At 63.0% G+C, this 57,671-nt stretch carries 47 protein-coding genes, 1 tRNA gene and 1 pseudogene (1 of these 49 running past the window's edge); 32 read left to right on the top strand and 17 right to left on the bottom strand.

What is annotated here, in order from left to right:
* The 4 genes from C4S73_RS26225 to C4S73_RS26210 form a co-directional block, all read right to left on the bottom strand.
* Positions 1 to 598 carry the 5' portion of a trans-3-hydroxy-L-proline dehydratase gene (locus C4S73_RS26225; RefSeq protein ID WP_103875539.1) on the bottom strand. The gene continues 434 nt to the left of window position 1, outside the view, so 598 of the gene's 1,032 nt are visible here — the first part of the coding sequence; its start codon is at positions 596 to 598; the stop codon falls past the left edge of the window.
* A 107-nt stretch (positions 599 to 705) separates the two neighbouring features.
* The gene (locus tag C4S73_RS26220) at positions 706 to 1,578 is read right to left on the bottom strand and encodes an ABC transporter permease (RefSeq protein ID WP_103875538.1); all 873 of its coding nucleotides are present in this window, start codon (positions 1,576 to 1,578) and stop codon (positions 706 to 708) included.
* Positions 1,575 to 2,516 (bottom strand): ABC transporter permease, encoded by a 942-nt coding sequence (locus tag C4S73_RS26215; RefSeq protein WP_103875537.1) that lies wholly within the window; start codon positions 2,514 to 2,516, stop codon positions 1,575 to 1,577. The genes C4S73_RS26220 and C4S73_RS26215 overlap by 4 nt, the downstream gene beginning before the upstream one ends.
* Positions 2,517 to 2,578: 62 nt before the next feature.
* Positions 2,579 to 4,090, bottom strand: a complete 1,512-nt coding sequence (locus C4S73_RS26210) for an ABC transporter substrate-binding protein (RefSeq protein ID WP_103875536.1) — start codon at positions 4,088 to 4,090, stop codon at positions 2,579 to 2,581.
* Between the two features lie 198 nt (positions 4,091 to 4,288).
* On the opposite strand from C4S73_RS26210, the gene C4S73_RS26205 reads away from it, so the two are divergent.
* The 7 genes from C4S73_RS26205 (at position 4,289) to rsgA (ending at position 13,221) form a co-directional block, all read left to right on the top strand.
* Positions 4,289 to 5,497 (top strand): ROK family transcriptional regulator, encoded by a 1,209-nt coding sequence (locus C4S73_RS26205; RefSeq protein WP_244595805.1) that lies wholly within the window; start codon positions 4,289 to 4,291, stop codon positions 5,495 to 5,497.
* On the top strand, positions 5,494 to 6,267 hold the full coding sequence (gene nagB, locus C4S73_RS26200; protein ID WP_103875535.1) for a glucosamine-6-phosphate deaminase: 774 nt from the start codon (positions 5,494 to 5,496) through the stop codon (positions 6,265 to 6,267). The genes C4S73_RS26205 and nagB overlap by 4 nt, the downstream gene beginning before the upstream one ends.
* Positions 6,264 to 7,859 (top strand): gamma-glutamyltransferase, encoded by a 1,596-nt coding sequence (gene ggt, locus C4S73_RS26195; RefSeq protein WP_103875534.1) that lies wholly within the window; start codon positions 6,264 to 6,266, stop codon positions 7,857 to 7,859. Before nagB ends, ggt begins: the two co-directional genes overlap by 4 nt.
* A gap of 49 nt (positions 7,860 to 7,908) precedes the next feature.
* Positions 7,909 to 9,522, top strand: a complete 1,614-nt coding sequence (locus C4S73_RS26190; RefSeq protein ID WP_103875563.1) for an ABC transporter ATP-binding protein — start codon at positions 7,909 to 7,911, stop codon at positions 9,520 to 9,522.
* Between the two features lie 38 nt (positions 9,523 to 9,560).
* Entirely contained in the window at positions 9,561 to 10,793 is a 1,233-nt protein-coding gene (locus C4S73_RS26185) for a Gfo/Idh/MocA family protein (RefSeq protein WP_103875533.1), read from the top strand.
* A gap of 194 nt (positions 10,794 to 10,987) precedes the next feature.
* Complete coding sequence (locus tag C4S73_RS26180; protein WP_103875532.1) at positions 10,988 to 12,187, top strand: pyridoxal-phosphate-dependent aminotransferase family protein; 1,200 nt, start codon at positions 10,988 to 10,990, stop codon at positions 12,185 to 12,187.
* Between the two features lie 26 nt (positions 12,188 to 12,213).
* Positions 12,214 to 13,221, top strand: a complete 1,008-nt coding sequence (gene rsgA, locus C4S73_RS26175; RefSeq protein WP_103875531.1) for a ribosome small subunit-dependent GTPase A — start codon at positions 12,214 to 12,216, stop codon at positions 13,219 to 13,221.
* A 22-nt stretch (positions 13,222 to 13,243) separates the two neighbouring features.
* Here rsgA and C4S73_RS26170 read toward each other — a convergent pair whose 3' ends face one another.
* Positions 13,244 to 13,936 carry a GntR family transcriptional regulator gene (locus C4S73_RS26170; RefSeq protein WP_103875530.1) on the bottom strand — a complete coding sequence of 231 codons (693 nt, stop codon included), beginning with the start codon at positions 13,934 to 13,936 and terminating at the stop codon, positions 13,244 to 13,246.
* A gap of 170 nt (positions 13,937 to 14,106) precedes the next feature.
* Between C4S73_RS26170 and tkt the strand changes: the two genes are divergently transcribed.
* From tkt to C4S73_RS26140, 7 genes are all read left to right on the top strand, one after another.
* Positions 14,107 to 16,140 (top strand): transketolase, encoded by a 2,034-nt coding sequence (tkt, locus tag C4S73_RS26165; RefSeq protein ID WP_103875529.1) that lies wholly within the window; start codon positions 14,107 to 14,109, stop codon positions 16,138 to 16,140.
* 111 nt (positions 16,141 to 16,251) lie between these two features.
* The gene (locus C4S73_RS26160; protein WP_103875528.1) at positions 16,252 to 17,364 is read left to right on the top strand and encodes an extracellular solute-binding protein; all 1,113 of its coding nucleotides are present in this window, start codon (positions 16,252 to 16,254) and stop codon (positions 17,362 to 17,364) included.
* 10 nt (positions 17,365 to 17,374) lie between these two features.
* Positions 17,375 to 18,304: an ABC transporter permease gene (locus C4S73_RS26155; RefSeq protein ID WP_103875527.1), complete on the top strand. Its 930-nt coding sequence runs from the start codon at positions 17,375 to 17,377 to the stop codon at positions 18,302 to 18,304.
* Positions 18,304 to 19,134: an ABC transporter permease gene (locus C4S73_RS26150; protein WP_103875526.1), complete on the top strand. Its 831-nt coding sequence runs from the start codon at positions 18,304 to 18,306 to the stop codon at positions 19,132 to 19,134. Before C4S73_RS26155 ends, C4S73_RS26150 begins: the two co-directional genes overlap by 1 nt.
* Positions 19,128 to 20,192 carry an ABC transporter ATP-binding protein gene (locus tag C4S73_RS26145; protein WP_103875525.1) on the top strand — a complete coding sequence of 355 codons (1,065 nt, stop codon included), beginning with the start codon at positions 19,128 to 19,130 and terminating at the stop codon, positions 20,190 to 20,192. Before C4S73_RS26150 ends, C4S73_RS26145 begins: the two co-directional genes overlap by 7 nt.
* A gap of 149 nt (positions 20,193 to 20,341) precedes the next feature.
* The gene (locus tag C4S73_RS28390) at positions 20,342 to 20,488 is read left to right on the top strand and encodes a hypothetical protein (protein ID WP_160115916.1); all 147 of its coding nucleotides are present in this window, start codon (positions 20,342 to 20,344) and stop codon (positions 20,486 to 20,488) included.
* An 83-nt stretch (positions 20,489 to 20,571) separates the two neighbouring features.
* Complete coding sequence (locus tag C4S73_RS26140) at positions 20,572 to 20,793, top strand: hypothetical protein (protein ID WP_146071517.1); 222 nt, start codon at positions 20,572 to 20,574, stop codon at positions 20,791 to 20,793.
* A gap of 90 nt (positions 20,794 to 20,883) precedes the next feature.
* On the opposite strand, the gene C4S73_RS26135 is transcribed toward C4S73_RS26140, so the two are convergent.
* From C4S73_RS26135 to C4S73_RS26105, 7 genes are all read right to left on the bottom strand, one after another.
* On the bottom strand, positions 20,884 to 21,606 hold the full coding sequence (locus C4S73_RS26135) for an ABC transporter ATP-binding protein (protein WP_103875523.1): 723 nt from the start codon (positions 21,604 to 21,606) through the stop codon (positions 20,884 to 20,886).
* Between the two features lie 10 nt (positions 21,607 to 21,616).
* Positions 21,617 to 23,608, bottom strand: a complete 1,992-nt coding sequence (locus C4S73_RS26130) for a branched-chain amino acid ABC transporter ATP-binding protein/permease (RefSeq protein ID WP_103875522.1) — start codon at positions 23,606 to 23,608, stop codon at positions 21,617 to 21,619.
* Positions 23,609 to 23,615: 7 nt separating this feature from the next.
* Positions 23,616 to 24,515, bottom strand: coding sequence for a branched-chain amino acid ABC transporter permease (locus C4S73_RS26125; protein WP_103875521.1), 900 nt, complete (start codon positions 24,513 to 24,515; stop codon positions 23,616 to 23,618).
* Between the two features lie 238 nt (positions 24,516 to 24,753).
* Positions 24,754 to 25,956 carry an ABC transporter substrate-binding protein gene (locus C4S73_RS26120; protein WP_103875520.1) on the bottom strand — a complete coding sequence of 401 codons (1,203 nt, stop codon included), beginning with the start codon at positions 25,954 to 25,956 and terminating at the stop codon, positions 24,754 to 24,756.
* Between the two features lie 638 nt (positions 25,957 to 26,594).
* On the bottom strand, positions 26,595 to 27,656 hold the full coding sequence (locus C4S73_RS26115; protein WP_103875519.1) for a hypothetical protein: 1,062 nt from the start codon (positions 27,654 to 27,656) through the stop codon (positions 26,595 to 26,597).
* A gap of 40 nt (positions 27,657 to 27,696) precedes the next feature.
* Entirely contained in the window at positions 27,697 to 28,557 is an 861-nt protein-coding gene (locus C4S73_RS26110; RefSeq protein WP_103875518.1) for an ABC transporter permease, read from the bottom strand.
* Positions 28,558 to 28,559: 2 nt separating this feature from the next.
* Positions 28,560 to 29,498: an ABC transporter permease gene (locus C4S73_RS26105; protein WP_103875517.1), complete on the bottom strand. Its 939-nt coding sequence runs from the start codon at positions 29,496 to 29,498 to the stop codon at positions 28,560 to 28,562.
* Positions 29,499 to 29,602: 104 nt separating this feature from the next.
* Here C4S73_RS26105 and C4S73_RS26100 point away from each other — a divergent pair, with 104 nt between their 5' ends.
* Positions 29,603 to 30,535 (top strand): LysR substrate-binding domain-containing protein, encoded by a 933-nt coding sequence (locus tag C4S73_RS26100; RefSeq protein ID WP_103875516.1) that lies wholly within the window; start codon positions 29,603 to 29,605, stop codon positions 30,533 to 30,535.
* A 16-nt stretch (positions 30,536 to 30,551) separates the two neighbouring features.
* On the opposite strand, the gene C4S73_RS26095 is transcribed toward C4S73_RS26100, so the two are convergent.
* Entirely contained in the window at positions 30,552 to 32,096 is a 1,545-nt protein-coding gene (locus C4S73_RS26095; RefSeq protein WP_200828103.1) for an ABC transporter substrate-binding protein, read from the bottom strand.
* An 839-nt stretch (positions 32,097 to 32,935) separates the two neighbouring features.
* Here C4S73_RS26095 and C4S73_RS26085 point away from each other — a divergent pair.
* From C4S73_RS26085 to C4S73_RS26060, 6 genes are all read left to right on the top strand, one after another.
* Positions 32,936 to 34,522 carry a recombinase family protein gene (locus C4S73_RS26085; RefSeq protein WP_342210596.1) on the top strand — a complete coding sequence of 529 codons (1,587 nt, stop codon included), beginning with the start codon at positions 32,936 to 32,938 and terminating at the stop codon, positions 34,520 to 34,522.
* On the top strand, positions 34,519 to 35,412 hold the full coding sequence (locus C4S73_RS26080; RefSeq protein WP_103875513.1) for a ParB/RepB/Spo0J family partition protein: 894 nt from the start codon (positions 34,519 to 34,521) through the stop codon (positions 35,410 to 35,412). The genes C4S73_RS26085 and C4S73_RS26080 overlap by 4 nt, the downstream gene beginning before the upstream one ends.
* On the top strand, positions 35,409 to 36,311 hold the full coding sequence (locus tag C4S73_RS26075; RefSeq protein WP_103875512.1) for a plasmid partitioning protein RepB C-terminal domain-containing protein: 903 nt from the start codon (positions 35,409 to 35,411) through the stop codon (positions 36,309 to 36,311). The genes C4S73_RS26080 and C4S73_RS26075 overlap by 4 nt, the downstream gene beginning before the upstream one ends.
* A 349-nt stretch (positions 36,312 to 36,660) precedes the next feature.
* On the top strand, positions 36,661 to 38,535 hold the full coding sequence (htpG, locus tag C4S73_RS26070) for a molecular chaperone HtpG (protein WP_103875511.1): 1,875 nt from the start codon (positions 36,661 to 36,663) through the stop codon (positions 38,533 to 38,535).
* A 244-nt stretch (positions 38,536 to 38,779) separates the two neighbouring features.
* Positions 38,780 to 39,463, top strand: a complete 684-nt coding sequence (locus tag C4S73_RS26065; RefSeq protein WP_244595808.1) for a 3'-5' exonuclease — start codon at positions 38,780 to 38,782, stop codon at positions 39,461 to 39,463.
* A 5-nt stretch (positions 39,464 to 39,468) separates the two neighbouring features.
* Complete coding sequence (locus C4S73_RS26060) at positions 39,469 to 40,308, top strand: DUF429 domain-containing protein (RefSeq protein ID WP_103875509.1); 840 nt, start codon at positions 39,469 to 39,471, stop codon at positions 40,306 to 40,308.
* On the opposite strand, the gene C4S73_RS26055 is transcribed toward C4S73_RS26060, so the two are convergent.
* Positions 40,289 to 40,993 (bottom strand): hypothetical protein, encoded by a 705-nt coding sequence (locus tag C4S73_RS26055; RefSeq protein WP_146071515.1) that lies wholly within the window; start codon positions 40,991 to 40,993, stop codon positions 40,289 to 40,291. The two genes, C4S73_RS26060 and C4S73_RS26055, sit on opposite strands and share 20 nt — an antisense overlap.
* 113 nt (positions 40,994 to 41,106) lie before the next feature.
* Positions 41,107 to 41,826, bottom strand: coding sequence for a DUF2971 domain-containing protein (locus tag C4S73_RS26050; RefSeq protein WP_103875507.1), 720 nt, complete (start codon positions 41,824 to 41,826; stop codon positions 41,107 to 41,109).
* Between the two features lie 266 nt (positions 41,827 to 42,092).
* Here C4S73_RS26050 and C4S73_RS26045 point away from each other — a divergent pair, with 266 nt between their 5' ends.
* Both C4S73_RS26045 and C4S73_RS26040 read left to right on the top strand, forming a co-directional pair.
* Positions 42,093 to 43,088, top strand: a complete 996-nt coding sequence (locus tag C4S73_RS26045; protein ID WP_103875506.1) for a site-specific integrase — start codon at positions 42,093 to 42,095, stop codon at positions 43,086 to 43,088.
* Positions 43,089 to 43,312: 224 nt separating this feature from the next.
* On the top strand, positions 43,313 to 43,678 hold the full coding sequence (locus C4S73_RS26040; protein ID WP_103875505.1) for a hypothetical protein: 366 nt from the start codon (positions 43,313 to 43,315) through the stop codon (positions 43,676 to 43,678).
* A 51-nt stretch (positions 43,679 to 43,729) separates the two neighbouring features.
* Here C4S73_RS26040 and C4S73_RS28080 read toward each other — a convergent pair whose 3' ends face one another.
* Positions 43,730 to 44,227: a hypothetical protein gene (locus C4S73_RS28080; RefSeq protein ID WP_146071514.1), complete on the bottom strand. Its 498-nt coding sequence runs from the start codon at positions 44,225 to 44,227 to the stop codon at positions 43,730 to 43,732.
* A 703-nt stretch (positions 44,228 to 44,930) separates the two neighbouring features.
* On the opposite strand from C4S73_RS28080, the gene C4S73_RS26030 reads away from it, so the two are divergent.
* Positions 44,931 to 45,416: a hypothetical protein gene (locus tag C4S73_RS26030; RefSeq protein WP_146071513.1), complete on the top strand. Its 486-nt coding sequence runs from the start codon at positions 44,931 to 44,933 to the stop codon at positions 45,414 to 45,416.
* A gap of 988 nt (positions 45,417 to 46,404) precedes the next feature.
* On the opposite strand, the gene C4S73_RS26025 is transcribed toward C4S73_RS26030, so the two are convergent.
* A complete protein-coding gene (locus C4S73_RS26025; RefSeq protein ID WP_103875561.1) occupies positions 46,405 to 46,767 on the bottom strand; it encodes a hypothetical protein in 363 nt (120 codons plus the stop codon).
* Positions 46,768 to 47,073: 306 nt separating this feature from the next.
* Between C4S73_RS26025 and C4S73_RS26020 the strand changes: the two genes are divergently transcribed.
* The 8 genes and pseudogenes from C4S73_RS26020 to C4S73_RS25985 all read left to right on the top strand — a co-directional run.
* A complete protein-coding gene (locus tag C4S73_RS26020; protein ID WP_103875502.1) occupies positions 47,074 to 48,105 on the top strand; it encodes a restriction endonuclease in 1,032 nt (343 codons plus the stop codon).
* 71 nt (positions 48,106 to 48,176) lie between these two features.
* Positions 48,177 to 49,751, top strand: coding sequence for a type I restriction-modification system subunit M (locus C4S73_RS26015; protein ID WP_103875501.1), 1,575 nt, complete (start codon positions 48,177 to 48,179; stop codon positions 49,749 to 49,751).
* Entirely contained in the window at positions 49,748 to 50,938 is a 1,191-nt protein-coding gene (locus C4S73_RS26010; protein ID WP_146071512.1) for a restriction endonuclease subunit S, read from the top strand. The genes C4S73_RS26015 and C4S73_RS26010 overlap by 4 nt, the downstream gene beginning before the upstream one ends.
* A 6-nt stretch (positions 50,939 to 50,944) precedes the next feature.
* The gene (locus C4S73_RS26005) at positions 50,945 to 54,364 is read left to right on the top strand and encodes a DEAD/DEAH box helicase family protein (protein ID WP_103875500.1); all 3,420 of its coding nucleotides are present in this window, start codon (positions 50,945 to 50,947) and stop codon (positions 54,362 to 54,364) included.
* A gap of 80 nt (positions 54,365 to 54,444) precedes the next feature.
* Positions 54,445 to 54,936 (top strand): hypothetical protein, encoded by a 492-nt coding sequence (locus C4S73_RS26000; RefSeq protein ID WP_146071511.1) that lies wholly within the window; start codon positions 54,445 to 54,447, stop codon positions 54,934 to 54,936.
* Positions 54,937 to 55,066: 130 nt separating this feature from the next.
* Positions 55,067 to 55,143: transfer RNA gene (locus C4S73_RS25995), tRNA-Arg, on the top strand.
* Between the two features lie 709 nt (positions 55,144 to 55,852).
* Positions 55,853 to 56,944, top strand: a complete 1,092-nt coding sequence (locus tag C4S73_RS25990) for a COG3904 family protein (protein WP_103875498.1) — start codon at positions 55,853 to 55,855, stop codon at positions 56,942 to 56,944.
* Positions 56,945 to 57,298: 354 nt separating this feature from the next.
* Positions 57,299 to 57,671 (top strand): annotated as a pseudogene (locus C4S73_RS25985) (DDE-type integrase/transposase/recombinase); the annotation flags it as partial.

The following is a 57,671-nucleotide window of genomic DNA, read 5'->3' as shown; positions in this document are numbered from 1 at the left end:
TGATGCCGAGCTCGGCGATGTCCCGGGCCTCGTCGGCGGCCACGGCAAGACCGAGCGCGCTGCCATCGACGACGACGAAGCTGTCGCCGCCATAGGCGGTGTCGACGCTCAGCGTACCGATGCCTGCGACCTCGATCACGGCGTCGAGACGGTCGGCGAAGGAGGGCAGGTTGCGCACCGTGATGCGCTCGGCCTTGCCGTTCCTGCAATGCGCGACGACGTCGATGAGCCCACCGGGCGCTTCCAGCACCAGCCGCGTCTCCGGCTCCGACATGGGTATGATACCGGTGTCCAGCAGCACGGTCGAAACGCAGATCGAGTTCGACCCCGACATCGGAGGCGTATCCTCCGGCTCCATGACGATCCACCCCACCTGCGCGCGCGGGTCCTTGGGCGGCACCAGCAGGTTGACATGCCGGAAGACGCCGCCGCGCGGTTCGTTCAGGACGAAATCGCGCAGCGTCTTGTCGTTGGCGATGAAGCGCGACTGCTCCCATAACGTGCTGCCCGGGGGCGGCAGCACGCCGCCGACGATGACATCGCCGACCTCACCCTCGCAATGGCAGGCCACGATGTGAACGATTTTGGATGTGCGCATGGCCCTGCCTTGATCTGTTGCCGCGGATATCAGGCGTCACTTCCGGCTTGATCTCAAGAGGGGCGGTGCGACGGCGTCCGCACTGAGGCTTCAGTCCAGAGCAATCCTCAGTCGCGCGGGTTCAGCGCATCATTCAATCCGTCGCCCAACAGGTTGAAACCGATCACCACCGTGATGATCGCAAAGCCCGGCCACAACGCCATCCACGGCGCTTCGCCCAGGAATTGGCGGGCGACATCGAGCATGCTGCCCCAGGATGGCGCGGGCGGCAGCTGGCCCAGGCCGAGAAAGGCCAGGCTTGCTTCGGCGAGAACGGCGATCGCCATCGTCAGCGTCGCCTGCACGACGATCGGGGCCAGCACATTGGGCAGGATCTGGCCGGTCAGCATCGCGACATGGCCGATGCCCTGCGAGCGCGCGGCGGCGATGTAGTCCTCGGTGCAGACGATCAGCGTCTGCGCACGGGCGACCCGGACGAAGATCGGCATCGCCGAGATGCCGATGGCGATCATCGCGTTTTCCAGGCTGGGGCCGAGAAAAGCCGCCAGGGCGATGGCCAGCACCAGAAAGGGGCAGGCCAGCAATGCATCCGCCATCCGGGAGATCGCGATATCGGCCAGGCCGCCGAAATAGCCGGCGATCAGCCCGAAGGGCACGCCGACCAGCACGGCGACCGCAACCGATACGATGCCGGCCATCAGCGAGGCCCGCGTTCCGAAGATGACGCGCGAGAGCACATCGCGGCCGAGATCGTCGGTGCCGAACCAGTGCGCGAGATCCGGCGCCTGGCGAATGGCCATCCAGTCGGGCGCATTGGGATCATAGGGCGCGATCCAGGGCGCGAGGAAGGCGATCGCGATGAAGAAGGTCACGATCGCCGCGCCGATCGCGGCGGAGGGCTCGCCCAGCAGGCGGCGGAATTCCGAGCGCGCCGGTGCACGCGTGGCCGCGGCGACGGGTGTGGTTGCGGGCAAGGTCACGTCCGGAGCCTCGGATTCAGCAGGACATAGGCGATGTCGGCAAGCAGGCTCATCAACAGGAAGACGGCCGCCGTGCACAGCACCACGGCCTGCACCACCGCATAGTCCCTGCTGAAGACGCCATCGACGATCATCTTGCCGAAGCCCGGGATCGAGAACACCTGTTCGGTCAGCACCGCGCCGGCGAGAAGTTCGCCGAACTGCAGCGTGCCAAGCGTCACCACGGGGGTCAGGGCGTTGGGTAGCGCGTGCTTGAGCACGATAAGCCGCTCGCGCACGCCCTTGGCGCGGGCTGTGCGGACATAATCCTGCTTCATGGCGCCGATCATCGCGCTTCGCGTATGGCGCATGATGATGGCTGCTGTTCCGGTGCCCAGCACCAGAGCCGGCATCAGCATGCCCCGCAGATTGCCCCAGATGCTTTCCGAGAGCGGGACATAGCCGCCCGCCGGCAACCAGCCGAGATTCACCGAGAACAGCAGGATCAGCATGATGCCGAGCCAGAAATTCGGGATCGACAGCCCAGCCAACCCGAACAGGCTGGCGCCGTAATCGAGCGCCGAACCACGGCGCAGCGCGGCGAGCACTCCGACCGGTAGTCCGATGAGTAGCGCGATCAGCATGGACAGGATCGCGAGCTCGATCGTGACCGGGAGTTTTTCCGCCAGCATCGTGCCGATCGGCAGGCGCGTCCGCACCGACGTACCGAAATCACCCCTCACGAGCCCCGAGAACCAGGCGGCATATTGCACAGGAACGGGATCGTTGAAGCGATACTTCTCGCGCAGATACTCGATGACTTCAGGATTGCGTTCTTCGCCTGCCAGCGCCAGCGCCGGGTCTCCGGGCAGGAGCTTCTGAAGCCCGAAGACCATCATCGACACGAGCAGCAGGGTTGGCAGCGCGACGCCGAGGCGTCGCAGCAGAAAGGCCGTCATGATGACAGTCTTGCTCCATTCAAAGCGCGCGATGGCCGGGGGGACATCGCGCGCGTGGGCAGTCAGTTGGCGGGCTTGAGGCCGTTCAGGCGCAGCAGGCCATCGGGATACATCTCGACGCCCGCGACCGCCTTGCGGCCGGCGAAGAACCAGTTCGGGTGGTAGAGCGGGATCGAGGAGAGTGCGCTGAGATAGATGCCCGTCGCCTTGGCGTAGAGCGCCTTGCGCTTGGCCTCATCGGCCTCGCCACGCGCTTCGGTGAGGATCGCGTCGAGATCCTTGTTGCAGTATTTGTTGACGTTCTGCGACCCCGTGCAGCTGAAGAACGAGATCAGCGTCGGATCAGGGTCGGCGCGCCCGCTCCAATTGCCGATATAGGCTTCGAAATTGCCGTTGAGGTAACGCTCGATCGCAGACGCCGTCTCGAGCGGCAGCAGCTTCACGTCGAAACCCGCCTCGCCGGCCATCGACTGCACGATCTGGGCGACGCGGCCGTCGGCGAGTGCATTCTCATAGGTCAGCTCGACGGGTACGCGCGTCATCCCGGCCGCAGCGATCAGCGCCTTGGCCTTGGCGACGTCGCGTGCCGGGGCCTTGTTGGCCTGGCTGTAGAACGGGCTCGAGGGCGAGATCATCTGGTTGTCGGCCAGGAACTCGCCGTTGAAGGCGACGCGATTGATGACGTTGCGGTCGATCGCGAGTTCGAAGGCCTGCCGCAGGGTCGCATTCTTGCCCAGCGGCGTATCGGCCTTGGCGCCGGCCCCGACATTGAACATCAGATGCGAGACGGCGAGGCCCTGGCCCGAATGCAAAGCGAGGTTGGCATCGTCTCGTACTTTCTTGAGGTCGGTCGGCGCGATACGCTCGGCGATGTCGAGATCGCCGGCGCGCACGCGCGAAAGCCGGACAGTTGAGTCCGGCACGTAATAATACACCACCTCGTCATAGCCGATCTGGCCGGCGTTCCAGTAGCCCGGGAACTTCTTCACGCGGATGAGGTCGCGGGATTTGCGCTCGACGAACTGATAGGGACCGGCGCAGACCGGGCTCGCGGCGAACTCGCCGGCCTTTTCCGTCGCGGCCTTGGGCGAGACCATCATGCCGGCGCGGTCGCTGAGATTGGCCAGCAGAGGTACGAAGGGCTCCGACAGGTTGAACTTGACCTTGTCGGCGGCGAGCGCCTCCACGGTCGCGACCGGCGCGAGCTCCGCCTTGCGCTTGGAGTCGGGCATCGTCTTCATGCGTTCGATGTTGAACTTCACGGCAGCGGCATCGAAGGCGGTGCCGTCGTGGAAGGTCACGTTCTTGCGCAGGGTGAAGGTGATCGCCTTGCCATCGGGCGCCCATTCCCAGCTTTCGGCGAGCTGCGGCACGATCTTCAGGTCGGGCGATATGTCCACGAGCTTGTCGCAAAGCGAGGCGAAGATGAAGCGCCCGGCATAGGTGCCGCTCAAGGCGGGGTCGAGCGCATCGGGGTCGTCCTGCGTGCCGACGCGCAGGGTCGTGGCTTGGGCGGAGGCGATCGCCAACGCCATGGTCGATATGGCAACCAACGCTGTGCACAGGCGTCTCATGCGGATCCCCTCCGTCTGTTTGTTCGGTAGTCCAGCGCAAAGCAAGCACGCCTCATATCATTTGTAAACGGCCCGAACGAATTGCGTGTGCCTCGCTCTCGCATATCGAAAAATGATGCCACGAAGCTGACCAAAAGCCGCTTGACGGAAGCTTCTCATCATTATTAGTTCGGTATCCAGACTAATCGGATTGGCTTCATGCGTCTCGACACATCGTCCTCGCCCGTCGCGCGGCAGCAATCGATCAGGCTCGTCATCGAGCGCCTGCTGCGCGATGGTTCGGTTTCACGCGCGGAGATCGCGCGTGGCACGGGCCTGTCAAAGCAGACTATTTCCGAGGTCATGCGAGATCTGGAACGCGACGGCTGGGTGCGCGAGGACGGGCAGATCCAAGGCACGGTCGGCCGCAGCGCGGTGACCTATGCCTTGCGGCCCGATGCCGCCTTCGTGCTCGGCATCGACCTTGGCGGCACGAAGCTGCATGTCGCGCTGGCCGATCTGCAGGGCAGGATCGTCGCCGACAGCGTCGAGCCCACGACCGGCGAAGGCGGCGAGGCCGTCGTCGCGCAGATCGGGCGAATGGCCGACACGTTGCTGGCGCGCGCCGGCGTGCCGGCCCAGCGCCTGCGCGGCGGTGTCATGGGCAGCCCCGGCATCATCGATCCCAAATCGGGCGCCATCGTCATCGCGCCCAATATCGCGGGGCTCGATTCCATCGACGTGCCCGCTGCCCTGCGAGCCAGGCTCGGCATCGACATCGCCATCGAGAACGACGTCAATCTCGCCGCGATCGGCGAGCATTGGCGCGGCAACAGCCGCAAGGCCCGCACCTTCGCCTTCATAGCGGTGGGCACGGGCATCGGCATGGGCCTGTTCGCCGATGGCCATCTCATTCGCGGTGCGCGCGGCGCGGCAGGCGAGATCGCCTATCTGCCGCTTGGCGCAGACCCCTACGATACGCGCGGCATGCGGCTGGGCACGCTGGAAACCGCGATCGGCAGCGCCGGTATCGCCGAGCGTTATGCCGGCCTGGGTGGCGAGCCCGGCACCACCGTGCGCGCGATCTTCGACCGGCTGGAGAGCGACGAGGCGGCCCGCACCACCATCGACGAAGTTGCCCGCGTCATCGCGACCGCGGTTCTGGCCGTGCACAGTATCATCGACCCCGAGATCGTCGTGCTCGGAGGCAGTATCGGCGCAAGGCCGGAGCTTAAGCTGCGCATCGAGACCCATCTGGCACGCTGCATGCGCGAGCCCGCCCATATCGAGATCAGCGCCCTCGGCAATCAGGCGACGCTGACCGGTGCGATCGGCAGCGCGATCGATCTCGTGCATCGCTCCCTGTTCGGCATAGGCACGGATGCGAGCCCTCTCGCGCTGCCCGTGGCCGCGGAGGCCGCGGAATGACACTCCATTCGCCGCATCTGGAGGTTCTGGCGGATCACGCGAGCGTGGCCGAGCGCGCCGCTGCCCTCGTCATAGCGCGCCTGCGCGGCGGTGCGCCCGTCACGCTTGGGCTGGCGACCGGGGCAACCATGACGCCGCTTTACGCGAGACTGAGCGAGGCCTGCTGCACCGGCGCGGTCTCGTTCCGGGCTGTTACGAGCTTCAATCTCGACGAGCATGTCGGCGTTCCCCCGCATGAGCCCGGCAGCTTCGAACGCTACATGCACGAGCATCTGCTGGATCATATCGACATGGCGCCCGGCCATGCGCATCTCCTGGACGGCATGGCCGGAGATCTCGAAGCCGAGGCTGCCCGTTACGAAGGGCTGATCGCTGCTGCCGGCGGCATCGACCTGCAATTGCTTGGCATCGGAGCCAACGGCCATATCGGCTATAACGAGCCCGGATCGGATTTCGCCTCGCGCACCCGGCAGATCACACTCGACCCGGCGACCCGGCGCGCCAACGCGGCGAGCTTCCTGAAGCGCTCATCCCCGCCCGACCGGGCGATCACCATGGGCATCGAAACGATCCTCGCTGCGCGCGCCATAATCGTGATCGCGACGGGGCGGGCCAAGGCGAAGGCGATAGCCGCCGCGCTCGAGGGGCCCGTCACCACCGACTGTCCGGCCTCCGCGCTTCGGATGCATGGTGACGTCACCATCCTTTGCGACGAAGAGGCGGCCTCTCTGCTCGCCGCATTCCAGAACAAGGTCAGGAAAACGGGATGAGCTGGGGACAGCGTGACTTCATGGCGCCGGGCCGTTCGCTTGCGGTCGGCGATCGCGGCGTGGCGGCGACCTCCCATCCCGCAGCCACCCTGGCGGCCGTCGACATCCTGCGAGCCGGCGGCAATGCGGTCGATGCAGCGATTGCCGCCGTCGCGCTGCAGGGTGTCATCGACCCCCACATGACCGGGATCGGCGGTGATTGTTTTGCAATCTATGCTCCAGCACAGGGCCGGCCCGTCGCGATCAACGGTTCTGGCCGGGCACCGGCCAGGGCCGAACTGGCATGGTTCCAGCAGCATGGCATCACCGCCATCGCCGACGATTCTCCCCATGCCGTCACCGTGCCCGGCGCGGTCGATGCCTGGTGCCGTCTCTCGGCAGCTCATGGCCGGAAGGGGCTCGATGCGGTGCTGGCTCCCGCGATCCGGGCAGCGGAGGACGGTTTCGTCGTCACGCCACGCGCCGCATTGGACTGGGCGCGCTATGCAAACCGTATCCAGCGACATGGCGCGGGCGTGCCCGTCTATCTGCCGGGCGGCGTCGCGCCGACGACCGGCAGCAGGCTGACGCATCCCGCGCTCGCCGCGACGTTGCGCATGATCGCGCGCAAGGGCAGGGCCGCCTTTTACGAGGGCGTGGTTGCCGAGGAGATCGTCGCCACTCTGAAGGGGCTCGGCGGGCTTATGGAGCTGGAAGACCTCGCCGGCGCCGGAGCCGACGAGGTCGCCCCGATTGGCGCCGACTATCGTGGCCACCGTCTCCTGGAGTGCCCGCCCAATGGTCAGGGCGTGGCGGCGCTGCTGATCGCCCGTATCCTCTCGGGTTTCGATTTGAGCGATGCCGACCTTAGCGAGGCCGATCGGATTCATCTCCTCGCCGAAGCCAGCAAGGCGGCCTATCGCCAGCGCGACGCGCTAGTGGCCGATCCGGCTTTTCATCCGCTCGATGTCGAAGCACTGCTGTCGGAGGCCTCCGTCTCGGCCCTGCGCGGCAGGATCGACCTGAAACGCGCTAGCGAGCCCACAGCGTTCGACATGCCTGTTCACCGCGACACCGTCTATGTCGCGGTGGTCGATCGCGACGGCAACATGGTGTCTTTCATCAATTCGCTCTTCTTCGCCTTTGGCAGCGGCATCTATGCGCCGCGCTCCGGCGTGCTGCTGCAGAACCGTGGCGCTGGCTTCCGCCTGATCGAGGGCCATCCCAACGCGATCGCGCCGCGCAAGCGGCCGTTCCACACCATCATTCCCGGCCTGCTCGAGAAGGACGGCAAGCCGGTCATGGCGCTGGGGGTGATGGGCGGGCAATATCAGGCGACCGGCCATATGCAGATCCTGAGCGGCGTGCTCGACCTCGGCCTCGACATCCAGCAGGCTTCCGACGTTCCCCGCAGCTTCGCCTTCGACGGCGCCCTCTCGCTGGAGCCGACCGTCTGCGCATCCGTCGCCGACGATCTGATCGCGCGTGGTCATCGCGTCACCTGGGCCGACGAGCCGATCGGTGGCTTCCAGGCCGTGCAGGTCGATCATGAGCGCGGCGTGATGCTTGGTGCGTCCGACCACCGCAAGGACGGCATCGCGTTGGCGGCATGAGGACAATGGAAGCAGCCATGCAGGCGGATCGCGCGTCATGAATGCCGCAATGCCCGGCGCGATCCTGTCGATAGAGGCGCTGACGCTTGCCTTGCCTGCAGGCGCGGACCGGCCCTTCGCGGTGGAGCAGGTCTCGCTCGCGCTCTATCCGCGTCAGATTCTTTGCATTGTCGGCGAATCCGGCTCGGGCAAGTCGATGTGCGCCTCGGCGGTCATGGGCCTCCTGCCGAAGGCGATCGCGGTCGCCGGCGGCGCGATCCATTTCGAGGGCCGCGACCTCCTGACTTTGCCGGCGGCGGACTGGCGCGAATTGCGCGGCCAGCGCATCGCGATGATCTTCCAGGAGCCGATGACGGCGCTCAATCCCGTCATTCGCATCGGCGACCAGATCATGGAGGCGTTCGAGGCGCATGGCCGCCTCACACCCGCCGAACGTCGTGCCCGCACCATCGCGCTGGCCGAAGAGGTCGGCCTGCCCGAGCCCGAGCGCATTATTCGCAGCTACCCGCATCAGCTCTCGGGCGGCCAGCGCCAGCGCGCGATGATCGCGATGGCACTGGCGCTCGAACCGTCGATCCTCGTCGCCGACGAGCCCACCACTGCGCTCGACGTCACTACGCAGGCGCAAATCCTGCGCCTGATCCGCGACATCCAGCAGCGGCGCGGCATGGCGGTGATGTTCATTACCCATGATTTCGGCGTCGTCGCCGATATCGCCGACCGCGTCGCAGTGATGGAAAAGGGCCGCGTCGTCGAGGAGGGCGCGGTTGCCGACGTGCTGGAACGACCGCAGCATCCCTATACGCGCCGGCTGCTTGCCGCCGTGCCCACGCTGTCTCCGCCCGTGCGATCCTCCGTCGCGGCCGAACCCGTTGCCTGCGAAGCGACGGGGCTCGGCAAGATCTATCGCAGTAAGGGCTGGTTCGGCGTCGGACGCGAGGTCGCGGCCGTGAAGGATGTGAGCTTCGACATCCGGCGCGGCGAGACGCTCGGCCTCGTCGGGGAATCCGGCTCGGGCAAGAGCACGATCGGCCGGCTCGTGGTGCGTTTGATCGAGGCCGATTCCGGCGTCGTCCGCATCGGCGAGCTGGACTTCACGCAAAGCGCGGGCGCGGGCCTTCGCGCCGCGCGCAAACATGTCCAGATGGTGTTCCAGGACCCTTTCGCCTCGCTCAATCCGCGTCGTCGGGTCGGCCAGATCATCGCCGACGGGCCGATCGCCCATGGCGTCGCCAAGACGCAGGCATTCGCGCGCGCCGAAGAACTGCTCTCGCTCGTCGGGCTCGATGCGAGCGCGATGCGGCGCTTCCCGCACGAATTCTCCGGCGGCCAGCGCCAGCGCATCGGCATCGCCCGCGCCTTGGCGCTCGATCCCGATGTCCTCGTCGCCGATGAACCCGTCTCGGCGCTCGATGTCTCCGTGCAGGCGCAGGTTCTGGCGCTGCTCGAAGAGCTCAAGACGCGCCTGCGGCTCGCCATGCTGTTCATTACCCATGATCTCAACGTCGCCGCCCAGGTCTGCGACCGGATCGCGGTGATGCATCGCGGCGAGATCGTCGAATTGAAGCCGACCGCCGAACTGCTGAATGCGCCCGAGCACCCCTATACCCGCGCGCTGCTTGCCGCCGTTCCGGGCAGGCAACGCATCGCGCCGCTTTCCTGATCCGACGCCGCTCGTTTCCATTGCCGGAGATCCAACCGATGTCACAGCTTCCCGAACTTCCGCTGCTTCGCATTGGCCTGATCGGCAGCGGCTTCATCGCGGCGTTCCACCTGCAATCGATGCTCGGCGTTCGCAATGTCGCGGTTTGCGGCGTCTACAGCCGCTCGCATGAGCGCCGCACCCGGCTGGCCCAGAAGGCGCGCGACCTCGGTCTCGGGCCGGCGCATGTTTTTGACAGCGTCGAGGCCATGGCGATGTCGGGCGAGGTCGATGCGCTCTGGCTGCTGACGCCCAACGACACCCGCCTCGACATCATGCGCGAGATCCATCGCCTGACGAAGGCCGGCGCGCCGATCCGCGCCATCGCCTGCGAAAAGCCGCTGGCGCGGACGCTGGCCGAAGCGCGGGAGATGCTGGCGCTGGCCGAGGATGCCGGCCTGCTGCATGGCTATCTGGAGAACCAGCTCTTCTCGACCGCCGTCATGCGCGGCAAGGACATCATTTGGCGGCGCGCCGTGCCCCAGGGTGGACGGCCCTATCTGGCGCGCGCGGCCGAGGAGCATTCCGGCCCGCATGAGCCCTGGTTCTGGCAGGGCGAGCGACAGGGCGGCGGCGTGCTGTCCGACATGATGTGCCATTCGGTCGAGGTCGCCCGCTTCATGCTGACCGCACCCGGCGCTGCCCGCGACACGCTGAAGCTGGTCAGCGCCAGCGCGACGACCGCCAATCTCAAATGGACGCGTCCGCGCTATGCCGCCGACCTGAAGGCGCGGATGGGCATCGATTTCGCCAGGCGTCCCGTCGAGGATTTCGCACGCGGTATCCTGACGCTGGAGGATGCCGACGGGCATCAGCTGATGATCGAGGCGACGACCTCATGGGCCTATGTCGGCGCGGGATTGCGCATTCAGCTCGAATTGCTCGGCCCGGAATATTCGATGGAATTCTCATCGCTCTCGACCGGGCTCAAGGTCTTCCTCTCGCGCCATGTCACCGGCTCGGAGGGCGAGGACCTCGTCGAGAAGCAGAACGCCGAGCAGGGCCTGATGCCGGTGATCGAGGATGAGGCCGGGGTCTACGGCTACACCGACGAAAACCGCCACATGGTCGAGGCCTTCCGGCGCGGTCTCCAGCCGGCCGAGACCTTCCATGATGGCGTCGGCGTCATGGAAATGCTGATGGGCCTGTATCGCTCGGCCGAACTCGGCCGCACGGTGATGTTCCCGGATGCCGAGCTGGAAAGCTACGTTCCGGTCGTCGCCCGTCCCTGACACGGTCACGGCAGGCAAATTGCGGCAACTCCATCTTGACTTGGTTTGCCGCGACGGGCAGGCCGGATAGCGTTACGGACGGGCGGCGCATTGCCTCACGGTGTCGAGAAGCGTCGGCGTTGCGGTTTCGCCGTGGGCCATCCCGACCCACGGGCTGCTCGTCCGTTCGGACTGCCAAGCTTCAGGAGCCTTTCATGAGTGTCGCCAACGGCCGGGCATTGCTGGCAACACCCGGCCCGACCAATATTCCCGATCGCGTGCTCCAGGCGATGATGCGGCCGGCGGAAGAGCTCAACACGGCTGCGATGATCGCGCTCACGGACGGACTGCTGGGTGATCTGAAGCGCCTGTTCCGCACCGAGGCCCAAACCTACATCTATGCCGCCAACGGCCATGGCGGTTGGGAGGCGGCATTGACCAACGTCCTCTCCCGTGGCGACAAGGTTCTCGTGCTGTCGAGCGGCCGCTTCGCCATGGGCTGGGGCGAGATGGCAGGCTTCATGGGCGCCGATGTCGAGGTGCTCTCGGGTTCCTGGCGCGCGGCGGTCGATCCTGCTGCCGTCGAGGCCCGGCTGCGGCGCGATCCGGACCATGAGATCAAGGCGGTTCTGGTCGTCCAGATCGACACGGCCTCGGGCGTGGTCAACGACATCCAGGCGATCCGGAAGGCGATCGACGCCGCCGGGCACCCTGCGCTCTACATGGTCGACGGTGTCGCGTCAGTTGCCTGCATGCCCTTCGAGATGGACGCATGGGGCATCGACGTCGCCATGTCGGCTTCGCAGAAGGGGCTGATGACGTCGCCGGGACTCGCTTTCGTGGCCGCCAGTGACAAGGCGCATCGCGCCCACGAACGGGCGACGATGAAGACCCTATATTGGGACTGGACCTCCCGCCGCAGCCCTCTGCATTACATGAAGCATTGCGGGACGCCGCCGGAGCATCTGATGTTCGGCCTGCGCGCTGCTTTCGACATGATCTTCGAGGAGGGGCTGGAGGCGATCTGGAGCCGGCACGCGCTTCTGGCCGGCGCCACCCACGCGGCGGTTTCGAAATGGGCCGAGGGGCAGGCGCTGTCGTTCAACATCGTCGAGCCCTCGCAACGCGCGGCCTCGGTGACGCCGGTCCTGTTGCAGGGCTACGAGCCCGACGCCCTCGCCGAATACACCCGCGCGGTCTGCGGCGTGACGCTCGGCTCCGGCATCGGCGATCTCACCGGCAAGGCCTTCCGCCTGGCCCATATGGGACACGTCAACGCGCCGATGGTGCTCGGCGCGATCAGCTCGGTCGAGATGGCCTTGCAGGCCCTTCAGGTCCCCCATGGCAGCGGCGGGGCGGCTGCCGCCATCGCTCATCTCAGCCAGGGCGCCTCGCAGGACCGGGCGACGCTGTGACGGGGCGCCCCGCCCTGGCCGGTCCTATGACGCTTGCCGGCCTGGGTTGGTCCGACTTCTTCGAGGATCAGGTCGAGCCTCGCGAGGCGGACCTCGTGCGGGCGCGTATCGCCACGATTCACCGCACGCGGCTGACAGCGATATCCGAAACGGGGCCGCTGGGGCTGACACTGCCGGTCCATGCCCGCACGCGAGACTTTGCCGTGGGCGACTGGGTTCTGGCCGAGCCCGACACCCAGCTGATGCGGCGTCGCCTGGCCCGCAGGACGGTGCTCGAACGTCGCGGCGAAGGCAGCAAGATCCCGCAGCTGGCGGCGGCCAATGTCGACACGCTGTTCATCGTGACCTCCTGCAATGCCGACTTCAACATCGGCCGGCTGGAACGGTATCTCGCGCTGGCCAATGAGTCGGGTGCCGTCCCGGTGATGCTGCTGACCAAGGCCGACGCTGTCGACGATGCGGCGACGTTCCAGGAGCAGGCGGCCGCGCTGCAACGCGGGCTTCCCGTCATCGTGCTGAACCCACGCTCTCCGGAAGCCGCGACTGCGCTGGCGCCATGGTGTGGTGCCGGGCAGACCGTGGCGCTGGTCGGTTCGTCCGGCGTCGGCAAATCGACATTGGTGAACACGCTGGCGGGTCCCGCACAGGAACTGCCCCAGGAAACCGGAGACATCCGCGAACACGATTCCAAGGGCCGGCACACCACGACGTCGCGCTCGCTCCATGCCATCGCTGGTGGCGGCTGGGTGATCGATACGCCGGGAATGCGGACGCTGCAGGTCGGCGATGCCGCATTCGGCATCGAGACGCTGTTTGCTGAAATCACCGAGCTTGCCCCTCAATGCAAGTTCCGCGACTGCACCCATGCGCATGAACCCGGCTGCGCCGTCCAGGCTGCGGTCGACAACGGCACGCTCGATCCGGCGCGCCTGAGCCGCTGGCGCAAGCTGCTCGAAGAAAACCGCGAGAACTCACCGGATACGAGCGGGCCGCGCGGCAGCAGCCCCGCGCCGGGGCGCTTTAAGAGGCGTTAAGCATAAGCTGAGAGCGTTGCTATCACTCGGGACGCGCGAAAGTGCTCCGGGCGAGGATGACGTCGGCGGTCACATTGATGTCGGCCGCCAAGGCTGCGCGCGCCGCCTCCGCATCCCCGCGCTCGATGGCCTCGAGGATCACGATATGGCGCTTCAAACCGCCCGTCGCGATGCGGTTGGGGTTCTCACGGGAATCGAGATTGATGATCGGACCGGCCTTCAGCCAGAGGCCGCGGATAATGTTGACGAGCAAAGGCGAGTGCGCCGCGCCATAAACCGCAAAGTGAAATTCCTTGTTGAACCGCACGGCTTGCCCGACATCGGGCTGGGCCTGTTCGCCTTGCTCGCGAAAGCCGGCTTCGGCGACGCGCATGGCTTCGAGATCGGCCTCCGTGCGGGTGAGGGCGGCTTCCGCCGCAGCCTGTCCCTCGACCATCAGCCGGACTTTCGTCAGGTCGCGAAACTGCGCGAGCGTCATCGTCGGAACCCGAACCGCGCGATTGGCCGTGGCCTCGAGCGCGCCGTCCGAGACGAGCCGCGACACCGCCTCCCGGATCGGCTGGATCGAGACGCCGAATGCGTCGGCGACGGCACGCAAGGTGAGCTTGTCCCCGGGCGAAACGCGGCCGGAGGTCAGCAGGTCGGCAAGCTGGTTATAGGCGCGCTCACCGAGAGTCCGATGCTCCAGCCTCTCGACTTCTGTCAGTGCGTCCATCGGCTCGTATTCCACCCCATCCGCGTCATCTAGCCATACGCGGTTTGTCGCATCCAGACGGGATTCGATTTGTTGACACAAAATCTGTGATCACATATCAAACATCTCATATCAAGGGTTTGGCGCAAGCGCCCATTGATTGGTCCGCCTTCCGTCGTGAGCTTCATTTCATGCCTGTTTCGTCTCTTTCGCGTGCCATTCCCGCTGCCTCGCTCGATCTGGCTGAGCTCAAGCTGATGGCCAATGCGCTGCGCGCGCTGACGATGGATGCGATCGAGCAGGCCAAATCCGGCCATCCCGGCATGCCGCTCGGCATGGCCGACGTCGCGGCCGTGCTGTTCTCGCAGCATCTGAAATTCGATCCCGCCGATCCCGCCTGGCCCGATCGCGACCGGCTGATCCTTTCGGCTGGCCACGGTTCGATGCTGCTCTACGCGGCGCTGCATCTGCTCGGCTACGAGGACATGCCGCTCGACGAACTCAAGCGCTTCCGCACGACGCATTCGCGCGCGGCCGGCCATCCCGAATACGGCCATGCCGGCGGTATCGAGACGACGACCGGCCCGCTTGGCCAGGGGCTGGCCACCGCGATCGGTTTTGCGCTGGCTGAGCGGCTTGGCGCTGCTCATTTCGGCAAGGACATCGTCGACCACCGCACCTATGTCATCGCCTCCGACGGCGATCTGATGGAGGGCATCAGCCAGGAGGCGATCGCGCTCGCCGGACATTTCAAGCTCAGCCGCCTGACCGTGCTGTTCGACGACAACAACATCTGCATCGACGGCAGCGTCGACATGGTGGAATCGACCGACCAGCTAGCCCGTTTCCGGGCTTCCGGCTGGCATGTCCTGCGCATCGACGGACATGACCCCGAAGCGATTTCCGCAGCCATCGACGAGGCCCGCGCCAGCGACAGGCCGACCCTGATCGCCTGCCGCACGGTGATCGGCTTCAGTGCGCCGACCAAGGCCAATAAGCCCGACGCGCACTCCTCGCCGCTGGGCACCAAGGAAGTCGCCGGTGCGCGCGCCAATCTCGGCTGGAACTGGGGGCCGTTCGAAATTCCCGACGCCGCCGACGCTGCCTGGAAGGCGGCCGCCGCGCGTGGCAAGCAGGACCGCCAGGACTGGATAAAGCGCTTTGCCCAGGTGCCGGCTGATCGCAAGGTTGTGTTCGAGCGCTGCCTGACGAAATCCCTGCCGGCCGGCCTCTCCGAGGCCGTGCTCGCCGCCAAGCGCGGTTTCGTCGAGAGCGCCGCGCAGATCCCCACGCGCAAGGCCTCCGAACAGGTCTTCGACCAGCTTAGCCGGCTCCTGCCGGAACTGATCTCAGGTTCTGCAGATCTCACCTCCGCAACACTGAACAAGGCGAGCCTGCGCGCGATCACGCCGGAGGATTTCAGCGGACATTTCGTCCATTGGGGCATCCGCGAGCATGCGATGGTCGCGGCGATGAACGGGCTGGCGATCGAGGGCTTCATCCCCGTAGGCGCGACCTTCCTCGCCTTCTCCGACTATTTCCGTCCTGCCTTGCGTCTCTCGGCGCTGATGGGGCTCGGCACGATCCACGTCATGACACATGACTCGATCGGGCTTGGCGAAGACGGTTCGACGCATCAGCCGGTCGAGCATCTCGCCGCCTTGCGCGCCATGCCGAACCTGCTTGTGCTGCGCCCGGCTGATGGCATTGAAACGGCGGAAGCCTGGGAAATCGCGCTGCAGAACCGCAAGCGGCCGACGATTCTCGCTCTCACCCGCCAGCCCGTACCGCAATTGCGCCAGGATGCCGAGACGCAGAACCGCTCGGCGCTGGGCGCCTACGAGATCGCCGCCGCCAATGGCGAGGCGCAGGTCTCGCTGTTCTCCTCCGGCTCCGAAGTTCAGCTGGCGTTGGCCGCCCGGGACCAACTGGAGAGCGAGGGCATCGCGACCCGTGTCGTCTCGGTGCCGAGTTTCGAGCTGTTCGCCGAACAGCCTGCCAGCTACCGTGCCGCGATCCTCGGCACCGCGCCGGTTCGCGTCGCAGTCGAGGCCGCCGTCCGTCAGAGCTGGGACGGTCTGATCGGTATCGACGGCGATTTCATCGGCATGAACAGTTTTGGCGCCAGCGGCCCGGCCGAAGAACTCTACGAGCTATTCGGCATTACGGCGAAGGCCGTGGCCGATGCGGCCCGCCAGCAGCTCAAGCGCAAGGGAGTGTCGTAACCCGGCCGCCTGACACCACGCTTCGCCTTTTGCCAAGACCAAGAAGCCGGGACGCGCCGAAAGGGCCGATTCCGACCAGACCCTTCACATGTCTCCCCCGGAGGAACACCCATGTCTGAAACCCTGAACACGCCGCTCTCGCGGCGCACGGCTCTTAAAGTCGGTGCCGGCGCTGCGATCGCCGCTCCCTTCGTCATCCGCCCTGCCTTTGCCGCGACCCAGGTCGTCAACATTCTCGGCGTACCCGGCCTGCATCTGAAGCTCTGGGAAGAGTGGTCGAAGATGATCGCGGCCGACACGCAAGGCGCGGTCGAGGTTCGCTACGACCCGCTGGGCTACGCCCCCGCCTTCGCCAAGATCAAGACCGAGGTCGAGAGCAAGACCTACTCGACCGACCTGTTCTATGGCGACGCCCCGTTCCCCGAGCGCCTCGTTCTCGACGGCCTGCTCGAGAAGATGCCCTATGCCGACATGCCCGGCACGCAGGAGCTCTACCCGTTCGCGCGCGGCGAATACACGCTCGAGGTCTTCCGCACCAATTGGGGCGTCGTCGGCTTCAACACCAACTTCGTCAAGGCAAGCAGCCTGCCGGAAAAGCCGACCTGGGACATCTTCACCGATCCGCGCTGGAAGAACCGCCTGAGCTGGTCCGATCCGCGCGGCTTCCCAGTCTGGATCCCGATCGTCGTCGAACTCTATGGCGAGAACGGCTGGATCGACTACTGCCGCAAGGTCGACGCGAATGTGAAGACCTATAATGCGCGCTGGATCGACAACCGCCTCGGCCTGCAGCGCGGCGATGCGTGGATCACCTTCCTCAACCTGCCGAACGTCTATATCAGCGTCGAGGTCGACAAGGCCTCGGTCTCGGGCCTGCCGATCGTGACGCCGCAGAAGGCGCTGGGCGTGCTGCCGGTCTCTGTCGGCCTCCTGAAGACAGCGCCGAGCCGCACTGCGGCAATGAAGGTACTGGACCTGACCAGCACCGCCAAATACGCCAAGGTGATGATGGATATCGGCCTCAACCCCAGCAACAATCCCAAGAACTTCCCCCATGAACTCCCCAACAAGATCATGGCGCTGAACAATGCCGAGCGCGTCGGCCTGAAGACCTGGGAAGACGTCCAGAACCACACGATTCCCGTCGATTGGGTCGATTGGGCGGGCAAGATGGACCGCTATGTCGCGACCTGGGAAAGCGAAGTCCTGAAGCGGCGCGGGTGACGGAAATCCAATGAAGGCCTTCTCCGCGCAAAGGCGGGAGACGGTGACGGCGTGGCTTCTGGTCGCGCCGTTCATCGCCTTGCTGCTGATCCTCCTGCTCGTGCCTTTCGCGGCGATCCTGCTGAAAAGCGTCTCGTCCTCGACGGCGTTCGGCCTGCCCTATCTCTCGGGGCAGGAGACGCTGTCGAGCATCGTGCCGACGCTCTCGAACTACGCACTCGTCCTCAACGACCCGCATAACCGCGAGGTCATTGTCAGGACGCTGGCGATCTCGGTCGTCGTCGCGACGATCCTGGCCGTGGTCGGCATCGCCGTCGGCTATTACATGGCGCGCCGCCCCCGCATCGCGCCGGCCCTGTCGGCGATCGTGACCTATCCCTCGCTGGCCCCGGCGATCACGATCATCTTCGGCATCCTCTGGTTCATCAGCTCGACCGGGCCGATCAACCATTTGCTGTTCCAGACGCTGGAATGGATCAACGAGCCGCTCGAATTGACCGGCACCTTCGCAGCCGTCGTCATCGGCGATCTCGCGCTCTTCGCCACGATCTCGGTGCGCATGACCGCCTCGCTGTTCGAGATGGTCGATGTCGCGCTTGAGGATGCCTCGTCCAGCCTCGGCGCCACCGAGCGCGAGACGTTCTTCAACATCGTGTTGCCGCTTGTTCTGCCCGGCGTCGCCGCGATCTGGATCTTCGTCTTCATCCGCACGATGGTCGCCTATGTCGCGGCGTTGATCCTCGGCGGCGGCAGCAAGGGCGTCGTCGTGCTCCCGCTCGAAATCTTCAACCGCATCCAGTCGCTCGGCATCTCCGGCACGATGGCGCAGATCTGCGCATTCGCGGTGGTCCTGGCCGTGATCACGCTGCTCGGCCGCTTCCTCTATGTGCTCGTGGTTCGTCGCCTGTTCCGCGGCACGCTCTCGGTCGAGGCTCTCTGATGCGGCGCGGCCCCCGGACACCCTCGGCGATTTCCTCCGTCCTGCCGCCGTTCAGGTGGATCTTCCCGCTGACGACGCTCGGCCTCGTGCTGTTCATCGTCATCCCGCCGATCACGCTGCTCTCGCTGTCGGTCTCGGAGCGCTTCGACCTTGCCTATGGCATCCTGCCTTCGGGCCTGAGCTTCGAGATGTATACGCAATGGGGCGGGCGCATCCTGCGTTCGATCCGCGACAGCCTGTTCATCGCGGTGCCCGCCGTCATCCTGTGCCTGCTGATCGGGCTTCCCGTCGCCTATGCGCTGGTGCGTTTCAAGTTCGCCGGTCGTGGCATCGTCTCGGAACTCGTCAACCTGCCGATGGTGTTCCCGCCGATCGTGCTCGCCTTCGGCCTGATGTCGCTGTTCAAGCTGGGGCCGCTCGCCCCGCTCGGCGCCTGGACGGCGATCATCCTGGGACACACCGTCGTGTCGATCCCCTTCATGATCCGGCCGCTGATTTCGGCGCTGGAGCAGATCGATCGCTCGGCCGAGGAGGCTGCTCGCAGCCTCGGCGCCGGTCCGCTCGGTGCCTTCATGACCGTGGTCCTGCCCAATATCGTGCCGTCGATCATCACCGGCATGGCCCTCGTCTTCGCGCGTTCGATCTCGGATTTCGAAATCACGCTCCTGCTCACGACACCCGAGATCAGCACCATGCCGATAGCGATCTACCATGCATTCGAGAGCGGTTCGACGCGGCTTGGCGCGGCCGTGGCCATGGCGACCAACCTGTTTGCGGTCGGCGTCATCGTCATTCTGGAAGTTCTAGTGCGGAGGGCACGCTGGTGGTGAATGCAGCCGATCTTCTCGTCGATCGCGTGACGAAGACCTATGGCGCGAACACCGTGCTCGACGACATCTCGATCTCCGTCCAGCCGGGCGAGTTCATGACTTTTCTCGGCCCTTCGGGCTGCGGCAAGACCACGCTTCTGCGCATGCTCGGCGGTTTCGCCGAGCCCGATCAGGGCCGGATCGTCATCGCCGGCAAGGATGTCACCAGCCTGCCGCCGAACCGGCGCGATTGCGGCTTCGTCTTCCAGTCCTATGCGCTGTTCCCGCACATGACGGTTGCGGCGAATGTCGGCTACGGGCTGAAGCTGCGCAAGACGCCCAAGGCCGAGCTGCAGAAGCGCGTCGGCGAAGTCCTTGAGATCGTGGGCCTGAGCGAATTCGCCGGCCGCTATCCCCGGCAGATGTCGGGCGGCCAGCAGCAGCGCGTCGCAATCGCACGCGCCATCGCCATCCGCCCCTCCGTCCTGCTGCTCGACGAACCCCTGTCCAATCTCGACGCGAAGCTGCGCGAGCGCATCCGTTTCGAGCTGCGCGACCTGCAAAAGCAGCTCGGCATCACCACCGTTTTCGTCACGCATGACCAGGACGAGGCGATGGCGGTCTCCGACCGGATCGTGGTGATGAGCCGTGGCCGCCTGGAGCAGGTCGGTACGCCCACGGAGATCTACAACGCGCCGGCCTCGCTCTTCGTCGCGGATTTCGTCGGGATCAACAATATCCTCGACGGCCGGATGATCGATGCGACCGGTACCTTTGCACGTGCCGAGACCGGTTTCGGCGCCCTTGAAGGTATCGGCGCCGGCCAGGCACCCGGCAGTGCGGTCAAGATCACTCTGCGGCCGGAATCGATCGTGGTGGCGCAGGGCACGTCGAACGATGGCGCCGGTTTCCCCGGCACGATCCAGATGGCTGCCTTCCTGGGGTCGACCGCCCGTTATGAAATCCGCCTCCGCGACGGCTCGATCCTGAAGGTCGCAGCGCCTCGTGGCGCACTCCTGCCCCCGGGCAGTGACGTCACATGCCGCTGGGCGCCCGAGGATGTGCGTATCGTGCAATGACGCGATGTCGGGCCAAATTGGCGGCATGTCGATAGGCATTCGAAACAGGGTGCTCTGTGTGGGGAGGCCTTGCCTGATCGTCATTCATTGCCCAGTCTGGAAACAGAAGGGTCTATCGCGCGTTCACTGACGGTCACGGAGATCGCACAATGAACACAAAGACTATGACGACGGTCGGTCAGGACGCTGCATGCGTGCTGCGGGCCGGGATGAAACAGGAGGTGTCGATGCAGCTTGTCACAAGGGCGGCGGAGTATGGTTTCGACTGCCATCGTTTTGAAGCGGTGCGCTCATGAATCGCGTGCTGTCAGCTGCAGCTGTCGTCGCCCTGGCATGCCTTGCCTCAGCTTGCGTCGATAGTTCGCGTCCGCGCGCCCTCGTGAACTCCGAGCCGCCTCCCGCGGGTTCGGTCAAGCGCATCGCCAATGACGGCGCCGGCGGTCTGATCCTGCCGGATGGATCGCGCGTCGCAGTCGACGGGCAGGGCGGCTTCACGTTGCCCAACGGAGACTATGTTCGCCGCGACAGGTCCGGCGCATTGAACCTGCCCAATGGCTCGCGCTGCCTCCCCGATGCGCGTGGCGGCTTTGCCTGCCCGTAGCCGCCGGTTAGCCTAAACGGATACGCGTGGCGGCCACCGGCAAGAATGCCGGGGCCGCCCCTATCAACCGGTTCCCGAAAGGCGCGCAGCTCAGTGGCTCGCGCCGAGATAGGCGGCCCGCACGGCCGGGTCGTTCTTCAGCTTCGTGGCGTCGCCGGAGCTGGCCAGGCGGCCATTTTCCAGCACATAGCCGTAATCGGCGACTTCGAGCGCGGCAGCCGCGAACTGCTCCACCAGCAGCATGGTGATCTTCGCCGCCTTCAGCCGCGCGATCGTGGCAAAAACCTCCTCGACGAGGCGCGGCGCGAGACCCATCGAGGGCTCGTCGAGCAGCAGCACCTCCGGCGCCAGCATCAGCGCGCGCGCCATCGCCAACATCTGCTGCTCGCCGCCAGAAAGTGTGCCGGCTAATTGGCTCCGACGCTCCCTGAGCCGTGGGAAGAGCTCGAACATGCGCTGCCGGTCCTGCTCGACATCGCCCTTGGGCCGCGCGCCGGTCAGGCGCGGGAAGGCCCCGAGTTCGAGATTGTCGTCGACGCTGAGCGCGGGAAACACGCGTCGTCCTTCGGGCGAATGCGCCATGCCGAGCTTGGTGATCTCATGCGAGGGGAGGCCGGCTATATTCCGGCCCGCCAGCAGGATCTCGCCGGAATCCGGCTTGATCATGCCCGAGATCGCTCGCAGCGTCGTGGACTTGCCGGCGCCGTTGGAGCCGATCAGCGTGACCAACTGGCCCTTGGGCACGGAGATCGAGAGCTGGTGCAGCACCTGCACCTTGCCGTAGCCGGCGACGAGATTGTGGACCTGGAGCATCTGGGGTCCCTCAGTGAGCTGTCGCGGCGCTGCCGCCGAGATAGGCCTCGATGACGCGCGGGTCGGCCTGGACTTTTGCGGGCACGCCCTCGGCGATCTTCTGGCCGAAATCGAGCACCGTCACGGTGTCGGAGATGCTCATCACCACATCCATGTGATGCTCGATCAGGACCACGGTGATGCCGTGATCCTTGATCTTGCGGATGATCTCGATGAGCTCCTTGATGTCGGGCGCGGTCAGCCCCGCCGCCGGCTCGTCGAGCAGGAGCAGCTTGGGGTCGAGCGCGAGTGCGCGGCCGATCTCGAGCAGGCGCATCTTGCCATAGGGCAGGTTGCGCGCTTCCTCGTTGGCCATCGCTTCCAGCCCAACGAATTGCAGGATGCTGGCTGCACGTTCGCGCGCGGCCAGCTCCTCGCGACGCGCGGCCGGCAGGCCCAGCGCGACCGCGAAGAAGCCGGTGCGATAAGTGCGGTGCAGGCCGACCATGACGTTCTCCAGGCAGGTCAATTCGCCAAAGAGCTGGACGTTCTGGAAGGTGCGGGCAACGCCGCGGGCTGCGATCTCGGGCGAATTGCGTCCGACAAGGCTCTCGCCCTCGAAGCGGATATCGCCGCCGGTCGGTTTGTAGATGCCCGTCAGCACATTCATCATCGTGCTCTTGCCCGAGCCATTAGGCCCGATCAGCCCATGGATCGTGCCCGGCTTCACGGCGAGGTCGACGGCGTTCAAGGCCTTCAGCCCGCCGAACTGCATCAGCACGGCCTGTGCATCGAGCAGGACGCCGCCGGGAGGCGTCGAGGTCGCCGTCGCCCCCCAGACCCGCGAGGCGTCGCCGGCCTCGCCCGCCACCAGCGCGCGACCGCCACGGCGCAGCGACAGCTGCGTCAGCACCTGCCGGACGAAGCCCATGATGCCATCGGGCAGATAATAGACCACGAACAGGATCATCAGCCCGTAGATGGTCAGCTTGTAGTCGACGATATGCTCGAGGAAGAGCGAGAACACGAACATCGCAAGGCACAGCACGACGGGAATGGCGATGCTGCGCGCCTGGCTCGGGTCACGACGCCAGGCATAGAACCCGCCGGCGAGGGCTACGAGCGCGATCAGCCCGGCCGTGATCCGGAAGAGTTCGAGATCGGCCAGAATATTCGGGAGGAACACGACGATGGCCGAGCCGATGATCGGCCCCATCCGCGATTTGCGCCCGCCCATCGCCACCGCCAGCAGGAACTCGATAGAGGTGGCGAAGTTGAAGGCCTCCGGCGCGATATACTGCCGGAAATAGGCGTAAAGCGCGCCCGCCAGCCCGGCAAAGCCGGCGCTGATGACGAAGGCCAGAACCTTGTGCTTGTAGACGCTGACGCCCATGCAGTCGGACGCTATCGGCGAGTCGCGCAGGGCCTCGAAAGCCCGGCCATAGCGCGAAGCGATGATGCGGTTGATCACCACCACCGTCAGCACCAGGGCGATCGCCGAGATGTAGTAGTACTCGACCTCGCGCAGCCGCTTCAGCGAGAGATCGATATAGTCGCGCAGGTCGATGAAGAGCGGCGTGCGCAGTTCGATGCCGAGCGGGCCGTTGGTCAGGTTGAGGTGATTGAACCAGGGGCCGAGGTCGGTCATCTCGTTGATGAGCGTGATCACGATCGTCCCGAAGGCGAGCGTCACCATGGCAAGATAGGGCCCGGTCACCTTCAGCGCCGGCAGCGCCAGAAGCGCGCCGAACAGCGCGGTGATCACGATGCCGGCGGGCAGCGCCCACCAGAAGCCCAGTCCGAAATGCAGCGAGAGCAGGCCCGCCGAATAGGCACCGACGCCAAACAGCGCGGCATGGCCGATCGAGACCTCGCCGGTATAGCCGAAGACGATGTCGAGCCCGAGCACCAGGATCGAATAGATCACGATCGTGGTGATCAGCGGCAGGTAGTAGGACGAGGTCACCACCAGGGGCAGCGCAGCCAGCAGCACGACACCGGCGATGAAGAGAAGCGTCTTCATGGCCGGGTCAGACCTTCTTGATCGCGGTCTTGCCGAAGAGCCCGGCGGGCTTCAGCGACAGGACGAGCAGCAGCAGGATGAGACCGGGCACGTCCTTGTAGCCGGTGTCGAAATAAAAGCCGGTCATGCTTTCGGTGATGCCGAGGATCAGGCCGCCGGCGACGACGCCGAAGCCGCTCGACAGGCCGCCGATGATTGCGACCGCGAAAGCCTTGAGGCCGAGGGCAGCGCCCATATTGGCGCCGGTCAGCGTGATCGGGGCGATCAGAACGCCCGCCAGCGCCGCCGCGAGCGAGGACAGCGCGTAGGAGAAGGTGATGACCAGCGGCGTGTTGATGCCCATCAACCCGGCCGCGTCACGGTCGTTCGAGGTCGCGACCACCGCCTTGCCGTAGATCGAGCGGCGGTTGAAGGTCTCGACCGCCAGCATCATCGCGAGCGCACCGAGCACGATCGCGATCTCCATGGGGCGCACATTCACACCGGCGATCGTCAGCGGATTCTCGCTGAGAGGCGAGGGGAACTTCAGCGGGTCCTTGCCCCAGATGTTCTCGGCCATGTTCTTGAAGATGATGCCCAGAGCGATGGTGGCCATGATCCATCCGGCCTCGGATTTGGTCTTCATCGCCTGGCGCACGCCCAACCGCTCGACGACGGCGCCCTGCAACAGCCCGAAGGCGAAGACGAAGGGCAGCGCGATGAGATAGGCGGCGAGATTGCCCAGATGCAGCCCGATCAGGAAGTTCACGCAGGTCAAACCGACGAGCGCGCCCAGCGTCAGGGCCTCGCCCTGGCCGAAATTCAGCGTTTTCGAGGTCGCGAAGGTCAGCTGGTAGCCGAAGGCGATGACGCCATAGATCATCCCGACCGAGATGCCGGAGACGAGAATCTGGAAGAAGTTCTGCATGAGGTCCCGACCGCGGGCTGGAGGTCTGGTTTGGAAAACTCAGCCCTCATCCTGAGGAGCCGCGCAGCGGCGTCTCGAAGGATGGTTCCAGTGTATGCTGGAGCCTCCTTCGAGACGCCGTTCCGATCGGAACGGCTCCTCAGGATGAGGGCTCGGACTGGGCTCGAAGGCTGTTTGAAAAAGGCCCTCCCCGCGAGGCGGGGAGGGTTCGTTCTGATGCGATCGCAGCGACAGCGCCTCAGACCTTCGGCTTGACGCGCAGCGCCCCGTCGCCTTCGAGATCGGCAGGGTTGGCCGGTATCACGCGACCGCCCTTGACGATGCCGAGCACCGGGATGTTGGCGGTGATCGCCTCATGGTCCGTGGCGCTGAAGGGCTTGTCATAGGTGGTGACGACGCCCTCGACCTTGGTCGTCAGGTTTTCCAGGGCTTCGCGGACCTTGCGCCCATCGGTCGACTTGGCCTGGTTGATCGCCGCAGCCAGTAGATACATCGAATCATAGCCCTGCGCGGCCGAGACCGGCGAGGGGATGCGATCGACCTTGTAGGCCGCCTGATAGGCCTCGATGAAGCTCTTGCGCTTGGGCGTGGAGGGCAGCTGGATGAAGGTCTGGGGCATCATCACGCCTTCGCCATTGGCGCCGGCGGCATCGATGAAGCTCGCCATCGACAGGGTCCAGGAGCCCATCACAGGCACTTTCCAGCCGAGTTTGACGACGGCGTTGACGGTCTGCGCCAGCTCGGGGCCGATCGCATAGGTCAGCACCACGTCGGCGCCGGCATCCTTGGCGCGCAGCGCCTGGGCCGTCATGTCGGTGTCGCCGATGTTGAATTTCTCGGTCGCAACGGGCTTCAATCCGCGTTCGGCGAGAGCCTTTTCAAGGTCGGCGCGGCCGAGCTGGCCGTAGTTGGTCGAGTCCGCGATGATCGCGACCTTGGTATAGCCGGCTTTCTTCACGGCTTCGGCGACCATCGCGCTCTGGATGGTGTCGTTGGCGGAGTTGCGGAAGATGTAGTTCGCCTTGTTCTCCGGCGGCTTGAACTGCTGCGTCACCAAGGTGCCGGTCGAGACGTTGTTCATCACGGGGATCTCGGCTTCCTGATAGAAGCGCTGGGCCGCGAGCGAGACGCCTGTGTTGATGAAGCCGACGGTCGCGACCACCTGTTCCTTGTTGATCAGTTCCTGCGCGATCTGGACGCCCAGTTCGTTCTTTGCCTCGTCGTCGCGCTCGATCAACTGGATCGGCTTGCCGAGCACGCCGCCTGCCTTGTTGATCTCTTGCGTCGCGAGCTTGACGCCGTCGCGCATGCTGACGCCCATCGCAGCGGAACCGCCCGTATAGGGCCCGCTGACGCCGATCTTGATTGTTTGCTGAGCGTGGGCCGCGCCGATAAAGGCCGCACTGAAGGCCGCGGCGGCGAGCCATGTCTTGATCGTCATCGTTTTTCCGTCCCTGTGTTGCGGTTCGATGTCCCGATTTGCTCGGATTATCACGTCTTCTTGGCCGTCCAGGCAGAATGCCGACAGCATACCCGTCCAAGGCAGATACCCCGTAGCCTCACCGCAAAGAGGTAGACCAATCAGTTGCGCCTGCAACTAATGATATCATGTGTCTCGGCTGAATAGATGAGTCTTTAGTCTGATCAGGGCCTGCCCAATCTTTGGGCGCACGGCCAAAACCTCCGACAGCAACGCGCCGAGCGCCAGACGCGTGATGGGCTGGACGATGTTCGTGCTTCCGAAGCCTTGCCTGCCGGGCCCGCGCATCTTCATCCAAACGCTTGTTGCCGAGCGTCCGGCAATCAGCTATCCACCTCCCACGGATTGCGCCCGTAGCTCAGCTGGATAGAGCGTTGCCCTCCGAAGCTGGATTTTTGCCGAGGGTGCTGCCTAAATATTCCAATATTGTCAGTAACTTGCACTGCAAGCCGGCGTGTGAAACGCGATCGCAATTCAGTTCGGCACGACCGCGCCACAACCATGTGTCGCGCTTCGCGCACGAAGGGCTTTTGTAAAAGTGCGGTCGAGAACAAGACCGAAAATGTTCTTGTCTCCGACCGCTTTTTAACGCTGGGCTCTCAGCTCCAGAATGCGCTCTGCCACAGGCTCAGCTTCTCTCCGACGCCGTTCTTCAGCGCGTTCTCGTAGACGCGGTAGCTGCACATCACGTCGTAAATAGCCATGCCACGGGCGAAGTAGACGATCACGTCGTCGTCGTCACGGCGTCCGCCGGTCTCGCCGGCGATGACCTTGCCGAGATCTATGATCTCCTCTTCCTTGGCCAGGCCGCGATCGACCATGACGCTCGGCGTCATCGTCTTGCGCTCCATGCTGATCGCCGAGTTCATGACATAGCCGTCGGCGCGAGCGAGCGTCTCGAAGGTCGCGTCCCAGATTGAGAGGTCGACCAGCAGGCTACCCTTCTTCATCCAGTCCGGCTCGATATAGGCATCGTCGATCGTCTGGACGTTGGTCGCGGGGATGACCACGTCGGCATCGGCGACTGCCGCGCGGGCAGAATCAACCGCGCGGACATCGATGTTCAGCTTCCGCGAAAACTCGGTGGCAAAGGCCTTGGCGCGATCGCTGTTGAGATCATAAACATAGGCGACCTCAAGCTCCGGCATCACCTCGGCAGTGCAAGCGATTGCGGCTTGGTTGATCGGACCAACGCCAATCAGGCCCACGCTGCGCGCCCCCGGGCGGCGCAGATGCTTAACGCCAATTGCACCGAGCGCGCCCGTGCGCATGCAGCTGATCACCATTGCGTCCATTAGGGCTATTGGATAGCCGGTCTCGGGATCGAGGATCGTGACCAGGCCCGAGGCGCGGGGTCCCTTGCCGTTGATCGGGTTGTCCGGGTTGCTCGGGATGTTCTTCAGCGCGACCTTCATCACGCCGTCGTCGTCGAGATAGCCAGCATGGATATTCGCGCGCTTCTTGCTGGGATAGCCGACAAAATTCTTAAGCTTCTCGGCTGGCACGCCCCAGAATAGCGTGGCAGTCGGCGCCTCGATTGCCTTGCCCTGATATGCGAGCAGCGTGGTGCGCTCGGTATCAGCGACGGTGGCGGCGACGTCGCCCGCGCCGCAGCGCACGGCGTCTTCCTGGCTGAGATAGATGAAATTGGCTTCGCTCATGACAAGACTCCGGGTGGTCGTTTCTACGATAGAGATGGCGTCAGTCGCGCTGCCGCAGCTTTGGGTCGGTCGCGTCGCGCAAACCGTCGCCGAGAAGGTTGAGAGCGAGCACGGTCAGGAAGACGAAGACGCTCGGAAAGACGGCCAGCCACCACGCCTCGAGGATGTTCTCAAAGCCTTCGCGGATCATGCCGCCCCAGGTCGCCGTCGGCGGTTTGACGCCGAGGCCGATAAAGCTGAGCGAGGCTTCCGTGCGGATCGCCGTCGCCATCCACAACGAACCCATCACCAGTATATCGGCGATCAAGTTCGGCAGGATGTGGACGCGCATGATCCGCTGGTGAGTGCAGCCCATCGAGCGGGCCGCCTGGACGAATTCCGCCTCCTTGAGCACGAGTGTCGGCGCCCGAGCCAGCCGCACGAAGGGCGCGATCTCGGTGATCGCAATTGCGACGATCAGGTTCTCGAGGCTCGCGCCCAGCACGGCCGCAACGAGCATGCCGAGGAGAAGGCTCGGGAAAGACAGCATCAGGTCGACGAGGGCCATGACGAAGGCGTCGAAGCGGCCGCCGACATAGCCGGAGATCACACCGAGCGTCGTGCCAAGCGTCATCGCGATCAGGATCGAGACGAGGCCGACGAAGAGCGAAACCCGCGCGCCATAGATGATGCGGGAGAGAACGTCCCGTCCGTAGGAGTCCGTGCCGAGCCAGAACTCGGATGATGGCGGCATCAAACGGTTGACGACATCCTGCGCGAGCGGGTCATAGGGCGCGATCAGGGGAGCCAGGATTGCGGTCAGGACAATCGCCGTCAGCAAGGCTAGTCCGGCCCAGGCGAAGGCCCCTCCGCGCGAGATGAAGCGCGAGGAGTCGCGCAAGGTTGTGAGGGTTGCGTTCATGGTCAGGCCGTCCTGATCCGCGGATCGACGGCGGCATAGGCCAGGTCGGTCAGCACGTTGGCGAGCACCACGAAGGAGGCGAAGATGATCATCAGCCCCTGCAGCAGCGTGTAGTCGCGGGTGTTCAATGCGCTCAGGATGAGCCGCCCGAGACCGGGCCGGTTGAAGACGATCTCCGTCAGCACAGCGTTGCCGATCAACGTGCCGAAATACAGCCCGACGACCGTGATGATCGGCAGCAGCGAGTTCGACAGGACATGGCGTAGCGCGACGGTAGTTGGCCCGACGCCCTTCGCGCGGGCAGTTCTGACGTAGTCCTCGCCGAGTGTCGCCAGCATCGAGGAGCGGGTCACCCGGGCGACATAGGCGCTCATAATGATGCCGAGATTGAGCGCCGGCAGGGCAACGCCCAAAAATCGATCCCAGGGCCCGGCGTTCTGGCTCGTCCCGATCACCGGGAACCAGCGCAACTGGATCGCGAAGGCGAGAAGCAGCAGGATGCCGGAGACGAAGGCCGGCAGCGAGAGCCCGACGAGTGAGAACAGCCGGCCGACATAATCCGGCCAGGCATTTCGATGAACGGCCGCATAAATACCGAAGGGTAGGCCGAGCGCGAGACCGACAAAGATTGATGCGGCCGCCAGCTCCAATGTGTTCGGCAGGACGCGCAAGGCCTCGTCGAGCACCGGGCGCTTAGTGACGAGCGAGGTGCCGAGGTCGCCCTGCAGGAGACCGCCGAGGAACCCTAGATACTGCTCGGAGAGCGGGCGGTTCAGCCCGAGCTCAAGGCGCAGCGCGTCGAGTGCGGCGGTGCTCGCCTGGTCGCCGAGAATGACGGCGGCCGCATCACCCGGCACAACCCGGATGATCACGAAGATGGCCGTGAACATGGCAAGCAGCGTCGGCAGGCCGAGTAGTATGCGTTTCAGTGCGTATTGCATGTCGATTCTTAAAGTCGCGCCAGTGCGACCTCCTTCTGGTGAATATCTGCAGCCAATGCTAAAACGTCCAACAACGTTTTTGGCCCGGTGTATTCCAGAGAGTTATGCCTAGAAGCATCAATCTACGGCAGGTCGAGGCCTTCCGGGCGGTGATCGAGAACGGCACCGTCAGCGCTGCCGCGCTCGCTTTGAACGTGACCCAGCCAGCGGTCAGCAAACTCGTATCCAATCTCGAATACGATACAGGCCTGCGCCTCTTCGACAGGGTCAAGGGCAAGCTAGTGCCGACAATCCAGGGCGTCCGGCTCTACGAGGAAGTGGATCGCGTGTTCTCCGGCCTGCACCAGCTCGAACGAGCAGTCGAGACCGTTCGCCGAGAAGAGAAGGGCCGGCTTGTGATCGGTGTGCTACCCGCCCTATCCGGCCATTTCATCCAACAGGTGACGATGCGCTTTCTCGAAAGCGAGCCACATGTCTTCGTCTCGCTAATCGTGCGCGGCTCGCCGGGCCTCACCGACTGGCTAGCCACTCGCCAGGTCGATGTCGGCATCCTGAATGCCAGGGTCGAGCATGCCTATCTCGAGACCGAGCAGTTCCTGTCTCATCCACTGGTCTGCATCATGCCGCTTGATCACCCATTGGCACGGAAGTCCGTGATAACGCCGTCCGATCTCCACGATGAGCCCTTCGTCGGCTTTGACGAAGGCGTCGAGATCCGCCGCGTGGTTGACGAAGTCATGGCGAGTTACGGATCGCAGCCCCGCCTTGTGCTCGAGGTCACGACGGCACCGACGCTATGCGAGTTCGTCGCCCATGGCCTGGGCCTGTCGCTTGTCCACCCCCTGATGGCTGGGCCGGTGCAGGCGCGTGTTGCGATCCGCCGCTTCGAGCCCGCGATCGACAATCATTTCTTACTGGTCAAAGCACAAAAGGCCCGCAATGCGGGCCTTTTGGATCTCTTCATAGAGCACGCCCGCCGCTGCGGCGGCGAACTGATGCGGGAGGCGCTCAGAGCCAGTCCCGATCAGACTGATTAACCTGATCGGCGCGTGCTCAGCGCGTGACAGTCGTCTTCTCGGTGATCTGCGGGGCGATGTTGATCGCGCCCTTCAGCTCATAGCCGTAATCGACCTTCTTGCTTCGTGCCCAGACCTGCTGCAGCTCGAACAGCGGCACGGCGCAGACATCGCTGTTGATCTTCGCTTGCGCCACTTTCCATGCCGCCATTTGCTTGTCCGCATCTGTCTCCTTGCGCGCCTGCTCGATCTCGACGTCAGCAATGGCGCAATGCGAGAAGTTGGTGATCGCGGTCGGCTTACCCACCGTCGCAGCCGAGTGGTAGAACTCGGTTAGATAGGTGTCGGCGACCGGGAAGCGCGCTGCGCCGTAGAACACCAGCGCGCTGGCGTTCTGGCGGATCTGTTGCTGGTAGGTCGGATGGTCGACCACCTTCATGTCCAGCTTGATACCGGCCTTGCCCAGTTGGTTCTGAATCACTTCCATGATCGGCAGCTGCGAGGAGATGTTCGAGACCACGACAGTCAGCGTGATGCCGTCGGGATGGCCGGCCTCCTTGAGCAGCGCTTTGGCGCGATTGACGTCGGCCTTGACTGTCCAGGAGCAGTCCTCGCCGCGATAGCCCGGCGGCACGACCGAGCAGCCCTTCTTGGCAACGTCGGGACCGACGAAACGGACGATCTGATCGACGTCGATGGCCGCTGCGATCGCTTGCCGAACCCGGATGTCGTCAAGCGGCTTAATACTGCGGTTGATATGCAGCGTGCGAAACTCGCCAAGGCCGAAGACGTCGACCACGGCATCGGGGCGTGCCTTGACCTGCGTTACCCAGCGCTGCTCGCGCCGGCCGTAGATCATGTCTATCTGGCCCGACTGGAAGGCTAGGTCGCGGCTGCTATCGGAGAGCACAAAGCGCCAGAAAATTTCGTCGATCTTCGGCGCGCCTCGGAAGCTGTCCTTGTTAGCGGTTAGACGGACATATTGCTGCGGCACATGCTCGGCGATCGCGAAGGGGCCGGTGCCGACCGGCTTGGCCGAGAAGCCGGCCCCCATCTGCTCAGCCGCCTTTTTGCTGACGATGCGTCCGCCATTGAAGTTCGAGAGCAGCCCGAGCAGGCCGGCATCGGGATATTTAAGGTCGACGCGCACGGTCATCTCGTCGACCTTCACAACATCGGCGATTGCCGAGAAATTGCCTGCGAAGGAGGAGGTCTTCGGGTCGGAGGCGCGCTTCAGGGAGAATACCACGTCATCGGCCGAAACCTCGCCGAAGCCGCCCTGGAACTTGACACCCTTGCGCAGATGGAAGGTCCAAGACTTGCCGTCAGCTGCCGTTTCCCAGCGCTCGGCGAGGTCGGGCTCGAGCTTAGCCGGATCCGCGCTGCCGGGCGGAAACCGAACGAGACCATCAAAGACGTTGCTCAGCAACATCGAATCGAAGCCGTTTGCGCGATGTGGATCGATATTCGTGATATCCGACGTGCCGACGGCGACCTGCAGCGTTTCCGCCATAGCCGGAAAGGTGGCAAGAGCCGGCGTCGCCAGCAGGCCAGCAAGAATGGCCATGGTTGTCTTGTTCATCGTGAAATTCCCCATGCTTTGGTGCATGAGGCTGATCGCTTTGCATGCCGTCAAATGAAGTTTGGCAAACGTGTTATAAGCAATGGTTATGCACATACCGCACGAAGGTAGGACTATTGCCTATCGAAGACATCCGCTTGAGGGAGCAGGTCCCTGCGACGCTGGGTTTTACGACCAGAAGCGCTGAAAATACCCCTTATTTTCTCGATACTTACCTTTTTGGCTTAGTTGCGGACTTGTTTCCGACTGAGCTCGGCACATGATACCGTCGCGCCTTCGCTTAATAGTATCAGTTCGCCACGCGGCCGCTGATGATCGACGTCTGCAGTTGGCCGAGACTTCTGTTGCAGCAAGAGGCCTATCTGCTTCCTGGCGATAGCGGGTATTCTCGCCCCGGGTCTTGGTCCACTCGCTCTAGCTGGACGGCCCTAACAGCTTCCAGTGCTACCAACGCCGCGGCGACCTTCGCCCGCGCCTCCTCGATGTCGGCCATAACCAAGCAGTCGCTTCGGTGGATGGCCGCCAAGAAGGCCGCGAGCACGGCGGGGCAATTTGCCGCCAAGCCCAGGAAGTGATCTCCGCTTGGAGCCCGTTCCCCGGAGAGCCAATTCTTCACTGTGCGGTCGTGCGCGCCAGTCCAGCGCGCCACAGTCTTGATCTTGGACGACTGACCCCGAAGCGATGCCCTCAGAGCCGTCGAGACCAGCTTGGCAAACGCTGGGTTGATGATCGCCCGGCCACGGTCGCCGGGAAAGACGTTGCCCGAATTCGGAAAAGACATTCCGCCACCTCCGCGCTTGACTGACCGGGGACGTCCGCCGGCCTACGAGGCGTCGAGTGTGGAGTGGCGGTGTGTGAGTAGCGCTGACGGATCGAGTCGGATTGCGCGGATTGGGCCTGAGAGGTCGAGGCGGGCGGTCGCGTATGTCAGAATGTCGACCGACCACCAACGCTACTCGACCGAGAACCAGCTCGAAACGATCAACCGGTTCGCCGCTGCTCGGGAGATCGAGATCGTCCGGGTCTATGAGGACGCCGGCAAGAGCGGCTTGAACCTGGAAGGTCGGGACGCATTTCAACGCCTCCTTGCTGACGTCGAGCGAGGCTCGGCCGATTTCGGAACAATCCTGGTCTACGACGTCAGCCGCTGGGGGCGCTTTCAAAATGCCGACCACGGCGCGCATCTGGAATTCTTGTGCTCACGCGCGGACATCATCGTGCACTATTGCGGCGAGCAGTTTGAGAACGACGGCAGCATTGGCTCCAACCTATTGAAGACCGTGAAGCGGGTCATGGCCGGCGAATACAGCCGCGAGCTCTCGGTCAAGGTATTCGCCGGTCAGTGCCGTCTAGTCGAGAAGGGATTTCGACAAGGCGGGATGGCCGGCTACGGCTTAAGGCGGCTTCTGATTGACGAGAATGGCGAGTCCAAGTCCGAGCTCGCGATCGGCGAGCGCAAGAGTCTCCAAACGGATCGGGTGATCCTGGTGCCCGGCCCGGCCGAGGAGGTCGAGATCGTGCGGCGCATCTATTGCCTCTTCGTCGAACTCGGCATCCACGAGGCCGAGATTGCGGCCCGCCTCAATCGCGAGGGTATCTTCACCGACCTGGGGCGGCCATGGACGCGCGGCACGGTCCACCAGATCCTGACGAACCCGAAATATATAGGCGACAACGTTTTCAACCGCGTGAGCTTTAAGTTGAAGATGCGCCGGGTCGTTAACACTCAGGAGCACTGGGTTCGCGCCCGCGGCGTTTTTACAGCGATTGTCGAGGTCGCCACCTACGAACACGCCGCAAAGATTATAGAGGAACGCAGCCGTAGGCTCGGGGACGACGATCTCCTCAATCTGCTTCGTGCGCTGCTGGCGGCGCAAGGATCCCTCTCAAGCCTCGTAATCGACGAGCGCGAGGACATGCCATCTAGCAGCGTATACCGGAACCGCTTCGGCAGCTTGCTGCGCGCCTACCACCTAGTCGGCTACAGCCCCCAGCGCGACTACCGCTACATCGAGATCAACCGGCGCCTTCGCGCGATGCATCCCGACGTCGTCGCGACGGTCATCAACGGCCTACGCGATGCCGGTGGCGAGGTCCGTGTCGACCCCGAGACGGGGTTGATTGATATCAACGGCGAGTTTACCGCCTCGGTCGTCGTAGCACGCTGTGGCGAGACGCCAGGGGGCTCGCCGCGCTGGCGCATCCGGCTAGACACCGGACTGGCGCCCGACATCACTGTCGCCGTGAGAATGGACCACGGCAATACGTCCCCGCTCGACTACTACCTGCTTCCACGTCTCGATATGACGGAGCCAAAGTTGCGGCTCGCTGAATGCAACGGCCTGTCCCTGGACGGCTATCGGTTCGAGACACTGGATTTCTTGTTCTCCCTGGCGGCACGAGCCCAATTTGAGGACGCAGCATGACCGAAGCGAAGCACACCCGTGTCGAGATGGTGCCGATCGATAGGATCCTCATCCTGAACCCACGCGTCCGGAATCGGCGCAAGTTCCTGGAGGTGATCGAGAGCATCAAGATCTTGGGTCTCAAGCGCCCGATCCGGGTCAACACGATGATGAGTTCGGATGGCCGACGCTGCTACGGTCTCGCTTGCGGCCAAGGACGCATTGAAGCCTTTCGTGAACTTGGGCGGACCGAAATCCCCGCCATCGTCACCGAGGCGACCGAGGAGGAATGCCTCATCATGAGCCTTGTCGAAAACTGCGCTCGCCGGCAGCATCGCTCCATCGACCTGCTCCAGGACGTCGCCACTCTACGCCAGCGCGGCTACACCGACCGCCAGATCGCCGAGAAAATCGGCACCTCGTCGGAGTGGGTCAACATGATGGCGACGCTGATCGAGAAGGGTGAGGATCGCCTCGTCGAGGCCGTAGACTCCGGGACGATTCCCATTTCAGTCGCGATGGAGATCGCCCGCGCCGACGACGGGAATATCCAGAAGATGTTGGCCGAGGCCTACACCGAGGGCAAGATCTCCGGTCCCCGGCTGATCAAGATGCGGCGTCTGATCGAGCAGCGAGCGCGGCTCGGCAAACACATGTCCATGAACCCGTTCGGGAAAAAGCTGAGCAAGGCGAGGACGTCGCAGGCCTTCGTCCGCATATTCCAGCAGGAGGCCGATAAGCAGCGCTTGCTAGTCAAGAAGGCCGAGGTCACGCAAACCCGCCTGCTTTTCGTCGTCGAGGCCCTCAAAAACCTGCGAGCCGATGAGAACTTCGTGACCCTTTTAAGGGCCGAGCGGCTCGACACCATGCCGAAGGATCTGGAGACCCGCATTTTGGGAGAGGCGGCATGATAGAGACGGGAAACCCGATGCGGATTGCCTTCGAGCCGGACTGCATCACCGTGCGGATTGCGTCGCTCCTGCCCGTCCGGCCGCCGCGAGCTTCGGTCAAAGCGAGCCGCAAGTATCAGCAGATCCGAACCTCTGTGATCGAGATCGGGCTGGTCGAGCAGCCCGTGATAGCCAGGATCAACGGCAATTCCGAGAGCTTCCTCCTGCTCGACGGCCACGTCCGCGTCGAGATCCTGAAAGACCTCGGCAAAACCGAGGTGGAATGCCTCGTCTCGACCGACGACGAAAGCTTCACCTTTAACAAGCGGGTCAGCCGCCTCTCCGCCGCGCAAGAGCACGCCATGATCTTGAAGGCGATCGCCCGCGGCGTATCCAACGAGAAGATCGCACGGGCGCTCAGCCTCCATGTTAACAGCGTGCGACGGAAGGCGACCCTTCTTGATGGCGTCTGCCATGAGGTCGTGTCGATGCTCAAGGACACAATGTGCCCGATGGCGGTCTTCGAGATTCTGAAGCGAATGAAGCCGCTGCGCCAGCTCGAGGCGACCGAACTGATGATCGCCGCGAATAACTTCACGGCGGCCTACGCAACCGCGCTCCTTGCCGGGACGCCGACCAACGAGCTCGCCGGCGAGAGGAAGTCAAAGAAGGTGCGCGGCGTGACGCCCGAAGCGATGGCGAAGATGGAGAAGGAACTCGCCCGCCTGCAGGAATCAATGGCCGAAATCCAAGAAACCTACGGCAAGGATCATCTCCAGCTGACCGTGGTGAAGGGCTATCTCGGGAAACTCCTCGGCAACCCCCGCGTCGTGCGCTACCTCCTACAGAACCGACCGGAGTATCTTGAGCATTTTCAAGCGATCGCCGATGCAGCCTCCTTCGCCGATCGGGCCGCGTGATCCATATTGGCCCCGCACGCGTGGATCGCGGGCTGGGGGCGCTTGCGACGCGCTACAGATTGGCCGACAGCGGAACTTGGTAGCGTGAGAGCATTGCTCGTCGAAGGTGCAGGCGCGATGGAGTAGGTCCCTCCGAAGCTGGGTTTTCGCCGAAAGCGCTGCCGAAAAGCCCTCACATTCACAGAAGCTTACGCGGCTGATAAGTGCCCGAAGCCCGATCACAACTCGGTTCGGCACAACCGCGCCACAGGCCCGTCATGGAACGAATTTGCCGTGCTTGTTTGCCTCTTGAAAACCTGATCTGACGCGTCCAAATCGCCGCCATCAATCAAGAGGTTCGAGAACCGCTATGTCGACCGCAACCACAGAGAACCGCAGCTTCGAAGCCGACGTCTCGCGCCTCCTGCACATGATGGTGCACTCGGTTTATTCTGACCGCGACGTCTTCCTGCGCGAGCTGATCTCGAACGCTGCAGATGCCTGCGAGAAGCTGCGCTATGAGGCCATCGCCACGCCGGCGTTGATCGAAAATGGTGGCAAGCCCGCGATCACCATCGCGGCGGATCCGGAGGCCGGCACGCTCTCGATCAGCGACAACGGCATCGGTATGAGCCGCGATGAAATGATCGAGGCTCTCGGCACGATTGCGCGCTCTGGCACACGCGCCTTTATGGAGCAGGTCGAGGCGGCCAAGGGCAAGGAGGGCGCTCAGCTCATCGGCCAGTTCGGCGTTGGTTTCTATTCGTCCTTCATGGTCGCAAGCGAGGTCGATGTCGTGAGCCGCCGGGCCGGTAGCGACGAGGCTTGGCGCTGGATCTCGGACGGCAAGGGAGAGTTTTCTGTTTCTCCCGCCGCATTGGACGATGCGCCTGGACGGGGCACGCGGGTCACGCTCAAGTTGCTGGAGGACGCGAAGACCTATGCCGAGCGCTGGACGCTGGAGCGCATCGTCAAGGCTCAGTCGGGCCATGTTCCGGTGCCGATCGCGCTCGTGGAGAAGCCCGGAGCGGAGCCGACGCCGCTTGCCGATGGCGCAGCGCTCTGGACCAAGCCCAAGAGCGAGATCACCCCTGCGGAATATACCGACTTCTACCGCAGTCTGGCTGCCCAGTATGACGAGCCAGCAGCGACGGTGCATTTCCGGGCAGAAGGCCGCCATGAATACACGGCGCTCGCGTTTGTCCCGGGTAGCAAGCCGTTCGACCTGTTCGATGCCGAACGCAAGGGCCGGATGAAGCTCTATGTGAAGCGCGTCTTCATCACGGACGAGGCGGAGCTGCTTCCGCGCTATCTGCGATTCGTGCGGGGCCTTGTCGATACGTCCGATCTTCCTTTGAATGTCTCGCGCGAGATGATTCAGGACAGTCCGCTGCTGGTTGCCATCAAAAAAGGCGTAACCAGCCGCGTCCTGTTAGATCTTGGCAAGTTGTCCGAGAGCGAGCCCGAAACCTTCGCGGCAATCTGGGGGAACTTCGGTGCCGTCGTGAAGGAGGGCCTTTACGAGGATTACGAGCGACGCGAGCAGTTGCTGGGGTTGGCGCGCTTCAGGACGACCGCCTCGGGCGAAGGTCTGCGCAGCCTCAAGGACTATGCCGCCGCCCTTAAGGAAAATCAGACTGCGATCTACTACATCGTCGGTGATGACCTGGCGCGGATTGCGGCCTCGCCGCAGCTCGAAGGCTTCCGTGCACGTGGGGTTGAGGTTCTGTTGCTGAACGATCATGTCGATAGTTTCTGGGCTTCGAGCGCTCCGGATTTCGACGGCAAGCCATTCAAGTCGATCACCCAGGGCGCGGCCGATCTCGGGCTGATCCCGCTCGTCAACGGCGACGCCCAGCCTTCCGCCGCGACCTCGCCCCAGGTCGACGCGCTGATCGAAGCGTTCAAGCAGATACTGACTTCCGAAGTCGCCGATGTCCGTGCGTCCGATCGCCTGACGGACAGCGCGGTCTGCCTCGTCGCGCCCGACAAGGGACCTGACCGGCAATTTGAGAAGCTGCTCTCCGCCGCCGGCCGACTCGATAGCCCAACCAAGCCGATCCTCGAAATCAATCCGCATCATAGTCTCGTGGCCAAGCTCGCGGCGTTGGACGACGATGCGATGCGTAACGACCTGGCGCACCTTCTGCTCGACGAAGCTCGCGTCCTGGATGGAGAACGCCCCGCCGATGCTCAGCGCTTTGTCGAGCGTCTGGGAAGGCTTATGGTTCTGTCGCTCAAATGAGTCGGGGCCGCTCGCGGGTATGAGGCGTTCGACATTTCGTTGCGGATTCAGACATCAGGATCTCAAGGCCAGGCAAATTTTGGGAACCGGCCTTGTTGCAATCTGGCTCGAAGATCCTGCCAAGCCCTGTCTGTATCGGCCTGCATGAGATCGACGGTTTCCATTGAAGCATACCCTCAACCTTATGATGCGGGCACGTTTCGAACGACCCACCGAGACATCGGGAGTTTCGACCTTGAATAGCATGCCCAGTGGGCGTTTCGTCGTGCTCGACTTCGAGACGACCGGACTTAGCCCGGCGATGGGGGCGCGGGTGATTGAGGTGTCCGCTCGCGAGGTGGTGGATGGCCGGGCAGGCCACGAATTGCTCACCTTCGTCGACCCAGGTGTCCGCGTGCCGGCTGAGATAACGCAGATCACCGGCATAACCACTGCGATGCTGAGCGGCGCGCCGACCTCGGCCGTGGCTATGCGTCAATTGACGTCCTTCATCGGCTCATCGCCGATCGTTTGCCACAACGCCGGCTTCGACCGGCGTTTCTATGAGCACGAGGCGAGCGCGTTTCTCGATGGGCAGCATGTTCGCGCCTTCTGCACTTTGCTCTTGGCTCGGCGCATATTTCCGGGCCGGAAAAGCTATCGACTGGGCGGCCTTGTCGACGAGATGGGCATCGCGTCTCCTGGCCGCCTTCACAGGGCGAGTGCAGATACCTTTGTTACAACCCACCTTTTCGACCGTATTTGCGCGGACGCGCGCGCTCGTTGTCGCGCCGAGAGCTTTGATCACGACGTGTTGCACCGACTGCAGCGGATCCGGATCGCGGGAGCACATGAATGGTTGGCGACATTGGGTAGCCCTGCCCCTTCATCGCGCGACAAACCTGGATCACTCGGGCGCGGCACGCCGATCACAAGCTCGTTGAATTAACCCAAGTGACCTCCTGCTCCTGGACGATCGTTGGCTTCGACTCGGCCTGGACGGATAAGCTCACAGCACCTGGAGCCGTCTGCGCCATTCGATCCGACGCCCAGAGGCGACGGTCCTCGTCCGAACCGCAGTTGGCGACCTTTGACCAGGCGCTTGAATTCATCGCGGCGGAGCGTGCACGTTGCGACGTCTGTATCGTTGCGCTTGACCAGCCTACGATCGTGCCCAACCTAACGAGCATGCGCCCCGTCGACCGTGTCGCGGCGTCGTTGATCTCATGGTTGGGCGGCGGCGTTCAGCCTGCCAATCGCTCGAAGATTGGCATGTTCGACGATGCTGCTCCGGTCTGGCGCTTCAAGAATCGGCTGGGCGCGGATGACGATCCCGAAGCTGCCCGATCGGCGAGCAGCGGATTGTTTCTGATCGAGGTATTCCCTGCCCTCGCACTGCCATCCCTGGAGGCAGCCTATTTTGGCCGGCTACTCGCGCCTCGCTACAATCCTGAGAAGCGTCGGCGTTTTCGTTCGCCAGACTGGTCCAGGGTCTCCGAGGCGGTTCGGCGGCATGCGTCCATGGAGATCGTCCCGGAACTCGCGTTATGGGCGCAGAAGGCCAGCTCGCTGGCTGCGCCGAGAAAGGGCGATCAGGATAAGCTCGATGCAGCAATCTGTGCGCTGGTCGGCCTTCTGTGGCGCACGAAAACGCGCAACGAATCGATCATGATTGGGGATCTGGAAACTGGCTACATGATCGCGCCGGCGAGTGCCGGAGTGAGATCCAGGCTCAAGTTGGCGGCGCTCAAGTCGGGCGTTACAATTGATGGCGCTACCGCTGTTGCGCCGTGACTACACTCTCTAATCGCTCGATGAGCCTTTTGAGTTGGTCAACGGCCGCCGTATCATGCGGCTTTCCGTAGACAACGTTGAACCAGGTGTTCTGCTTTTCGATGTAGGCAATACGAGCCCTGAAGTCCGGCAGTTTTTTCGGCGGAAAGAACTGCATGAGCGCCTGCCATGCTGTGATCGAAACCATCACCAATTCCTGAATGCACTGTTCGAGCAGGCTCGGCACAAGGAACGGGCCCATGTGAGCATCGGCATTCGGCTCAGGCCGGAGCATCGCGAAGCCCGCGAAGGTCGGATGACCGCACAAGACGCATAGTCGTTTGTAATGTGCCGCGCGCTTCTTCTCGGTGAAGCCATCGCGCTTATCCAATTCGTCGCGGATAAAGGATGGCCCGAATACCTTTTGACGCTTGTCCTCGGGAGTGGTTTTCCACTTCTGGACAAGTTCGGGGTCTGTCCTCAGATAATCGAGCAGCCAACCGCTCTCCATGATGTAACGGATCTGCAATCCGGATGACTGGTAGTAGCCACCGAGCATCAACTTGAAGGCCGAAGCCATCGAATTAAAGATGCTGGCACCGACGAGCATCACGACTACCCGATCCTCACTCATGTCCGGTGTGTTAATGCGAACATATTGCAGCATGTCCATACAGGTCTCGACCATGGACACATGCAGCGACATGCTCTCGCTTGCCTCAATTAGCGCGACGGTTCTCGCTCGCAGCTCCTCTTCACCGCTATGCAGGAGGAATAGATTTTCAGGGATTGACGCCAATCAGCTCACCTCAAATTTCGTCAAATATAAATTGATTCACTCCCATGCCTCACTGAAGTATTATCAAAAGCTATACGATAGCCACGCAAATTCATTTCCGACAGCGTAATGCCCAGGGGATTTATTCGGCGAGAGATAAGCTCTTTCGCTCTCGGGTCGATTCGGCTACCAACATAAACTGTCTTGATTACACTTGCCTTGTTATAGCGCATAGAGCCGGTGCGGGAGGTAAATAGCCGCCATTCTCGCTCGTAGGACCACTTTTGGCTCTTCGATGATAGGACGCGCCTCACCGAGGTCTCAAGATCAGCGCGTGTCAAAGACAATCTCGGGTGACTTTCGGAATAAAATAATCTTGTAAATTGAGCGTCGTCGACAAGCGAATCTCTGAGATCAGAGAAATCATAAGCTAAGCAGATCCCCCGAAATTCGTCGGCATAGTGCGCCCACATGAGTTCATTTGTCGGAGTCTCACTAAAGCAGCAAATGCCAGTGCTTTCTTTATGCCATTTCATCTGTTCCAGTATTCTTTTCTTCCCGGGGTCTATGTTTTTTCCAGCGCTGAAGACCCCTTCCATCGGGTCATTCATGCCTTGGAAAGACGAAGCCCATATGTAGCCCTGCGCGATTGCGCCAAGTTCCCGATCAAGCACGACGTCATCAGCCTCTCCGATGCGGCGAAGGCTCCGATACCTGTAAAGTTGGCTCGGTATGACGTAATTGACGATGTTGGCCGGCATGCGACTCCCCCCTGGCTACACTTAGCAGCCGCATGCCGGTTGGAACAGCTGAGAGCATTGCCTACCGAAGGCACACGAGATCCACGCGACGATCGCCGGAAGCCCTTGATCCTGCTGGGTGCATTCGAGCCGTCTTCATCGGGGTCTCGTGCCGCGGCACACTCGCGCCACATACAGCTCGGGATTTCCCGTGCCGGGTCCGGAAACCTCCTTGGCTCCGGGGTGCCGGCGTCCTCTATTGATCGGATGAACAGGACCGATCCGCAATGGCGACCATACGTAAGCTTAGAGGCCGTTGGCAGGCGCAGGTGCGTCGTCGTGGCATGGCACCCAGGGCCAAGAGCTTCGATCAGAAGTCCGACGCTGAGAAGTGGGCGCGGTCCCTCGAGAGCGAGCTCGATCGCGCCGGCATGCTGCCAGACACTCGCGTAGCTGAATCTACCGCGCTGCGGGCGATCCTCGAGCGATACATGCTCGAGGTTTCGCCAAAGAAGCGCAGCGCGCACACCGAGATCTCGCGGATCAAGGCTCTAGTTCGGCGACCTATCGCTCACCGGACGCTTGCACTGCTGTCGTCGTCGGATCTCGCGACCTATCGTGATGAGCGACTTCGAACCGTGTCGCCCTCAACCGTCATCCGCGAGCTGAATACGATCAGCCATGCGATCGACACTGCGATGCGTGACTGGGACGTCTATCTGCACCGCAATCCCTGCAAGCTCGTGCGACGCCCGAGCCCACCGAGAGGGCGCAACCGCCGCCTGCGCGACGACGAGGAGCAGAAGCTTCTCGACGCTGCCGACAGCGGTAGAAACATCTACATGCGCGACCTCATCGTGTTGGCGATCGAGACCGGTATGCGTCGGGGCGAGTTGCTGTCTCTCGACTGGGAGCACATCGACCTGGATGCGCACATCGCGCACCTGCCGCTGACAAAGAACGGGGATTCCCGTGACGTGCCACTGTCCTCCCGTGCACAAGACGTGTTGCAACGACTCTGGGAGGGGCAAGGAAGCCCCTCAGCGGGGCGAGCGCTACCCACCTCAGAGAGCGCCGTCGTGCAAGCCTGGAGTCATCTGTGTGGCCGCGCCGGGATATCGGGTCTGCACTTCCACGACCTACGCCACGAAGCGGTCTCCCGCCTCTTCGAGAAGGGCTTCAACGTGATCGAAGTCGGGACGATCTCGGGCCACAAAGAGCTGCGCATGCTCGCCCGCTACGCACATCTGCGTGCTGGGGATCTTGTCGCGCGCCTGGGCTAAACCCAAAAAGTCGAAGTCCTAGATTGACGCGCTTTTGCTCAACAGGATGCCGGCTAGCTGCCGCTCGGCCTTGTCCTACCCTTGGCTACCAAGGGCGGCCAGAGCGGCTGTGCATCGGCGCACGGTGGTCGAGTCAAATTCCCACCACTATTCCAGCGCGGGTGACTAGGCCGACCTGACCGGTCCGATAGACGCATGATCTCGACCTCCAGGAGATCAAGATCATGAACCTAGTCAGCATCACCGTCGCAGCCCTGTCGACCGTAAGCGCCTTGGTATCGTCGCCAGCCCTGGCCGCGGACTTTACCCGCCTGGACGTGCTGGCGTTGGTCAATCGCGACGCACACGCCTGGATGATCGACGCCGACAATTCCAGGCTGGACATCGAGTTTCTGCGCATCCCAAGAGCCAGGACAGAGATCGGAAAGGTATGCGGGCCGGTTGTTTCCCTCCGCCGCCAACCATCGGTCGCTGCCAAGGGATCTTACGTCGCCTCGTTGATGCTCGAAAATGGAAAGCTCCACATCGTCGGGATGACGGCGCTTTTCATGTCGATCGATGAACTGATGGCTGGCGACCTATGTCGCTGATGTTGCGCGAACGCAACATTTGGACCGGAAGGCGTTTCCTCCAGACGCATATCACGACGCGATCGCTATAGCATAGTCGTTGGGAGTTTCTCGGACACCTTCTGGCGCGAACGCGAGTTCGCTTTCGTCCGTTTTAGAAGGAGTCACGCTGTGCAGAATCAAACCGTCAAGACGAAAACGACGGGACGACGCCGGCAGGGGCGGAATAAGAGCTCCGGCACGGATCTCCGATCCCAGGTGATCGAGGTCATCAAAAGTGCGCCTGCGGATGATGTTCGGGCTGAACTGATCCAGGTCGCGGCCGAAATCCGCTCTGAGCGAATGAAAATCCTCGAAGCCAAGAGGAGCAGCTGGCTCAAGCGCAAGCATGACCAGCGGCTCCGGAGAAATAGAAGGAGGATCGAAAAGCTCTATCGCGTCGCCGCGCTTTTGGGCGTTTATGTCGGTCAGTCCAAGCGTTTGTCGGCCGCCACGCTTGTGAACAGGGCGGCTGACAACGCCGCGGCTCGACATGGGTTGAAACCTGAAGCGGTCGAGATCAGGTCGCATGGAGAGCTTCGCTACATCTCACTGCGCTGCGCTAGCGATCTAGAAGCGCTGTATGCTGAAACGCCTGCCGGAAGACTTGCGCTTATCGGTGTCTGTGCCGGGGCGAGCGCCAAGATGCTCGACAGGATCCGGCGCGCGCGCCAGCCCTATCGCGCTACGCTGGACAGCCGTGATCGAGTCCACGGTGAGAACGAGAACAATGAGGCACTGCGCGGGGCGGCCGCCTAGCTGTATTCCCGACCGAAGAGGGCGCGCACCGCTCCCTCTTCGGCCCGAGGGAGGGAGGAGCAGCCAGGAGGACCGGCGAAGAGGTGCGGCCGGGTCGTGATGAGGTCAGCTTTAGCAACCGCACCCACAAAGTCTCTTGTGTGTTCTAAGTCTCGGCAGCCCATTTTGACGCCGGAAGCTCTATTGGTGAGCTCCTCCTCCTCCGGAAGAAGATTTTTCAGCACCGAAGGTGCTGGCAAGGCCGAAGGCCGCGCAGGGCGAGCGCAGCGAGCCGGGAGCAGCATCAATCATGACTCCGCACCAAATTCATTCCCGGAGAGGGGCACCCGGTCACGCTTTTGGGATAATCCACAAATATGTAAGTCATAGAAGCTTATCTTATATATACTATATATAGGAAAATATACCGAAAGCGTGACATTTGTGCGCTACCTCGGGCAAACCGCTATATCGTCTCCAGAAGCTGGAGGCAGATATGGACGGTCAAGCGACATCTCCGGGTGCGGTGGACGCAGACGAAGCGATTGCTGGTGGCGTAAGCGCTTACAAGCGTATGATCGCTGACGCCATCCAAGCGCGGAGCGAGAAGCAATACCAGAGCCACCGGAAATTCGAGCGCGCTGTCGATCGCAACACTTACATGCGGGAGCGGAAAGCGGAGGGCAAGTCCGTTCGGGCCTACCGTTCAATCAAGATCGAAGAGCGCTTGCCTGGCGAGGATGATCCGGCATTTCGCGCGCGCATTCGTCGAGAACGCCGGCGAGAAGCTGAAGGCAAGCCAGGGGGCCCGCGTGGCTACAAGGACCTATCCGGCCTGACTCCCGAACAGAAGGCGCAACGCAAAAAGGAGCAGGCTGCGGAACGAAAGCGGAAACAGCGTGGCAAAACCACGCCGGCTGGGAGCGACGGGCTTACCAGCCTCGAAATCAAGGCGGCACTCGCCGACCTTGACTTGAGTTGATGGCCCTTCGGGTGTCATAGCCGCGTTAGCAGAAAGAGCGTCCGTTCTGGCCTGCGCCGCATGTTACCTGGTGGAGGTCAGTGTCGATCTACAAATGCCTGCAATGCTGCGATTAGGTCTGAGTCTAGGCGTTGATCGCGATTGAGCGCGCGGCTAATATTTGCGTCGAGCCGCGACCGGCCGAGTTCGTTCATCACATTGCCCATCTTGATGCGCGTGTCGCAATGATCGTTTCGATCCGCCGCTTTCCTTGTAGTGTCAGCCGCCGGTGGACATCGGCAATTGGCACGCTCGCTACGTGCGGTGCCGTGCCGCCACTGGACGAAACAGAAAATCGGCTTGCTCGATGGCGCTAGCCCTGTTCCACGCTCGCATAAGCACATGAATCTGCTTCGGCTGAGTTCGAACACCAGCAGCCAGGATCGCCGCGGACGCGCTCTTGAAGTGCCCGGCGAGATAATGGGCATAGATCGTCGGCTCTTTTTCTGAACCAGCCCCAGGTAGTAGGAGTGCGCCGATTGCAGGGCGATCCTCGCCTAGAATCGCGTTGGTAAACATTTTGGGCAACATACGGTCAACCTTTTGAGGTTCGAGAGCCTCGAAATAGGTATTCCGTGGAGACTAATGGGCAACATATCCGGCCGAAATGACGTCGATCTTGCCCGAAAGGTTGCCCGTATGTTGCCCGTATGTTGCCCAAAAAGCAGCGTTTCGAAAAAAGTGCGGTGCAAGCGAGAAAATTGCCCATGATTGCGATGAAGCCAGGTTTACCGGCGCGCCGACTGGTAAACCTCGCGAGGAACGCGCCCATGCTCAATTCTGTGCTTTTCCGGTGTGTCCAGGTCAACGTCGACCCCATAGGCAATACCCTGTCGTGCCGGCGAATAGGGCGTCCCATGCGTTACGTCAGACAATCGACGTTGTGTTAGGAAACTCGTCCTTGGCTTCAAGTGGCCCAGGTGGGAGGTGATCCTCATCATCCGTGGATTCAGCTACGGATCTCGGTCGTCATCCCCCAGCTACGGATGGGCCAGGAGCCATCGGCGCCATCTTCGATTGAAAAATAGAACTCCTTGAAGCGCCCGGTTTCGAGTAAACGCAGCATGTCTGAAAACTGCGGTCGCGTGACCTCTAGGGAGAGATGGAGAACGGGAATTGGTTCCGCTTTCGAGCTGAACATCACGCCGGCATCAGGGGACTCCGTTTTCATCGGTGTAGGAGCCCAGCACATAACGACCCCCGGCCATCGGAATTTTTTGTCCGGGGGAAGGAGCGTCGCGGCGACGATCAGATAGGTGAACTCGACTGATTGTCGCGGCGGCCCTGACTGGACCGCTTGGCCGAAATGCACGCGAGGTGTCCCAACCAGGTCTCCAGTCCAGCTGCCAGGGATGATGTCCGGAAGATGAAACACTCCCGGCTTCTTCCGATTTGGTGCCATCGCTTCGCCTCGCGTGTCAGGTGGTCACAGGCAGCATTGGCCGTCTCGCCGCAAGAGGAGCTGCTCGTGGGCTGAGGAGCCAGCCAGGGACTCGCCCCGGGCGGCGTGCGGCGGGTTTTATCCGATATTCGTCTCCGCGCTTGCGTGCTCGTTTTGGTCATTGTGTGCACCAGACTTCGCCCCTAGGTTCCCGCCTGGGCAATGGGGCGACCGCTAATGGCTGTTCAACCGGTGGTATGGGGCGTGCACATGGGTTGGCACGTCGATGGCAGACCTGTGGACGAAGGCTATGTCGCGATCGGTTGGCCGGCGCTCGGTGATCTGCGCGCCTACGCTGCGGACCGCGAGGTCTTCAAAGCTGCGCTCGCACGGCAGTCCGGCGAAGGCAGCGCGGGGGCTGTTCCCGTCCAGGCTGGCGTCCTGTTCCGCTTCGTCCATGAAATGAAGGCGGGTGACATTGTTGTCTACCCTTCCAAGCATGATCGGATGGTCAACATCGGGCGCTTCACCGGCGAGACCAGCTATGTCGAGGGCGATCGTGACGAATATCCCAACCGCCGTCATGTCGCCTGGCTCGGGAGCTTCCCACGCAACGACTTCAGCCAAGCAGCCCTCAATGAGATCGGATCTGCGCTGACGCTGTTCCGCGTTCGGCGCCACGCCTCGGAGTTCCTGGCGAAGGTCGGTCTTCTGGCTCCCGAGAGCGACGCAGCGCCGGCATCCGATGTGACCGAAGAGGTCGCCGACGATGATGCCGCGACGGTCTCAGTCTCGCGCCAGGCCGAGGAGACAACCGCGGATTTCGTCATCCGCCGGATAACCGGAGAGCTCTCCGGTTACCAGTTCGAGGAATTGGTCGCGCATCTCCTCGAGTGCATGGGCTACACGGCGCGGGTGACCGCTCGCTCGGGCGATGGCGGGGTCGATGTCATTGCCCACATGGACGCGCTCGGCTTCCAGCCACCGATCGTCAAGGTCCAGTGCAAGCGCGTGACCAGCCAGACCGGCAGCCCCGAGGTTAACCAGCTGCTCGGGACCCTCGGGGAGGGCGAATTCGGCCTGTTCGTCAATCTCGGCTCCTACAGCCGCAGCGCGGTCGAGTTGGAGCGCAATCGTCCGAAGCTCCGGCTGATCAATGGCGAGCAGTTCGTCGAGCTGGTTCAGCAGCACTACGGCAAGCTCGCGCCGCGCTATCGCTCGCTCATCCCGCTCAAGCAGATCTATGTCCCGGACCTGCCCCAGGCCTGATGGCTGTAGGAGCAGAGCCGGGGATGACCTAACCTCGCCAGCACAAGACGACACGGATTCGCGGAGACGGCATGGTCACGGGTGAGTTGCGCAGCAAGATCGATGCTGTGTGGAATGCGTTCTGGGCGGGCGGCATCGCCAACCCGCTCGAGGTCATCGAGCAGATCACCTATCTTTTGTTCATGCGGGGCCTCGACGAGGCGCAATTTCTCGAGGAGCGCAGGGCGACGCGCACCGGCCAGCCCATGCGCCGGCATATCTTCCCGGCCGGCAAGGACGGCATCGGCAAGGCTGGCGGCGTCGCCTTCGAGGATCTGCGCTGGTCGAAGCTCAAGAACAATGCCCCGGCACAGATGTTCGCGCTCGTCTCCGAGCACGTCTTCCCGTTCCTGCGCTCGATGGCCGAGGACGACAGCGCCCACGCCACCCATATGAAGGGCGCGCGCTTCACGATTCCCACGCCAGCGCTGCTGGCCAAGGTCGTCGATCTCCTGGCCGAGATACCGATGGACGATCGCGACACCAAGGGTGATCTCTACGAGTATATGCTCGGCAAGATCGCCAGCGCCGGGCAGAATGGCCAGTTCCGCACGCCGCGCCACATCATCGCGCTGATGGTCGAGATGACGGCACCTGGCCCGAAGGACGTCATCGTCGATCCCGCCTGCGGCACCTGCGGCTTTCTGGTCGCGGCCGGCGAATATTTGCGCGATAATCACCCGCGCCTGTTCCAGGAGCCGGAGAGCCGCGATCATTTCCACCAGGAGATGTTTCACGGCTTCGACTTTGACGGCACCATGCTGCGCATCGGCTCGATGAACATGGTGCTCCACGGCGTCGACAATCCCGACATTCGCTACAAGGATTCGCTTGCCCAGGAGCATGGCGGCGATGCCGACCGCTATTCGCTCGTGCTCGCCAACCCGCCCTTCGCCGGCTCGCTCGATTACGAGACGACCGCCAAGGATCTGCTCTCGGTCGTCAAGACGAAGAAGACCGAGCTGCTCTTCATGGCGCTGTTTCTCAAGCTACTGAAGCCCGGCGGGCGCGCGGCGGTGATCGTGCCCGACGGCGTGCTCTTCGGCTCCTCGACCGCGCACAAGGCGATCCGCAAAATGCTGGTCGAGGATCATCGGCTCGACGGCATCGTCAAGCTGCCGTCCGGCGTGTTCCGGCCTTATGCCGGCGTCTCGACCGCGATCGTGTTCTTCACCAAGACCAATTCTGGTGGCACCGACCAGGTCTGGTTCTATGACTGCCAGGCCGATGGCTTCTCGCTCGACGACAAGCGCAACCCGCTGCTGCCGGCCGAGAAGCTGGGGCCCGCGCCGGGCTCCTGGCAGAGCGGCCATTTCGTCAACCTGGCGCTGGACGAGGCGGAGCAGGCGAAAAACAACCTGCCCGACATCGCCGCGCGCTGGCTGGAGCGAGGGCGAGCCGAACGAGAACGTCCGCGCACGGCCCAGAGCTTCTGCGTGCCCAAGGCCGAGATCGCGGCGGCCGGCTACGATCTCTCGCTCAACCGCTACAAGCAGGTGGTGCATGCGGCGAGCGAGCACCAGCCGCCGAAGGAGATCATCGCGGAGCTTAAGGTTCTGGAGCAGGAGATCGCCGAGGGGCTGGCCGAGTTGGAGGCGATGCTGTGAGCTGGCCGGCGGTCGCCATTGGAGAAATCGTAGCTGATCTCCGTAGTGGGTTCGCAAGCGGCGGGGATGATCCAGAGGGGGTCGTCCAGTTCCGCATGAACAATGTGGAACGAAGCGGCGAGCTCAATTGGAGCAAGTTGCGACGTGTTCCGCGGTCCAAGGCCCGGAAGGACTTGCTAATCGAGCCAGGTGACATTCTTTTCAACGCAACAAACAGCCCGGATCTTGTTGGCAAGACCGCTCTTTTCTGCGGCTTCGACGAGCCCGTCACGTTCAGCAACCACTTCCTTAGACTGCGTTCCAAGCGTGACACGGTCGATCCGACCTATTTGTCGCGCTGGCTGCAAAGAGAGTTTGCGCACGGCAGATTTGCCGCCATGTGCCGGAGCTGGGTCAACCAGGCGTCCATCACCAAAGATCAACTGGCATCACTCGAAATCCCGCTCCCCCCGTTCGACGAACAGCGGCGGGTCGCGGCGATCCTGGACAACGCGGATGCGATGCGCCGCAAGCGCAAACGCGTGCTCAAACTGCTCCGCAACCTTGGCGAAGCTCTTTTCCGAGATACGTTCGTGATCGCCGAAGAGGGCTCATGGCCGACTGTGACGGTCGGTGACTTGGCTAAAGACATGCGCACCGGGCCTTTCGGCAGCCAGTTGCTACATTCCGAGTTCGTTTCGGAAGGGGTCGCGGTTATTGGTATCGACAACGCGGTATCGAATGAATTTCGTTGGGCCGAGCGCCGATTTATAACCGAAGAAAAATTTAAGACGCTGCGCCGTTACCAAGTATATCCAGGTGATCTGATAATCACAATCATGGGAACGTGTGGGAGATGTGCGATCATCCCCGAAGACGTTCCTACTTCGATCAATACGAAGCACCTATGTTGTATCACTCTCGATAAGACCAGATGCTTGCCCGAGTTTCTGCATGCGGCATTTCTCTGTCATCCTGATATTAAGAGGCAACTTGGCGTGCAGGCAAAAGGGGCTGTTATGCCTGGGCTGAATATGGGCATCATAAAGTCACTCGCACTACGTTTGCCCCCGTTGCGGCTACAGCGTCAGTTCGTGGAGAAGCTTGAAATGATAGCCGTTCAAAGCGTGATGGCCGAAGCTTCAGAGGCACATTGCGCAGGCCTCTTCTCCTCCCTCCAGCATCGCGCCTTCACCGGCCAGCTCTGAGGCGCCATGTCCAACTTCGCTTTCCTCGCCGCCGAATTCCCCGCTGTGCACGAGGCGGCGCTGGAGGCTGAGAGGCAGGCGGGCGTCTCGCCGACAGCGGCAGCCTTCTTCGCCGGCAAGGCGGTCGAGGTGGGGGTGAAATGGGCGTTCCGCAATGATCCCGGGCTGAAGCTGCCTTATCAGGACAACATCGCGGCGCTGCTGCACGAGCCGAGCTTCCGCCGCGCCGCCGGCGAGGCGGTGTTCGCCAAGGCAAAATACATCAATTCGCTGCGCAACCGCGCTGTGCATGAGGAGAAGACGATCCGCCCAGCCGATGCGGTTGGCGCGGTGCAGGAGCTCTTCCATGTTTGCTTCTGGTTGGCGCGCACCTATGCGCGGGACGCCAAGCCTGTGGACGGCCTGACGTTCGACGCGTCGCTGCTTTCGCGTCGCGACGACATCCTCAAGAAGAGCTTCGCCCACATCAAGGCGCAGCAGGCCGAGCTCGACGCTAGGAATGGCGAGCTGACGCGGCTGCTCGCCGACCGCGAGAGCCTGGACGCCGAGCTCAGGCGGCTGCGGACCGAGGTCGGCGCCGCGCGCAAGGCCGCGGATGCCAGGCCCGACGACCACGACTACAACGAGGCGCAGACCCGCGACCGCTATATCGACTTGCTTTTGCGCGAGGCCGGCTGGGCGCTCGACCGCACCGACGACATCGAGTTTCGCGTCGAGGGCATGCCGAATGCGGAAGGCGTTGGCTTCGTCGACTATGTGCTCTGGGGCGCGGACGGCAAGCCGCTCGGTCTGGTCGAGGCCAAGCGCAGCCGGCACGATGCGCGCAAGGGCCAGCAGCAGGCTAAGCTCTATGCCGATTGCCTGGAGGCGCGCTTCGGCCAGCGGCCTGTGATCTTCTATTCCAACGGCTACGAGCACTGGATCTGGGACGACACGCGCTATCCACCGCGCCAGATCGGCGGCTTCTACAAGCGTGATGAGCTGGAGCTGGCGATCCAGCGCCGCGGCAGCCGCAAGGCGCTCGGATTCGAGCCGATCAACCGCAAGATCGTCGAGCGGCACTATCAGCACCGGGCCATCCGCGCGATCGCCAAGAGCTTCGAGCAGGACCACGAGCGCAAGGCGCTGCTCGTGATGGCGACCGGTTCCGGCAAGACCCGCACGGTCATCGCGCTGGTGGATCTCCTGATGCGCGCTGGCTGGGTCAAACGCGTGCTCTTCCTGGCCGACCGCGTCGCGCTGGTGAACCAGGCGACGGGAGCCTTCAAGGCGCATCTGCCGGATTCCGCGCCGGTTAACCTCGTCACCGAGCGGACGAGTGAGGGCCGCGTTTTCCTCTCGACTTATCCGACGATGATGAACCTCATCGACGGGAAGCAGGACGGCAAGGCCAAGTTCGGGCCGGGCCATTTCGACCTGATCGTCATCGACGAGGCGCATCGCTCGGTTTACCAACGCTTCCGCGCGATCTTCGCCTATTTCGATTCATTCTTGGTCGGGCTGACCGCGACACCCAAGGATGAGATCGACCACAATACCTATTCGCTGTTCGACCTCGAGGACGGTGTTCCCACGGATGCCTATTCATTAGACGAGGCGGTCGCCGACGGGCATCTCGTGCCGCCTGTGGCGATCTCGGTGCCGCTCAAAATCGTGCGCTCCGGCCTGCGCTATGACGACCTCAGCGAAGACGAGAAGGACCAATGGGACAGCCTGGAATGGGGCGAGGAGGAGATCCCCGACTCAGTCGAGGCGGCCGAGGTCAACAAGCGGCTGTTCAATATCGACACGGTGGATCTGGTCATTGCCCATCTGATGACCAACGGCATCAAGGTCGAGGGTGGCGACAGGCTCGGCAAGACCATCATCTTCGCCAAGAATCAGGCTCATGCCGACTTCATCTCGCAGCGCTTTGACCTGGCCTATCCGAACCATGCCGGCCATTTCGCGCGCATCATCACCTACAACAGCGGCCCCTATGCCCAGACCCTGATCGACGACTTCTCCAAGCAGTCGAGTGCGCCGCACATCGCGATCTCGGTCGACATGCTCGACACCGGCATCGACGTGCCCGAGGTGGTCAACTTGGTCTTCTTCAAGCAGGTGCGCTCCAAGACGAAGTTCTGGCAGATGATGGGCCGCGGCACGCGGCTCTGCCCCGATCTGTTCGGTCCGGGCCAGGACAAGGAGTTCTTCCGCGTCTTCGACTACTGCCAGAACCTGGAATTCTTCGGCGCCAACCCAGAGCTCAAGGAGGCGAGCACGGCCAAGACGCTGTCGGAACGCCTGTTCGCGGCCCGGCTGGACCTGGTCATGGCGCTCGATGGCAAAGCTGGCGAGCGGCCGCCCGGCCTGGAGAGCGGTGAACAGGCCTCTTACGAGGCTCAGGGCGGCGGGTCCCCGAGCGCGGCCGAGATCCGCGCCGACGCGCTCAGGACGCTGCAGGGCATGGTCGCCGGTCTCAACCGGGACAACTTCATCGTCAGGCAGAACCGGCGCGCCGTGGAGGCCTACAGCGCTCCAGAAGCTTGGGGCGCGCTCGACGAGCACAAGCGTCAGGAACTGCTATCCGAAATCGCGCCCCTGCCGTCGTCGCAGCGCCTGGGCACCGAGGAAGCCAAGCGCTTCGACCTGCTGATGTTCTCGCTGGAGCTGGCGCTTCTGCGCGGCTCCAAGCGCTTCCCCGACCTGCGCAAACAGCTGATCGAGATCGCCTCGGCGCTGGAGGAGCAGACCGGCATCCCGGCGATCGCCCAGCAAGCGATGCTGATCGAGGAGATCCAGACCGATCTGTGGTGGGAAGGCGTCACGGTCCCGCTGCTGGAGCTGGTCCGGCTGCGCCTGCGCGATCTCGTCCAGCACGTCGAGAAGGGCAAGAAGGCGATCGTCTATTCGGACTTCGCCGATGAGATCGGCGAGGGCGTCGAGCTCGAGCTGCCCCAGGTCGGCGAGGCCGACTTCGCACGCTTTAAGGCCAAGGCGCGCCACTTCCTTAGGAAGCACGAGGACCACATCGTGCTGCACAAGGTCCGCCATGGACGCCCGCTGACGCCGACGGACCTGGCCGAGCTCGAAAAGATGCTGCTCGACGCCGGGATCGGCGACGCGGCCGACATCACGCGTGCCAGGGAAACAAGCCAGGGCTTCGGCCGCTTCGTGCGCTCGCTGGTCGGGCTCGACCCGCAGGCCGTCAGCGCAGCCTTCAGCGAGTTCATTGCGCCCGGCACCGCGACAGCCGCTCAGATCGAGTTCATCGGCATGATCATCGAGCATCTGACCCACCAGGGCACGATGGACCCCAGTCTGCTCTACGCGCGGCCCTTCATCGACCTGGCGCCGACGGGGCCGGAGCAGGTATTTGACGAGCCGAGGGTCGGGAAGCTCTTCTCGACGATTCGTGAGCTGAACGAGAGTGCGGTTGCATGACGCTACGAGACATACCCCAGCCGACGGACGAGCTCGTGCCTGAGTCAACAGCACGGTCGAGCCTTGCGGAGGCTGTGCCCTTGATCGCCGAGGCTATCATCGGTCTGCTTCGGCAATACAAATCCGCACCAGCTGACGTCCGTGGCACGCTCGCTGCGATGCTTCGTTGGATGGCACGGGATCTCGAAAGGTATGTGGTGCCCGGTGTATCACGTGCCGCTCAAGCTCGCGCCGATGAACTGGAGCTGGGTGATCTATCCAAATTTCACTGGGGGCATCAGCGAGCCGCCATGAAGGATCCCACGCGTGAGATCTTTCATTGGGAGCACGTTGTCCCCGTTAGTGACATCGTGCAGGCATTGGTGGCGCTAGAAAACCCAATGCCGTCGACAATCGCTCCGATCCTTATGCGCGCCGAAATAGCCTGGATCCTCAAAAGCGAAGACAAGGTGCTGCGCAGGAGAGGCCGCCCAGATCCTCGCGCCGCATACGTCGCAGCCGGGATCGAGCTACTCGCCTGGTCGCAGAGCTCAAGCGATACGGAGGATCCCTCACAGCCGACGGTCTTATAGCTGCCCCGCCACAACCGCGGCGCGCCCGACACGATACGAACGTGTGACCGTTGCCGCCTCGGCCCTTGCTCCTTCATCCAAACGCTTGTTGCCGAGCGTCCGGCAATCAGCTATCCACCTCCCACGGATTGCGCCCGTAGCTCAGCTGGATAGAGCGTTGCCCTCCGAAGGCAAAGGTCACACGTTCGAATCGTGTCGGGCGCGCCATTTAACTCTCTGATGTTATTGGTGTTTCTGTTTCTGTTCGTGTTTTGGTGGCTTGGGCCTGCTCTGGGAATAGCCACGGGATAGCCACAGCACCGTTTCTGAAGCATTCCGTTTTTTGGCAACGGGACTAAGGCCCACATCCGACAGCAGGCCTTCGCACCTGCAGTGGGAATAGCGGAAGTGCAGAATTCCGTGCCCGTAGTATGAAATTCAGAAAGCCAGGCCCCGACAAGGGGCTGAGCCAGGCCCCCTATGGGGCCTAAACCGGATCAGTCTAAGGCCCTTGCGAGGGCCTACTGTCCTAGGTCATGCAGGGGCCTACATATCTAATTTTGGGGAGGCCCGATGTTCTCCGGGACGACGCCGTGAAGTTTGTCAAGCTACTGCCTTGGCTGCCTTGGCCTAAGCCGCCTTTGCCTCTGCGCGTCCGATGTGTTTGGCAGACCGAACGGCGGCGGCGTTCTCCGGTGGTGCCCATGCCTCACCTAGCGCCGTGACCCGGGTCCAGTGGTCTGCGCGCAGGGAGACTTCCCCCATCCCGCACGACAGATCGGCCATAGACGTAAGTCAGTTTTTGATAGCGGCTCGGGCTGTGGTACGCGGATGTGACGGCCGGCCACCCTACGTCAGCGGTGCCATCGGCGCACATGCCCTGGTTTTGCCATTCGGAGAGTGACCATCGCTTATGCAGAGGACCGGTATACCTCCCGTGCCCAGATCATTCGAACGTCGGCTCCGCATCCTGAAAATCGTCGTCGGCGCGACCCTGGCGGTCATGGGCTGCGGAACTGCGTCGGCGATGGAGTTCTCCGAGCATTTCAACGGCGCGACGCGTGTCGATGCCGAGAGCACGTGGATCTACGCGGACGGCGAGATCACCGACGAGACCCCAGCGAAGTTCGAGGAATTCCTGAAGACAGCCACGATCTGGAAGCGGCAGCGCATTGTTCTGAATTCGGGCGGCGGCAACGTCATCGGCGGCATCCGGTTAGGCGAGATCATCCGGAAGAACGGCTTTCGGACTGCGGTGTCGAAGACAGTCAAGACGGCCAACTTCTCTGAACCTTCACCCGGTATCTGTGCGAGCGCATGCGTCTTCGCATTGGCTGGCGGGATCGAGAGGGATGCGAGCGAAGGCAGCCGTGTCGGTGTCCATCAAATGGGTGTCGATTTCGTCCGGCTCTACGGTGACAAGCCGGTCTCGATCGAAGACCTGACGCAAAACTTCTCCATGCCTCAGAAAGCGCTCAGCTTGGTCCTGACGCACTTCATCTCGATGGGCATCGCCCCCTCGATCATCGAGATGATGAACGAGAAAAAGGCCGACGAAATGAAGTGGTTGACGATCGAGGAGATCCGTCGGGCCAACATCGCGTTCGCTCCGAACGCATTCGAAAAATGGCAGATTGAGGCCTACGGCAAGGGGGTCGTCGCGTTTGCCCGGTCGAAGGATGCTCGCAAGCAGCTAACGATCTTCTGCCGTGCGAAGGACACCCGGTTCACGCTGACTGCACGCGGAGCGCCTTACAGCACCGATTTCGTGAAGGACACCGCCAATTTCGAGGATATCCACGTCGCGGGGAAGACGATCCTTCGCAAGGACATCAAGCTGGAGGTCAAAGGCGACCTGCTGACCATCTCCGGTCCATGGACGGGTGAATTGGCTGCTACTGATGCGCGCGCCACGATGAGCCCGTTCGGAGTAGTCGGCACCATCCGCGACATCTACAGCCTCTATGGCTTCAACAACCAAGGCTTCGAGCAGAGCGTACGCTTGGCGGGACAGAACTGCATAGCGTGAACGTCGCGGGGCCAGGCCGCGTTGCCTTCATGCAGCCTCCTCAAGCAGGTTAGAGCGTGGGAGATGCGGCCCAGCTCCTTATGATAGCGATTCGTTTTTTCGCTGCTGGCGGGGCATGCTCTAGCCAGGCGATGGGGGCTAATCGGAATGGCTGGGACGGCTAATCCCGCGGCAGTGGCGACCGCGATGACGACGGCTGACTGGGCCCTGATCGTCTCGCTGTTTTCGTTCGCGGTGTCCCTGTCCGGGTTTGTCTGGGCGATCTGGTCGAAGTGGGTCCACCCGAAGGCCAGGGTGAAGGTCTCGATCGCGGTGATGCAGATCATCACCGACGAGCCGCCCGACACTTTCATCGGCTACTATGGCTATCGCCGGATCGCAGCGATGCTGCGTTCGTCAGGTTGGGCCGTGAACGTCAAACGTGTCGAGAGGATCTGGCGGTGCGAAGGGCTCAAGGTGCCTGCAAAGCAACCGAAGAAAGGCCGCTTATGGTTGAACGATGGATCCTGCATGCGGCTGCGACCGGAGCATCCCAATCATGTCTGGTCCTACGACTTTGTCGAGGATCGCACCCATGATGGCCGGAAGTTCCGCATGTTGAACGTGGTCGACGAGTTTACCCGCGAATGCATCGCGATCCGGATAGACCGGAAGCTCAAGTCCACCGATGTCATTGACGTCTTGTCGGACCTCTTCATCCTGCGCGGCGTGCCGGGGCATGTTCGTT

This window comes from Allobosea lathyri, assembly GCF_900108245.1.
Taxonomy (GTDB): domain Bacteria; phylum Pseudomonadota; class Alphaproteobacteria; order Rhizobiales; family Beijerinckiaceae; genus Allobosea; species Allobosea lathyri.
Note: the sequence above shows the minus strand (reverse complement) of the source record. Positions and strands in the feature narration are given on the sequence as shown.

Bases quoted from the DNA above. Each gene is read 5' to 3' on its own strand.
- C4S73_RS26215 (WP_103875537.1), bottom strand. From the start codon at position 2,516: ATGACGGCCTTTCTGCTGCGACGCCTCGGCGTCGCGCTGCCAACCCTG.
- C4S73_RS26210 (WP_103875536.1), bottom strand. From the start codon at position 4,090: ATGAGACGCCTGTGCACAGCGTTGGTTGCCATATCGACCATGGCGTTG.
- C4S73_RS26205 (WP_244595805.1), top strand. From the start codon at position 4,289: ATGCGTCTCGACACATCGTCCTCGCCCGTCGCGCGGCAGCAATCGATC.
- nagB (WP_103875535.1), top strand. From the start codon at position 5,494: ATGACACTCCATTCGCCGCATCTGGAGGTTCTGGCGGATCACGCGAGC.
- ggt (WP_103875534.1), top strand. From the start codon at position 6,264: ATGAGCTGGGGACAGCGTGACTTCATGGCGCCGGGCCGTTCGCTTGCG.
- C4S73_RS26190 (WP_103875563.1), top strand. From the start codon at position 7,909: ATGCCCGGCGCGATCCTGTCGATAGAGGCGCTGACGCTTGCCTTGCCT.
- C4S73_RS26185 (WP_103875533.1), top strand. From the start codon at position 9,561: ATGTCACAGCTTCCCGAACTTCCGCTGCTTCGCATTGGCCTGATCGGC.
- C4S73_RS26180 (WP_103875532.1), top strand. From the start codon at position 10,988: ATGAGTGTCGCCAACGGCCGGGCATTGCTGGCAACACCCGGCCCGACC.
- rsgA (WP_103875531.1), top strand. From the start codon at position 12,214: ATGACGCTTGCCGGCCTGGGTTGGTCCGACTTCTTCGAGGATCAGGTC.
- C4S73_RS26170 (WP_103875530.1), bottom strand. From the start codon at position 13,936: ATGGACGCACTGACAGAAGTCGAGAGGCTGGAGCATCGGACTCTCGGT.
- tkt (WP_103875529.1), top strand. From the start codon at position 14,107: ATGCCTGTTTCGTCTCTTTCGCGTGCCATTCCCGCTGCCTCGCTCGAT.
- C4S73_RS26160 (WP_103875528.1), top strand. From the start codon at position 16,252: ATGTCTGAAACCCTGAACACGCCGCTCTCGCGGCGCACGGCTCTTAAA.
- C4S73_RS26155 (WP_103875527.1), top strand. From the start codon at position 17,375: ATGAAGGCCTTCTCCGCGCAAAGGCGGGAGACGGTGACGGCGTGGCTT.
- C4S73_RS26150 (WP_103875526.1), top strand. From the start codon at position 18,304: ATGCGGCGCGGCCCCCGGACACCCTCGGCGATTTCCTCCGTCCTGCCG.
- C4S73_RS28390 (WP_160115916.1), top strand. From the start codon at position 20,342: ATGAACACAAAGACTATGACGACGGTCGGTCAGGACGCTGCATGCGTG.
- C4S73_RS26135 (WP_103875523.1), bottom strand. From the start codon at position 21,606: ATGCTCCAGGTCCACAATCTCGTCGCCGGCTACGGCAAGGTGCAGGTG.
- C4S73_RS26130 (WP_103875522.1), bottom strand. From the start codon at position 23,608: ATGAAGACGCTTCTCTTCATCGCCGGTGTCGTGCTGCTGGCTGCGCTG.
- C4S73_RS26125 (WP_103875521.1), bottom strand. From the start codon at position 24,515: ATGCAGAACTTCTTCCAGATTCTCGTCTCCGGCATCTCGGTCGGGATG.
- C4S73_RS26120 (WP_103875520.1), bottom strand. From the start codon at position 25,956: ATGACGATCAAGACATGGCTCGCCGCCGCGGCCTTCAGTGCGGCCTTT.
- C4S73_RS26115 (WP_103875519.1), bottom strand. From the start codon at position 27,656: ATGAGCGAAGCCAATTTCATCTATCTCAGCCAGGAAGACGCCGTGCGC.
- C4S73_RS26110 (WP_103875518.1), bottom strand. From the start codon at position 28,557: ATGAACGCAACCCTCACAACCTTGCGCGACTCCTCGCGCTTCATCTCG.
- C4S73_RS26105 (WP_103875517.1), bottom strand. From the start codon at position 29,498: ATGCAATACGCACTGAAACGCATACTACTCGGCCTGCCGACGCTGCTT.
- C4S73_RS26100 (WP_103875516.1), top strand. From the start codon at position 29,603: ATGCCTAGAAGCATCAATCTACGGCAGGTCGAGGCCTTCCGGGCGGTG.
- C4S73_RS26095 (WP_200828103.1), bottom strand. From the start codon at position 32,096: ATGAACAAGACAACCATGGCCATTCTTGCTGGCCTGCTGGCGACGCCG.
- C4S73_RS26080 (WP_103875513.1), top strand. From the start codon at position 34,519: ATGACCGAAGCGAAGCACACCCGTGTCGAGATGGTGCCGATCGATAGG.
- C4S73_RS26075 (WP_103875512.1), top strand. From the start codon at position 35,409: ATGATAGAGACGGGAAACCCGATGCGGATTGCCTTCGAGCCGGACTGC.
- htpG (WP_103875511.1), top strand. From the start codon at position 36,661: ATGTCGACCGCAACCACAGAGAACCGCAGCTTCGAAGCCGACGTCTCG.
- C4S73_RS26065 (WP_244595808.1), top strand. From the start codon at position 38,780: ATGCCCAGTGGGCGTTTCGTCGTGCTCGACTTCGAGACGACCGGACTT.
- C4S73_RS26055 (WP_146071515.1), bottom strand. From the start codon at position 40,993: ATGTCGCTGCATGTGTCCATGGTCGAGACCTGTATGGACATGCTGCAA.
- C4S73_RS26050 (WP_103875507.1), bottom strand. From the start codon at position 41,826: ATGCCGGCCAACATCGTCAATTACGTCATACCGAGCCAACTTTACAGG.
- C4S73_RS26045 (WP_103875506.1), top strand. From the start codon at position 42,093: ATGGCGACCATACGTAAGCTTAGAGGCCGTTGGCAGGCGCAGGTGCGT.
- C4S73_RS26040 (WP_103875505.1), top strand. From the start codon at position 43,313: ATGAACCTAGTCAGCATCACCGTCGCAGCCCTGTCGACCGTAAGCGCC.
- C4S73_RS28080 (WP_146071514.1), bottom strand. From the start codon at position 44,227: ATGCGACCTGATCTCGACCGCTTCAGGTTTCAACCCATGTCGAGCCGC.
- C4S73_RS26030 (WP_146071513.1), top strand. From the start codon at position 44,931: ATGGACGGTCAAGCGACATCTCCGGGTGCGGTGGACGCAGACGAAGCG.
- C4S73_RS26020 (WP_103875502.1), top strand. From the start codon at position 47,074: ATGGCTGTTCAACCGGTGGTATGGGGCGTGCACATGGGTTGGCACGTC.
- C4S73_RS26015 (WP_103875501.1), top strand. From the start codon at position 48,177: ATGGTCACGGGTGAGTTGCGCAGCAAGATCGATGCTGTGTGGAATGCG.
- C4S73_RS26005 (WP_103875500.1), top strand. From the start codon at position 50,945: ATGTCCAACTTCGCTTTCCTCGCCGCCGAATTCCCCGCTGTGCACGAG.